Raw genomic sequence first — 45454 nt, forward strand, 5'->3', positions numbered from 1 at the left:
AGTAGCTCCGCTACGAGGACATCCCGGCGCCTTGCGATCGCACGCACCAGACGCCGCTCCTTGCTCCACGCCGACCCACCGGACAGGCCCTAGCCGCACAGCTCCCGCTCCGCCCGCACCGGGTCGTTCGGGAAGCGGAAGGCCGTGCGCTCCAGGGCGCCGCCGACGTTGCGCAGGAAGCGCCCCGCCGTGAGGGGCTCCCGGGTGGCGGCGCGGAGTTCGGCGAGGGGGCCGCAGGCCAGGGCGCGGCGGGCGGCGGCCACCCGCGCCGGGTCCATGCCGGGCGGCAGGTCGCCCGTGCCCCGGTCGGCGACGATCCACTCGTCCGGCAGGCGCTTGTCGTGGCCCACGCGCGCGTGGGCGATGCGCTCGGAGTGGGCGGCCAGCGGGTAGCCGAGCCCGATGGGGTCGAGGGCGGCACCGTCGAGGGGGACGACGGTGCCGTTGAGCCCGAGGGTGGCGTAGGCGCCGGTCACGGACGGCGTCGCGCCCTCCACCCGGGTGCGGGCCAGGAACAGCGTGGGCGCCCCGATGTGCGAGGCCTCCCGCACTTCGCGCGCGTACGCGGCGTTGCCCCCGAACCCGGCGAAGGTGTGCCGCAGCGGGTGCGCGGCCGCGTTCTGCCGCACGTACACGCCGCGCTCGTCCGCGATGCCGCGCGGCCCGATCAGACCCTCGTACGGGATCCGCAGCGACGCCGCGCAGACCAGGGCCCACGCCCCGACGCCGACGACGGCGAGCGTCCACGCGCGCGTGGCGGGCACCACGAACACCGGCAGGACGAGCAGCAGGAGGCCCGGCAGGAACATCCGGGCGTGCATGAAGTCCCCGCCGACCTTGATGACGTACGCCCAGCACAGGACCCCCGCGACGACGGGCGCGAGCGCGGGCACCACCGGCACGCGCGCCGCGGTCCGCACGCCGTGCCGCGCGGGCAGCACGGCGGCGAGCACGAACAGGGCGGGCAGCCACAGCAGGTAGGGCCCGGCGAAGTCGGTGAGGTAGGCGGCCCCGCGCCCCCACAGGCTCGACGAGGCCTCCTTGGTGACGCCGGGCAGCGGCATGAGGTGGCCGTAGTAGCCCATGCGGAAGACCTCGTACGCGACGGGCAGCGCGCCCGCGGCGGCCGCCCCGGCGAGCGCGCCGCGCCGCGAGGGGCGCGCGCTCAGCCACTGCGCGCCGAGGAACACGGCGGACACCAGGGCGAGGTCGGGCCGCACGAGCGGGCCGAGCCCGAGGACGAACGCCGTGACCAGCGCGCGCGGCCGGATCACGAGCAACAGCCACGCGCCCGCGATCCAGCAGGTGGCGAGCCCGGTCTCCAGGCCGGAGGTGGCGAAGTCCCACACGGGCGGCAGCGCGAGCGGCACCAGGGCGCCGAGCGGCAGGAGCGCCCCGCCGGGCGCCCCCGTGTGCAGCCGCGCGGCTCCCCACGCGGCGAGCGCGAACCCGGCCGCCGTGAGCAGCAGACCCCCGTACACGGCGGCCGTCACGACGTCGGCGCCCGGAAGGCCCGCGAGGACGAGCAGCCACTGCCACAGCGTGCCCGTGGAGGACTCGGCGCGCTCGCCCACGTTGAACACCGGGCCGTGCCCCGCGAGGATCTGCCGGACGGTCCTGACGTAGATGTGCCCGTCGTCGGACATCCAGCGCCGCTGGTACCCGGCCCAGAGGACGGCGAGCGCGGGCAGCACACACACGACGACCCGCCACGGCTGCCGGGAGTCGTACGGTACGGCCGAGGGGACGAGGCTTCGGACAGGAGCGCGCAAGGATGTCATGCACGGTACTTCGGCGCAGGTCAGCGAGGCCTTGAACGGCCGGGGAGGGGCGAGGGCGGAGCCCTCAGGCCTTGGGGATGTCGAAGTAGCGGGTGAGGCCCGCGGCGAGCGCCACGTCGCCCACGACCTTGAGCTTGCGGGTCATGAACAGCGTGACGGGGTTCGCGTTGCCGGACACCAGCTTCAGGAACTCCGCGTCGCCCATGATCAGGGTGACGCGCGGCTTCGCCGCCGAGCGCCCCTCGCGCACCGCGCACGCGCCCTCCGCGATGTCCGTCTCGTACACCGTGTCCCCGGCGTCCACTGCGGTCCCGGAGTTCCCGGCGTTCCCGCTGCCCGTGACCTGCCACCGGATCAGTGCCTCCAGGGAGCCCGCCGCCTCGGGTCTGAACTGGCGCTCCATCCGCGTGAACACCTCCCGCAGTACGCGGGCGCGCAGCGGGGCGTCCGTGGCGATCGCGGTGATCTCCTTGGCGGAGAGGCCCTTCACGATCCGCGCGAATTCCTCGGGCGTGACGCTGGAGAAGTCGAGCCCCGCGATTCCCCCGGCCTTGTCCGGTCCCCCGGCCTCGCCGGTTCCCCCGGCCTTGTCCGTCCCCATCGCAAGCTCCTTACTCAGAAGTAAACTTACTGGGAGGTAAGGTAGGCCCGGATCAAGGAGGCTGACAAGGGTGGGCGATACGCCACAGGCGCGCAGGCGGCGCGTTCCGCGCAAGGAGCGCGAGCAGCAGATGATCGACGTGGCGGTCCAGGTCTTCGCCAAGCGGGGCTATCACGCCGCGTCGGTCGACGAGATCGCCGAACTCGCCGGGATCTCCAAGCCGATGGTGTACCTCTACCTCGACTCCAAGGAAGGCCTGTTTCTCGCCTGCCTGCGCCGGGAGGCCGACCGGTTGGTGGCGGCGTTCCAGGGCGCGGCCCGCGGCGGCGCCCCCGAGGCGCGCCTGCACGCCGGGCTCCTGGCCTTCTTCGCCTTCGTCGCCGAGCACCGTGACAGCTGGGTGGTGCTCCACCGCCAGGCCTCGGAGCTGAGCGAGACCATCGCGGCGGCCGTCGCCGACGCGCGCCGCGCGGTGATGGCGCAGGTCGCGGAGTTGATCCGGGCCGGCATCGAGGAGAGTGCGGCGTCCTCGCAACTCACCGAGAGGGATGCCGATTTCGTCGCGCACGCCCTGGTCGGCGCCGCAGACTCGCTCACCGACTGGATGGCCCGGCACCCGGACCAGTCGCCGGAGGGCGTCGCCCTGCGCCTGATGAACATGGTCTGGGTCGGGATGGGCCGGGTCCTGGAGGGGGAGGTCTGGATTCCGGCCCGCGGCTGAGGCCGCGCCGCCACGCCGCTCGTCCGTGGTGAGGCCGCGCCCCACGCCCGTGGTGAGGCCGTGCCCCACGCCCGTGGTGAGGCCGTGCCCCACGCCCGTGGTGAGGCCGTGCCCCACGCCCGTGGTGAGGCCGCGCCGCCGCCACGCCGCTCGTCCGTGGTGAGGCCGCGCCGCCGCCACGCCCCTCACCGGACTTCTGCGCGACCCATTGAACTTTCCCTACGCGCCGGTAAGTTGACCCTCAAGTAAGTACGCACGCCTCCGCACCGCACGCATCCGCACCCGCACCCGCACCACGGACACGTACCGGGAGCCGTCATGGGCGTACGCAAGGACTTGAAGAAGGCGCGGCGCCACCCCGAGCTTGCCGACCGCGCCCGGGTCGAACTCATCCGGGACGAGCACGGCGTGGTGCGCGAGGCCCGCACGCCCGCCCTCGCCGCGGAGGCCACGCACGGCAGCGCGGCCGACATCCCCTTCACCAACGCCGTCGAGGCCCCCGACGCCGTGGTGCTGCGCCGCAAGGAGGCGGGCGGGTGGCGGCCCGTGACGGCCGCGGCCTTCGCCCGCGAGGTCACCGCCGCCGCGAAGGGCCTGATCGCGGCCGGGCTCGAACCGGGCGGCAGGGTCGCACTGATGTCCCGTACACGCTACGAGTGGGCGGTGCTCGACTTCGCCGTCTGGGCGGCGGGCGGCCAGACCGTGCCCGTCTACGCGACGTCGTCGGCCGCGCAGATCGAGTGGATCGTACGGGACTCCGGCGTGAGCCTGCTCTTCGCCGAGACGGCGGAGAACGCGGCGACGGCGCGGGACGCGGTCGCGGGCCTCGGCGCGCCCCTGTCCGTGCGGACGATCGACGACGGCGCGGTACTCGAACTCGCCGAGCGCGGACAGGAGGTGAGCGACGAGGAGGTCACCAAGCGGCGCGCCGCCCTCACCCCCGAGACCATCGCGACCATCTGCTACACCTCCGGCACCACGGGGCGCCCCAAGGGCTGCGTCCTCACCCACGGCAACCTGCACGCCGAGGCGGCCAACACCGTCGACCTGCTGCACCCGGTCTTCAAGGCGATCACGGGCCAGAAGGCCGCCACGCTGCTCTTCCTGCCCCTCGCCCACATCCTGGGCCGCAGCATCCAGATCGCCTGCATGCTCGCCCGCATCGAACTCGGCCACTGTCCGAGCATCAAGCCGGAGGACCTGCGGCCCGAACTGCGCGCGTTCAGGCCCACGTTCGTCGTCGGCGTGCCCTACCTCTTCGAGAAGATCCACGACACCGGGCGCGCGACCGCCGAGCGGATCGGCCGGGGCGCCTCCTTCGACCGCGCGGAGCGGATCGGCGTGCGCTTCGCCGAGGCGTACCTGGCCAGGTTCCTCGGCACCGGACGCGGCCCGTCCGCGGGGCTCTACCTCGGCTGGGCGCTGTACGACCTGCTCGTCTACCGGCGCATCCGCAAGGAGGTCGGCGGCCGCCTGCGGTACGCCATCAGCGGCGGCTCCCCGCTCGACAAGCAGCTCAACCTGTTCTTCTACGCCGCCGGGATCCTCATCTACGAAGGCTACGGTCTGACCGAGACCACCGCGGCCGCCACCATCACCCCACCGCTGCGGCCCCGCCCCGGCACGGTCGGCCTGCCGGTGCCCGGCACCGCGGTGCGCGTCGCGGACGACGGCGAGGTGCTCATCAAGGGCGGCATCGTCTTCACCTCGTACTGGAACGACCCGGAGGCCACCGACGCCGTCCTCACCGGCGGCTGGCTCGCCACCGGCGACCTGGGCGCCCTCGACGAGGACGGCTACCTCACCATCACCGGCCGCAAGAAGGACATCATCGTCACCAGCGGCGGCAAGAACGTCTCGCCCGCCGTCCTGGAGGACCGGCTGCGCAGCCGCCCCCTAGTCGGCCAGTGCATCGTCGTCGGCGACAACCGCTCGTACGTCGCCGCGCTCCTCACCCTCGAACCGGAGGCCGTGGCGCACTGGCTGGCCGTCCGCAAGCGCCCCGCGGACACGCCGCCTGCCGAGCTGTGCCGCGACCCGCAGCTCCTCGCGGACCTCCAGAAGGCCGTGGACCACGCCAACGAGGCGGTGTCGCGTGCCGAGTCCATCCGTCGCTTCGCGGTCGTGGAGGGGGAGTTCAGCGAGGAGAACGGCCTGCTCACCCCGTCCCTGAAGATCAAGCGCCGGGCGGTGGAGCAGGCGTACGAGCAGGAGATCGAGGCGCTCTACCGCGGCTGAGGGCTCCCTAGTCGCAGGACTCCTCCAGATACGTGCGCGCGACGGCGCTCGCGCGCGCGGACCAGGCGGCGATCACCGCGATCTCGTCCGGCGTGAAGTCGTCGAACAGCGCCATGAGGCGCGCGTAGTACGGCTCGTAGATCTCCCGCACGCGCTCGGCCGCGGCCGGTACGGCGACGACGCGCACCCGGCGCCGGTCGGCGGGGTCCGGCCGCCGGGTCACGAACCCGCCGCGCTCCAGGCGGTTGAGGATCCCCGTCACCGCGCCTGTCGTGACGTGGGCGCGGGTGGCGAGTTCCCCCGCGGTGACCGAGTCGTCCCCGGCCTGGAGGACGTACGCGAAGCAGATCAGGTCCGTGACGGACAGGCCCAGGTTCCGCGCGAACTCCTGCTGGCCGACGACGCTCGTCGCGACGAGGTCGTCCACCGCGTTGACCACGTCCTGAGCGGACGCGCTGGGGCGGGGCTTGCCCTCCATTGAAATCCCTTAGTACGTAAGATAAATTGCTTACTTGCTAAGGCATCTTACGTCTGACGCCGGTGGCGCGGCCAGGCCGTGCCACCGGCGAGTACGGGGAGGGCACGACACGTGAGTACGCACGACGACGGCCACACGATCGCCGGCTGGACCGGCTGCGCGGTCGGCACGGCGGGGGCGCTGATCGCGGGGGTGGGCATCACCGGCTGGCGCCCCGGAATCTGGCTGGGACTCGGGGTGATGGCCCTCGCGCTGCTGGTCACCTGGGTCCTGCACCTGGCGGGCTGGGGCAAGGCCCCGGGCCCGAGACCGGCCTCCCAGCGGCCCATGCGGCTCCGCGACCGCAGCGCACGCGAGGGCCACGCGGGCTGCGTGGGCTGCCGCTTGGCGGGCCGCGGGCGCCAGGTGGCAGTGGAGGTGGAGGTGCCCGCCGCGAGGGAGGCCGAGGAGCGGGTGGCGCGTCCGGCCGCGTGAATCGGGCGGGGGCGGGTGTGTGGCGGCCCTCGCGCCCATGAGTACGCGTACTCATGCCCGGGCCGGGCCGCCGGGCCACAGTGGGGCTCGCCGACCCGGACCGAGCCCAAGGACCCGCGATGCCGCACCCCTCCCGCCCGCGCCGACTGCTCACGCGCGCCACGGACACGTGGCTCGCGCGTGCCTACCTCGCCGTGGTGGCGGCGGCCCTGGCTCTCTATCTGGGCGCCTGGGCCACGGGCCCGGACCCGGGCCTCACCGGCTTCTACCCGTTCCTCGCCACAGCACCGCTCGGCCTCCTCGCCTTCCTGGCGTCCCTGCCGACGGAAAACTCCTCGCTGACGTGGCTGAGCCCGTCCCTCTTCACCGCCGGCGTGGTGGTGGCGGGGTGGTGCAATGCGGTGGTGCTTGGGGGGCTTGTCCGGGGGCGGGGGGCCGGGCCGGACGGGGCCTGAGGGCGGGGAGCCCCTGCCGGGGGAGTCCCGGCGCCGGGGTCCCTGCCGGGGGAGTCCTGTCGCCGGGGCCTCTGCCCGGGGGCCCTGTCGCCGGGGCCTCTGCCCGGGGGCCCTGTCGCCAGTGAGCCCTTCCGCTGGGAGCCCAGCGAAAAGGCCTCCCCGAAGGAAGGCCGATGAGGTGCGCCCCCGGCAGGACTCGAACCTGCGGCCAAGCGCTTAGAAGGCGCCTGCTCTATCCACTGAGCTACGGGGGCCGGGTGGTGGCCGGTGGCCTGGAGCCCGGTGTGGGGCCGGTCCGTGACCTTGCCGGGGACAAGGATAGGGCTCCCGGGTCCTTGTCCCTGGTGCTTCACCTCCGCACCGCGATGTGGAGGTTCGGTGAAGCGGTCCTGATAATCGCAGGCAGGTGCGAATCTCGCAGCGCTTTTGGCGCCTTGCGCCCCGGGTGTTGTGCACTCGTTATGCCTGTGCCCCACTCGTCCCTTCCGTCACGTGTGTCCGATCGGCGCGCAGGCATGCCCATATGCTTCAGAAAGCCACCAAAATTGGGCATTCTTCGCATGTGGTGACCTTGGACGTACGGCCTCAACTGCTTGACGCGCTTTCCACCCTGCGTGAGCGTGTCGCCGCCGCACGCTTTCCGCTCCCCCTGGCGGGGGCGCCACGCGCGCGTGCCAACCGTGACGAGCTTCTTGCCCAGCTCGACGACTATCTGGTGCCCCGGCTCAGGGCCCCCGAAGCACCGTTGCTCGCCGTCGTCGGCGGGTCCACGGGAGCCGGGAAGTCGACGCTCGTGAATTCCCTGGTGGGGCGTCAGGTCAGCGAAGCGGGCGTGCTGCGGCCGACGACGCGCACACCGGTACTCGTCTGCCATCCGGAGGACCATCACTGGTTCGCGGGCATGAGAGTGCTGCCGGACTTCACGCGCGTGTGGGTGCCCCTGCCGGAGGGCGAGGAGGGCGCGAAGGAGGGCGAGAGCGACCGGGTGCTGCGGGTGGAGACCGCCGACACCCTCCCCAGAGGACTCGCCCTCCTGGACGCGCCCGACATCGACTCCCTCCTCGCCGACAACCGTGCCCTCGCCGCCGAGCTGATCTGCGCCGCCGACGTGTGGGTCACCGTCACGACGGCCGCCCGGTACGCCGACGCCGTGCCCTGGCACCTGCTGCGTACCGCCAAGGAGCACGACGCCACCCTCGTCACGGTCCTCGACCGGGTGCCGCACCAGGTCGTCACCGAGGTGTCCCGGCAGTACGAGGCGCTGCTCACCAAGGCGGGCCTCGGCGACGTGCCGCGCTTCACCGTGCCCGAGCTGCCCGAGTCCACGGGCGGCGGCGGGCTGCTGCCCGCGACCGCCGTGGCGCCGCTCCTCGCCTGGCTCGCCGACCGTGTGCAGGACACCGCCTCCCGGGAGCGGGCGATCGCCCGCACGGCCCACGGAGTGCTCCGTTCGCTGAACTCCCGCATGCCCGAACTCGCGGGGGCCGTCGCCGCCCAGCACGCGGCGGCCCTGCGGCTCACCGCCTCCGTCGACGAGGCGTACGGCAGCGAGCACGCGCGCGTACGGGAACGGCTCCAGGAGGGCGCCGTGCTCGCCGGAGACGCGCTGAAGCGCTGGCGGGCCTATCCGCTCGACTGCGGCCCCAGAGAGCTTCTGGACGCCGTCTCGGCCGGTCTGGAGACGCTCCTGGTGTGCGCCGTCACCGCCGCCGACGAGCGCGTGGAGGAGGCCTGGCGCCGCGAACCCGCCGCCGGGCTCCCGAGCCTCGCCCGAAGGCGCGACGACGGCGCGGAGCACCGCATCGGGATGGCCGTACGCCGCTGGCAGCGCGTCCTGGAGGAGCACGTGGAGGACGAGGTCCGCGTGCTCGACCGCGTCGACAAGAGCGCCCCGCCGGACCCCGACGTGCTCACCGCGCTGCTCGCCACGGCCCTGCTGGGCGGGCGCAGGGCGCGTTCCGCCGGGGAGTCCCTCGCCGAACGCGTCGGCGCCCACAGCGCGCTGCGCCTGCGCGACCGCGGCGGCCGGCTGCTCACCGAGTACCTGGACACCGTCCTCGGCGCGGAACGGGAGCGGCGTCTCGCCCCCCTCGACGCGCTCGGCGTCCACCCCGAACCCCAGGCCGAACTCATCGCCGCGCTGTCCGTACTGCAGAAGGAGAGGTGACCGCGGTGACCGCCGTCACGGATCACACCGACCACGCCGACCGGCCCGAGGACCCGCCCTCCCGCGCGCGGGAGGGCGATGGCATCTGGGACGACGGCCTCATCGCCCGGCGGGCCTCCGACGCCGACGGAAACGGCTCCCCCGGGGACGACGATTCGGCGTGCGGGGCCTCTACGAAGACCGGGGATCGCGGCGCGACAGGAGGCAGAGGATCGTCCGCGTACGAGAACTCCTCCTCGTACGAGAAGGCCTCCGGCTACGAGAAGTCCTCGGCCTTCGAGAAGCCCTCCGGCTACGAGAACGACGGGCCCTACGAGGCCACCGCTGAGGCGACCGCCCTCTACGAAGGGTCGCTGCGTACCCGGCTCGACGCGTTGCGGGAGCTGATCGGGCTCTCCAGGACGCGGCTCGACAGCGCGACGCTCGCCGAGGCCGGCCGTGTCCTCGACGAGGCCGCGGCCCGGCGGCGGCTGTCCGAGCGGCACACCGTCGTCGCCATCGCCGGGGCCACCGGAAGCGGCAAGTCCACCCTGTTCAACGCGCTCGCGGGCGTGATGATCTCCGAGACCGGCGTCCGCAGGCCGACCACGGCCGCGCCCATCGGGTGCAGCTGGACGGACGGAGCGGCGGGCCTGTTCGACCGGCTCGGCATCCCGGGGCGGCTGCGCAGAAGGCCCCTCCAGGGCACCGACGCGCAGTCCCTGGAGGGCCTCGTCCTCGTCGACCTGCCCGACCACGACTCGGCGGCCGAGGACCACCGTCGGCACGTGGACCGCATCCTGAGGCTCGTGGACGCCGTCATCTGGGTCGTCGACCCGGAGAAGTACGCCGACGCGGTCCTGCACGAGCGCTATCTACGGCCCATGGCGGGCCACGCCGAGGTCATGTTCGTGGTCCTCAACCAGACGGACCGGCTTCCCGGGGAGGCCGCCGACCAGGTGCTCGACGATCTGCGCAGGCTGCTCGACGAGGACGGCATCGCACTCGGCGAGCACGGCGAACCGGGCGCCACGGTGCTCGCCCTGTCCGCGCTGACCGGCGACGGCGTCGGCGAGCTGCGCGAGGCGCTCGGGCAGTTCACCCGCGAGCGGCGGGCCGCAGTGCGCCGTGTGGAGGCGGACCTGGACGCGGCGGCCGCACGCCTGCGCCCGGTGTACGCCGCCGACGCGGGGCCCGCCGTGGGGCGCGGGCGGGTCGGGCTCAGCGAGGAGGCCCGCGAGGAGTTCGCCGACCGGCTCGCGGAGGCGGTAGGGGCCACGGCCGTGGGCCAGGCCGCCGAGCGCGCCTGGCGCAGGCACGCCAACAGGGCGTGCGGCACGCCCTGGCTGCGGCTGTGGCGCTGGTACGAGGCGCGCCGCTCGCCCTTCGGCTCGACCGTCGCGCCCGTGACGCACGCCCCCGTCGACGAGGAAGCCACGGCACGCGCGCGCGTGGAGCACGCCGTGCGCACGGTGGCCGACGAAGCGGCGACGGGGCTGCCGACGCCCTGGGGGCAGGCCGTGCGGGAGGCGGCGGCGCGCGGCGCCCAGGGGCTGCCCGAGGCGCTCGACGAGCTGGCCGTGCGGGCCGGGCTGCCACAGGGGCGCCCGCCCAGGCCCGGCTGGTGGCCGGTCGCGGTGTTCGCGCAGGCGGTGATGACGCTGCTCCAGGTCGTCGGCGGGCTCTGGCTGGTGGCGCAGATCGTGGGGATCGCGACGCCGAACCTGGGCGTGCCCGTGCTGCTGATGCTCGCGGGTGTCCTGGGCGGCCCCGGCGTGGAGTGGCTGAGCCGGATGGCGGCACGCGGGCCCGCGCGCCGGTACGGCTTCGAGGCGGAGCGCCGGCTGAGGGAGGCGGCGTCGGGGTGCGGCCGGGCGCGGGTGCTCGACCCGGTGGCGGCGGAGCTGCTGCGGTACCGGGAGGTGCGGGAGCAGTACGTGCGGGTGGCGCAGCGGGGGTGAGGGCGCTGCCGCGGCGGCGCGGCAGCGCGGCGGCGCGGGCGTCGTGGGAGGCGGCGGTGCGGGCGGGTGGCGGCGCGCGGGTGGGCGGCGCGGCGCCGACGGAGCGGGTGGCGCGGATGGTCCGGTCGGCGCCGATGGTGCGCGGGCGGCGCCGCGAGAAGGGGAGGGCCTCCGTCGGGTGACGGAGTTATCCACAACCGGTGGGTACGACACAGCGCTCAGCGAGCCGGGCCGGATCGGCGCAATCTGGATCCGCGGTCATCGCGACCGCCGCCGACGCGGGAGAGACCCGCGCGCGGTGTGCGAGGGAGGGGCCAGATGATGAACGACACGACGATCACGGTGGTGGGGCGGGTGGCGACGACGCCGGTGTTCCGGGAGCTGCCGTCCGGCCCGGTGACACGCTTCCGCATCGCGGTGACACCCCGTCACTTCGACCGCGCGCGGAGCGAGTGGGTGGACGGCCACACCAATTTCTTCACGGTCTGGGCCCGCCGGTCCCTCGGAGTAAATGTGCAGAGTTCGCTGTCGCTCGGCGAACAGGTCATCGTGCAAGGCAGGTTGAAGGTCAAGGACGAGGAGCGCGGCGGCCAGCACTGGCTGTCGGTCGACATCGACGCGCACGCGATCGGCCACGACCTGACACGGGGGACGTCCGCGTTCCGCCGCGGCAAGCCACCGTCCCAGGCGCCGATGGAACGGGAACCGGCCTGGGAGACGCCCGTGGAAGGGGCAGCCGAGGGCGCCGAGCCGATGAGCGCCACGGCGGCGGCCACGGCAGCCGGAAGGGCGAAGGACACGACGGCCGAAGCCGAAGCGACACCCGGAGCCGCGGTCGACACCCGCCCGCAGCCGGCCGCCGTGGGCTGAAGCGCCCCAGGAGCGGCCCAACGCCCTCCGAGCCGCCGTGAAGTTGACGGAACGGAACCATGGATTTATCGATAAGCCCAGCTCAACAGGGCCATGGCCGATAACGATTCCGATTCGGATCGTTCGTCGGACGGTCGTACTGGGAACGGCGATGCGTCGCGTCCTTAGGATGCCGGGCGTGGCTCCGTGGGCAGTTGATGCCCGAGTGGAGTGCTCGGCAGGTGACTCTGCTCGCTTGAGTCTGCTGGCGGGACCCGTCCCCCCACGTGAATCGGTCCCGCCCGGAGGGGAATTCTGTGTTTGCTGCGTTGTCCATACGAGGTCGGGGTGCCGCGCGCCTCGCCGCGGCGCTGGTCGCGTCCGGGCTCGTCTCGGCGGGCGCCACAGCCACCGCGGCGGCGGCCGTGGCGACCGACGCGCCGCCGTACCGAGGCGGGGCCACCGCCACCCTGGACGGCCTGACGACCTACGGCCAGGCCGTCATCCGCGAGGACGGCGGCAGCCGGCGCGTCCCCGCGGGCCTCTTCGAGATGTCCGTGGACAACGGCGGCACCCTCCAGACGTACTGCGTCGACCTCCACAACCCCACGCAGAAGGACGCGCAGTACAAGGAGACCCCTTGGCGCGGCACGTCCCTGCACGCCAACCGGGACGCGGGCAAGATCCGCTGGATCCTCCAGCACTCCTACCCGCAGGTGAACGACCTGGCGGAGCTGGCCCGCAAGGCGGGCGCGGGCTCGCTCACCGAGGAGACGGCCGCGGCGGGCACCCAGGTCGCGATCTGGCGCTACTCGGAGCGGCCGGGGAAGACCGAGAAGACAGACAAGACCGAGAAGACAGGGAAGGCCGAGAGGGCCGGGAAAGCCGACCGGGCGGGGACAGTCGAGAAGGTCACCCAGGCAGCGAAGGCCAAGAAGCCGCGCGACGCCGATCGCGCTGCCAAGGTCGAGGTGGAGGCTGTGGACCCGCGGGCCGAGAAGCTCGCGGACTATCTGGAGCGCAGCGCCCGCAGGAGCCCCGAGCCGAAGGCGTCGCTGACCCTGGAGCCGCCCGCCGTGTCCGGGCGCGCGGGGGAGCGGCTCGGTCCGGTGACCGTGCGGACGGACGCGGGCAGCGTGACGGTCACTCCGCCCGCCGACTCGGCGAGCGGAGTGAAGGTCGTCGGCAAGGACGGCAAGCCGGTGAAGTCGGCGTCCGACGGCGGCAAGCTGTACTTCGCCGTCCCCAAGGGCGCGCCGGACGGCATGGCCTCGCTGGAGGTGCAGGCGTCGACGACCGTGCCGGTCGGGCGGGCCTTCACCTCCGAGACCAGGAGCCAGACGCAGATCCTCGCGGGCTCCAGCGAGTCGACGGTGTCCGCGACGGCCACCGCGCACTGGGCGAAGAAGGGCCCGATACCGGCGCTGTCCGCGGAGAAGAACTGCGCCGAGCGCGGCGTGGACATCACGGCGAGCAACAAGGGAGACGCGCCGTTCACCTTCAGCCTGATGGGCGCCAAGCACACCATCAAGGCCGGTGAGGCACGGACGGTGACGATTCCGCTCCAGGAGGACCAGGCCTACGACTTCATGATCACCGGGCCCGGCGGCTTCGGGAAGCGTTTCAAGGGGGTGCTCGACTGCAAGACCGAGGCCGCCGCCGCGGTCGGCGTCGGCGGCAAGGCGCAGCCCGCGCCCCAGCCGAGGCCCGCGACGGCGGGTGGCAGGTCCGAGGACGGCGACCTCGCGGAGACCGGCAGCTCGAATGCCACGCCTCTGATAGCCGGCCTTGCGATCGCCCTGGTCGTGGTCGGCGGCGGCGCGGTGTTCCTGCTGCGCAAGAAAGAGACCCGGACCAAGACGGACAAGGCCACCCCGACCGAGGACTGAACAGACCGTGACCACCCGGTCACGGCGAGAGCACCCGGCCCCGGACCCGCCGCCCCCGCCCCGCGCGGGCGGCGCCCCGGGCCTGGCGGGCCGCACGGCTATCCGGTTTTCTCCGGGGGGTAGCCGTACGGCAAGATGGGGTGTATCTGCCCACACACTGATTGCCGGACGGTTTCTCTTGGCTGAGTACATCTACACCATGCGCAAGACGCGCAAGGCGCACGGCGACAAGGTGATCCTCGACGACGTCACCTTGAACTTCCTGCCCGGCGCGAAGATCGGTGTCGTGGGTCCGAACGGCGCCGGTAAGTCCACGGTGCTGAAGATCATGGCGGGTCTGGAGCAGCCGTCGAACGGTGACGCGTTCCTGTCGCCCGGCTACACCGTCGGCATGCTCCTCCAGGAGCCCCCGCTCGACGAGTCCAAGACCGTCCTGGAGAACGTCCAGGACGGGGCTCGCGAGGTCATGGACAAGCTCAAGCGGTTCAACGAGGTCGCCGAGCTGATGGCGACCGACTACTCGGACGCGCTCATGGAGGAGATGGGCAAGCTCCAGGAGGACCTCGACCACGCCAACGCGTGGGACCTGGACACCCAGCTCGAGCAGGCCATGGACGCCCTCGGCTGCCCGCCCGGCGACTGGCCCGTCACCAACCTCTCCGGTGGTGAGCGCCGCCGCGTCGCGCTGTGCAAGCTCCTCCTGGAGGCGCCCGACCTGCTCCTCCTCGACGAGCCCACCAACCATTTGGACGCCGAGTCCGTGCAGTGGCTGGAGCAGCACCTCGCGCAGTACCCGGGCACCGTCGTCGCCGTCACCCACGACCGGTACTTCCTGGACAACGTCGCCGAGTGGATCCTGGAGCTGGACCGCGGCCGCGCCCACCCGTACGAGGGCAACTACTCGACGTACCTCGACAAGAAGGCCACCCGCCTCAAGGTCGAGGGCCAGAAGGACGCCAAGCGCGCCAAGCGCCTCAAGGAAGAGCTGGAGTGGGTCCGCTCCAACGCCAAGGGGCGGCAGGCGAAGTCCAAGGCGCGACTCTCCCGCTACGAGGAGATGGCCGCCGAGGCCGACAAGATGCGGAAGCTGGACTTCGAGGAGATCCAGATCCCGCCGGGCCCCCGCCTGGGCAACATCGTCGTCGAGGTCAACAACCTCTCCAAGGCCTTCGGCGAGAAGGTGCTCATCGACGACCTGAGCTTCACGCTGCCGCGCAACGGCATCGTGGGCGTCATCGGTCCGAACGGCGCGGGCAAGACCACGCTGTTCAAGATGATCCAGGGCCTGGAGACCCCGGACTCCGGCAACATCAAGGTCGGCGACACGGTCAAGATCTCCTACGTCGACCAGGGCCGCGCCAACATCGACCCGAAGAAGACGCTGTGGGCGGTCGTCTCCGACGAGCTGGACTACATCAGCGTCGGCCAGGTCGAGATGCCCTCGCGTGCCTACGTGTCCGCGTTCGGCTTCAAGGGCCCGGACCAGCAGAAGCCCGCGGGCGTGCTCTCCGGTGGTGAGCGCAACCGCCTCAACCTGGCGCTGACCCTCAAGCAGGGCGGCAACCTGCTGCTCCTCGACGAGCCGACCAACGACCTGGACGTCGAGACCCTCTCGTCCCTGGAGAACGCGCTCCTGGAGTTCCCGGGCTGCGCCGTGGTCGTCTCCCACGACCGCTGGTTCCTCGACCGCGTCGCCACGCACATCCTGGCGTACGAGGGCGAGTCGAAGTGGTTCTGGTTCGAGGGCAACTTCGAGTCGTACGAGAAGAACAAGATCGAGCGCCTCGGCCCGGACGCGGCCCGGCCGCACCGCGCCACGTACAAGAAGCTCACCCGGGGCTGACATGGCCCGTCATCTGTACAGCTGCCCACTGCGGTGGTCGGACATGGACGCCTTCGGGCACGTCAACAACGCGGTCTTCCTGCGGTACTTGGAAGAGGCGCGGATCGACTTCATGTTCCGGCTCTCGTCGGACGAGGGCCCGTCCTTCTCCGGCGGGTCCGTGGTGGCGCGGCACGAGATCGACTACCTGCGGCCGCTGGTGCACCGGCACGAGCCGGTCACCGTCGAGACGTGGGTGACGAAGATAGGCGCCGCCTCGCTGACGGTCTCGTACGAGATCAAGGACCCCGAGCCGGGTGGGCAGGTGTACGTGCGGGCGACGACGGTCGTCGTGCCGTTCGACCTGCGGGCGCAGCGGCCGCGGCGGATCACCGCCGAGGAGCGCGCGGTCCTGGAGGAGTACCAGGACGACAGCTCCGGTGGTGCGGAGGCGCTGGTCGCATGACCGTGCGGCTGCACTTCGTGGACCCCGGGGAGGCGGCGGACGTGGCCGCCTTCCTGGCCCGCCTGGTCCACTACGACAAGGCGGCGGCGGTCCGGTTGCAGGCGGCGGGGGAGACGCTCGCCGTGTTCGGGCGGCCGCCGTCGTTCGAGGTCCTCGCGATCCGGACGGCGCGGCTCGCCAAGCCGTACGAGGACGGCCTGGACACCTCGCTCGACGTGACGGTGTCCGCGGGTGAGTTCCTGGAGTCCGTGGGGGAGTCGGCGGAGGCGGCGGGGACGGCGGGCACGGCTGCCGTGCCCGCCGCCGTGACCGGGCCGCCGTGGGCCGGTGTGCTGCCGCCCCGGGGCGGCTGGGAGCGGGTTCCGGGGCTCCCGGCCGCGTCCGAGGTGCGGGCCCTGGTGCGGGGGGCCGTGGCGGAATTCCGGGCTCGGGTGGAGGAGTTGGCGCCCGAGCGGAGGGTTCGGGCGGAGCTGGACCGGGTGGGCCGGGAGATCTGGTCCCGGGTCGTGCCGGGCACGGGGCTGCCCGTGCGGGCCGCGCACGCGGCACAGTCCCTGGGGTTCTTGCGGGGGGACTCCCTCGACCTGCTGGCGGCGGGGGTGTGGCTGCGGCTGCGTACGCCGTACGGGTCCGTGGCGCTGCGGCGGGCCGGGGCCGGAGCCCTGGCCGTCAGCCCTGTGTGAGCGCTCGCTCGGCGGCGGGGGCCGTCAGCCCGGGGTGTTCACCATGGAAGCCGCCGCGTACGTCAGGTAGTTCCACAGCGTGCGCTCGTGCTCCGCGGAGAGGTCCAGGGAGTCCACCGCCGCGCGCATGTGCGTGAGCCAGGCGTCGTGGGCGGCGCGGTCGACGGTGAAGGGCGCGTGGCGCATGCGCAGGCGGGGGTGGCCGCGGTTGTCGCTGTAGGTGCGGGGGCCGCCCCAGTACTGCATCAGGAACAGCACGAGGCGCTCCTCGGCCGGGCCCAGGTCCTCCTCGGGATACATGGGGCGCAGGAGCGGGTCCTCGGCGACTCCCTCGTAGAACCGGCGCACCAGGCGCCTGAAGGTCTCCTCGCCGCCGACCTGTTCGTAGAAGGTCTGCTCCTGAAGCGTGCCGCGCGGGATCTCATTCACGTGTCCATGGTCTCAGACGCCGCGGCCGAGGACGGAAGGCTTAGGACCGCTCGCATCGGCGGGCGGGGAGCAGCACAGTGGGGGTATGGGTGCGCAAGCTCCGCTCAGGGACGAACCCGACCCCGTCGCCGCCGCCGAGGCGCGGGCCGCTCTGGTGCGGGACATCGAGGCGGGCGGCGCCTTCGAGGGCGACCGGGGCTGGCGGGAGGCGTTCGAGGCGGTGCCGCGGCACGTGTTCGTGCCCTATTACTACGTGAGCGTGGCCGGGGGCTACGAGCGGCTGTGGGGCGAGGACCCCGATCCGGTGCGGCGGGCCAGATGGCTGCGCGGGGCGTACGCGGACGCGCCGCTGGCCACGCGGGTGCGGGACGGTGACCTCGTCTCCTCCAGCAGCCAGCCCTCGCTCATGGCCAAGATGCTGGTGGAGCTACAGGTCGGCGACGGAGGGCCGTACGACGTCCTGGAGATCGGGGCCGGCACCGGCTACAACGCGGCGCTGCTCGCGCACCGGCTCGGGGAGGGCCACGTCACGACCGTCGACCTGGACCCGGAGATCACCGAGTCCGCGCGGCGGCACCTCGCCGCGGCCGGGTACCGGCCCACCGTCGTCACCGGGGACGGGGCCGCGGGATGCGCCCAGGGGGCGCCGTACGACCGGATCGTCGCGACCTGCACGCTGAACTCGGTGCCGAGGCCGTGGTTGGCGCAGTGCCGGCCCGGGGCTCTGGTGCTCGCGCCGCTCGCGACGGGGCTCATCGCGCTGCGGGTGCGGGACGCCGCGCACGCGGAGGGGCGGTTCCTGCACACCCCCGCGTACTTCGTGCCGCTGCGCGGCGGCAGCGGCCGCGTGGAGCGGGAGCCGCATCTGGGAGGGCTGCCGCGCAGGGCGCTCCAGAGTGAGCTGTTCCGCTTCCTGCTGGAACTGACGGCCGGGACGCTGGATCCGTACGAGGCGCTCGCGCTGTGGCAGCGGGAGGGGCGGCCGGTGCGGGAGCGGTTCGGGGTGACGGTCAGCGGGGAGTACGCGTGGGCGTGGCTGGACGACCCCGAAGGGCCGTACGCCTGGCCGCTGTGACGGCGGGCGTACGGCCCTTCGGGGTGTGAGCGCGCGGTGGGGTCAGTCGCGGCGGACGGTGATGGTCGTCCAGGCGCCCACGTGCACCTTGTCGCCGTCCTGGAGCGGGACGGGGACGAAGGGCTGGATGGGCTCCTCGCCGCCGTTGACCGTGGTGCCGTTGGTCGAGTTCTGGTCGACGACCGCCCAGCCGCCGTCGGGCTGCTGGACCAGCATCGCGTGCTGGTGGGACACGCCCGGGTCCTCCGGCGGCACGGACAGATCGATGTCGGGGGTGTCGCCGGTGGAGTGCCGGCGGCGGCCGATCGTGATCTGGTTGCCGACCAGGGGGTGGTGCTGCTCGGGCGAGTACGCGGGCAGGTTCAGGCCCGCGGCCTCGGGGCCGCTGCGCTGCATCATCGCCATGAAGTACTCGCGGTCGGGGCCGACGGTGGCGGTCCAGTTCGCCGGGCCCTGCGGCTGGGCCGGGGGCGGGAAGCCCTGCCCGGGCTGCCCGGGGGCCTCGGCCGACGGCGGCGAGATGACCCAGTCGTCACCACCGGTCTGCGGCCCCGACGGGCCGGGGCCGGGCGGCGGGGGCCCCTGCGGAGCACCGGTCTCGCGCGGGAACGCGGGCGGCGCCGGGGGACCCTGCTGGAACCCCTGCGGCGCACCGCCCCCGGGGCCGCCGGACGGACCGCCGGACGGGCCGCCGCCGAAGGGCGGGATCGGCTCTGCGGGACGGTTCACCTGCGAGGGGCGGGAGCCTTGGTAGTCGAAGGGGTCCTGGCCGGTGCCCTGGGGGCCGCCGGAGCCCGCGGACGGGGGGAACTGGGAGGCGGGGTTCGGGCCGCCAGGACCGCCAGGGCCGCCGGGGCCACCGGGGCCGCCAGGGCCGCCGGGTCCAGCGGGGCCGCCGGGGCGGCCAGGACCGTTGGGCCCGCCCGGGCCGCCGGGTCCGCCAGGTCCGCCCTGCCCACCAGGGCCTTCGGGCGTGCTCGGACCACCCGGGGCGCCGGGGCCGTCGGGGGAGCCGAAGGGGCGGGGGCCGCCGGGGCCATTCGGGCCGCCGGGACCACCGGGGCCGTTCGGGCCGCCGGGACCACCGGGGCCGTTCGGGCCGCCGTAGGGGCCGGATGCACCGGGGCCACCGGGACCGCCGGGACCGCCAGGTCCACCGGGGCCTTCACCGAAGGGACGGGGCCCACCAGGACCCTCGCCGAAGGGACGGGCGCCACCGGGCGCACCGGGCGCACCGGGCCCGCCGGGACCCTCGGAGCCACCGAACGGCCCAGCGCCGCCCGCCGGACCGGGGCCGCCAGGGCCACCGGGGCCGCCCGGCCTGCCAGAGCCCTCGGGGCCGCCGTACGCACCAGGACGATCCGGGCTGCCGTACGCACCCGGCCCGCCAGGGCCTCCCGGGCCGCCAGGCCCGTCCGGACCGCCGAAGGGCCCACGGCCTCCGGGCGCACCCGGGCCACCAGGCGCGCCAGGACCGCCGGGCGCTCCGGGACCACCCGGGCCGACGGGCGTGGGCGCGCCAGAGCCACCGGGCCCACCGGGCCCGCCGAACGGACCGGGACCACCCGGCGCACGCCCAGGACCACCGGGGCCACCAGGACCGCCAGGCGCACCGGGGCCGCCGGGCCCACCAGGACCGCCAGGCCCGTCAAAGCCAGGCCGCCCCGGACCGCCGGGCCCACCAGGACCGTGCGGCCCGCCCGAGCCCTGAGGACCGTCGAAGCCGGGCCCCCGGCCGGGGCCGGGCATGGTGGGCAGGGGCGGGTTGGGCGCGGCAGGGGTGTACGACGTCGCCGTGTTCGTCAGGAAGTTCCAGCGGCACTCCTCGCAGAACGGCGCGTTCGCCTCGCGGGGGGTGCGGCACTGGGGGCACAGCTCGGGCTCGCGCCCCGGCGCCGGGGCCGGGTGCGGGCGACCGCCGCCGGGAGCGGGCGGCGGGCCGGGCTGCCCGGGCGCGGGCGGGTAGCCGTACCCGGCGGCCGGGGGCGGCGGGGGAGGCGGCGGTACGGCACCGGCCATGCGGTGACCGCAGACCTCGCACCAGTCGTCGGAACCCGACTGGTGTCCGTTCGGGCAGGTCGGCATGTCGGCGCTTCCCCCTCTCCTTCTCCGGCCAAAGGGCCGTGTGCGGTGCTTGTCCGGTACGGGCAGACGTAGCTGTACTGCGCCGTCGTATCACGACGCTCCGTACCGTCGTATGACGAGGGACACGTCGCTTGCTCGTGCTACTTCTGCTCGTGCTACTTCTTCACGCGCACGGTTTTCGTCGAGCGCGTCTCGAGCGTCATCTCGTCGGCCTCGGCGACGCGCGCCTTCAATCGAACAGTACCTGTCGTGGCGTCCACGACGTCCACCACCTTCGAAAGCAGTTTCGCGGTGTCCTCGTTGCCGGAGGCACTGGCGAGCTGAACGGCCCGGCCCAGCTTGGCCGTTGCGCCGTCGAGGTCGCCCAGCTTGCGGGCGTCGAGGCCCTGCTGGATCACCTGGGCCAGCTCGGCCTGGCCGGTGTAGTGCGCGACCTGCGGATTGATGGAGGTGGAGGCCGACAGGTCGTCCGTCCACACGGCCCGCACCAGGCCCTGGGACAGGGTCTGCGCGGTGCCGTCGCTCTGCGGCACCACCAGGGAGACGCGGGCGGCGAGCATCTCCTGGCCGAGTTCGGCGCCCGGGACGCGGACGCAGACGTGGTAGTCACGGGACTCGTCGCCCCAGGAACCGGTGGGGTAGTCACCGGCGCGCGGCCCCGCCTCGGTGCGCCGGTCGGTCAACTCCTCGACGGTGGGCGCCACTTGCTTCACGAAGACGATCTCGACGCCCATCGGGGTCCACAGCCGCAGGCTGACGTCGGCGACCTCCTTGCCCATGGCCGTCTCCATCATGCGCGTGAAGTCGTCGGCGAGCCCGGCCGGATCGGCGACGATGTCGGCGGTGCCGAGCAGCGCGGAGGCGACGCCTGTGACCTCTTTCACCTCCCAGTCGGTGCCGACGCCGCGGGCGTCGCAGGTGAAGCGGCCCGCGCAGGCGTCGAGGGAGGCGCGCAGGGCGTCGGGCGACTCGTGTTCGTTGCGACCGTCGGTGAGCAGGATGCCGTGCCGTATCGACACGTCGGCGGAGGCGAGCAGCCGGTCGGCCAGGCGCAGCCAGGTGCCGATGGCGGTGCCGCCGCCCGCGCTGAGCTTCCGCAGCGCCTCCTTGGCCTGGGCGCGGGTCTGCGGGCCCGCGACGGCGAGGCGGCCACCGCCGGGGTAGACCTCCTTGGCGACGTGGGTGCCGCCGATGACGGCGAAGTGCACGCCGTCGCGCAGGGCGTCGACGGCGGCGGCCGTGGCGTCGCGGGCGCCGCGCATCTTCGTCGGCGGGTAGTCCATGGAGCCCGAGCAGTCGACCATGATGGCCACGGCGGCGTCCGGGCCCTGGCCCGCCGCGTACAGATGGGGCGCGCTGACGGCGGAGCCGATGGTGCCGCCGCCGGTGGAGGTCACCGTGGCGATCGCGTTGACCTCGCGGCCGCCCTCCGGAAGGTACTCGTTCTGATAGACGTCGACGGTGAACTGCGGGACGCTCGACTTGAAGAAATTGGCCATGGTTGCTGTTCCCCCCTGAGACGGTTCCCACGGCGGTCCCACGGTGTGGGCGCACGCATGAAGTGCGGGTGCACGGCGGCCCGTCGAGGCATGCGCCGTACGAGGGCCCCGGCGCCGGCGACGGCGTCGCGCCCGGACCGCTAGGCCGATCCTGCCCCTCGCGACGCGGCGGGGAACGGCAGGACCGCCACTGTTACGTTGTCGTGGCCGCCGCCGTCGAGGGCGTGGCCGACGAGCACCTGGGCGCTGTGCAGCGGCCGCAGCGCGGCGTCGGCGGGCACGGCCGCGGCCATGTCCTCGGCCGCCTCCGCGTAGTTCCACAGGCCGTCGGTGCACACCACCACTACACCCGCACGGTCCGGCTTGAAGGAAGCGGTGTGCGGCTCCAGTTCGTACGCGTCGGCGCCGAGCCAGCCCGTGATGGCGTGGGCGCGCTCGTCGGCGTAGGCCTCGGCCTCGTTCATCAGGCCCGCGGCGACCATCTGGGCGGCCCAGGAGTCGTCCTCGGTGAGGCGGACGGCGGGGCCCGTGCGGTCGACGGGCACCCAGTAGACGCGGCTGTCGCCGACCCAGCCGACGACGAGCAGGCCGCCGGTGACGACGGCGCCGACGAGGGTGCAGGCGGGCGCGTTCTGGTGCGGGTGGTGCTCGCGGGCCGTGGCGGGCTCGGCGGCGAGGGCGTTGACGGCGTCGGCGGCGGCGACGATCGCGTCGTGCATGGCCTGTTGCGGGTGGGTGCCGCGCGGCAGGGCCGCCCGCAGGGACGCGTCGGCGGCGCGGGACGCCGCCGCCGAGGCCTCGTCGGGGCGGGTCGCCGATGACACGCCGTCGCAGACGATCGCGACGACGGCGGGCGAGCCGTCGGGCAGGGCGGCCGTGGAGATCGCGAAGGCGTCCTCGTTGCGGTGGTGGCGCAGGCCGCGGTCGCTGACGGCGGCGACGGCGTCCAGCTCCCGCTCCATGTGGTCGCGCTCGCGCGGCTGGGCGTGCCCGCAGTTCTCGCAGTAGCCGTCCGGCGCGACGCTGCCCGCGCGGCAGGCGACGCAGAGCTTGACCTCAGCGGCCTCAGAGGCCTGAGCGGCCCCGGCCGCCGGGGTGGCGGCGCGCGGGTCGGGGGCGGGCAGCGGGTAGTCGTGGGACTGGGGGGACTGGGGCGCCTCGGCGCGGCCGGCGTGCCCGTCCCGCGAGTCGGCGCTCTCCCGGACGCTCACGTCGTCCGCGTCCTGGGTCTCGCTCGCGGCGATGTCACCCCGGCTGCCGAGCGTGGCGCCGGGGGCGGCGGGCCACGCGGCGGGCCCGGCGGGCGGCGCCGCCGGGGGCTCGGCGGCGGAGCGGGGCAAGCCGTTGATCGCAAGCGTGGGGCGGTCGTCCGGTGACACCGGGGCCGCCGAGAGGTTGTAGCCGCACGCGCCGCAGTACAGGTCGCCCGAGTCGAGGGGCCACTCGCAGCTGGGGCACGTCGACAGGGCCGCCGGTTGGTGCATTTCCGACATCCTCACACCCACGTCCGGGGGCGGAAGCGGTTTGCCCGCTCCACCAGTTCGATCCTTTCCTCGCCACCCTGGGCGAGCCGGGCGAGCGTCCGGTACGCGCGCTCCAGACCGAACCGGAGGCCGCGCTCGTCCAGATCGCTGCCGAGCAGTACGGTCCGCGTGTGCCGGTCGCCGGAGGCCGTCGACGGGGCGGAAGCGTGACCAGAGTGCCTACCGGAGAGTACCCAGTCGAGCGCGGTGCCGAGCACCTCGGTCGACAGGTGCTCCCTGCGCACCGCGTCGAGGCCGAAGCCCGCGAGGGCCTCCACCTGCCCCGCGGCGGCCGTCAGGTCGTCGAGGAAGCCCGCGCCCGGGCCCTTTGCCGTGTCGAACGTCATACGCCGTCGCAGCCGGGCCCGCACCGCCGCGACCCGGGCCGCCGTGTAGTGGATCGACGACTCCGGTACGGACTCCAGGGTCCGTACGGCGCCCGCGCGGTCGCCGGTGGCGAGCTGGACGCGGGCCAGGCCGAAGGCGGCGCTGACGTAGCTCGGGTCGGTGGTCCACACGAGGCGGTAGTACTCGGCGGCGTTGTCCAGTTGGCCGAGGACCTCGGCGCACAGGCCGAGCGCGAGCTTGGGCGCGGGCTCGCCGGGGAACGCGTCGTAGATCGCGTCGAAGGACAGGGCCGCGTGCTCGTGGTCGCCGGTGGCGAGGGCGGCGACGCCCCGGTACCAGACGACCCGCCAGTCGTCCGGGTAGTCCGTCTCCAGGGACTCAAGGGCGCCCGCGGCCAGGGTGTGTTCGCCCAGGGTGAGGCGGACGCGCAGCTCGCGCAGGCGGAGTTCGGCGGAGCGGGCGGGGGCCGCGCGCAGGGCGGCGAGGAGTTCGCCGCCGCCCGTGGAGTCCACTAGGCCTGCGAGGAAGCCTGCGTTGGGGTCGGCGGGGTCGACCCGGGGGACGGGCAGGGCCAGGGCTGCGGCCGGGGTGTCCAGGGGCTTTACGGGTACGGGGGCCGTGTCCTCTCCGGCGGGGGCCCCAGCTGCACGGGCGCGGGGCACCTCGGGCTGTGCCCACCCTTCCCCGAGCTCTCGGCTTCGCTCGAGCAGGGGAGGCCCCACTCGCCCTGCGGGACGATTGCCCGCAGCGGCACCAAGAAGGGAGACCTCGCCCTCGATCTGCCCGAACAGCTCCGTGTCCGTGACCTTCAGTTCCGGGCCGAACAGCGTCGACAGCGCCGGGCGCGGGCGGCCGCTCTGGAGGGCGACCACCTCGCGGAGGACGCCCGTGAGCTGCTCGGACATCTCCTGCGCCGAGGCGAAGCGGCGGGCCGGGTCGGGGTCGGTGGCCCGGACGAGCAGCCGGTAGAAGGACTCGTACCGCCGGAAGACCTCGATGTGGTCGGGGTCGGGCAGGGAGTCCACGAAGACGTTGGTGTAGCCCTGGAAGTCGAAGGTGAGGACCGCGAGGGTGCGCGCCACCGTGTACAGGTCGGAGGCGACGGAGGGGCCGACCTCGGCGACCTCGGGCGCCTGGTAGCCCACCGTGCCGTAGATCGCCGACTCGGCGTCGTCCATGCGGCGGACGGCGCCCATGTCGATGAGCTTGAGCTGGTCCTCGGTCTGGATGGCGTTGTCGACCTTGAAGTCGCAGTAGAGCAGGTTGCGGCTGTGCAGGTGGCCGAGGGCCTCCAGGGCCTCGATGCCGTACGCGCACGCCTGCTCGACCGGCAGCGGGTCGCGCTTGCCCGCCGTGGTGCGGCGGCCGTTGGCGATCTCCTTGAGGGACTTGCCGCCCACGTACTCCATGACGATGTAACCGTCCATGGAGCCCGTGCGCTGGTCGAGGTGCTCGACGAAGTTGTAGATCCGCACGATGTTGGCGTGCTCGATCTCGGCGAGGAAGCGGCGCTCGGCGATCGCGGCGGCCATGGCGTCCTGGTCACCGGTGTCGAGCAGGCCCTTGAGGACCACCCAGCGGTCGGACACCGCGCGGTCCACCGCCAGGTACACCCAGCCGAGGCCGCCGTGCGCGAGGCAGCCCACGACCTCGTACTGGCCGTGGACGACGTCGCCCGGGTTCAGCTTGGGCACGAAGGAGTACGGGTGGCCGCACTTGGTGCAGAAGCCCTCCGTGCGCCCCGCCCGGTCGCCGCGCGCGCGGCCCACCGGGGCGCCGCAGTCGGAGCGCGAGCAGAACCGCTTGCGCTCGGGCACCTCCGGGTCGCGCTGCACCGCGCCGCGCGGGTCGGGGCGCGGTACCCCCGGCACGGCGACCAGGCCCATGCCGAGCCGGGAGCGGGCCGAGGAGCCGCTTGAGGTGCCCGAGCTGCGGACGGAGACCGACCGCGACGACGTACGGCCCGACAGGGAGCGCGAGAGGCGGCCGGAGACCGAGCGGCGCGAGGACTGGGAGCGGGACGAGCGCGAACTGCCGCGCGTGGAGCGGGAGGCGGCGGACCGGCCCGACGCGGCCGAGCCCTTGCCGCCGCCGGTGACGCCGGTCGCGGGCGAGCCCACCATGCCGTGCGGCGAGACGACCGGGGCGAGCCCGCAGGTGTCGCAGTACAGCTCGCCGCCGCCCACGTCCTCGTACGCGCCCGTGCAGCCGGGCCGCTGGCACGGTCGCGGCCCCGTCGGCTTCTGGGCCGTGTGCTCGCTCATGCGTCCCCCCTCCGGTCGACGGGCCCGCCCGGTTGCGGGACCCGCGGTGCAAGGGCCTCGGCGGCGGCCTGCTGGAAGCGCAGCACCGCCTGCTCGGCCACGCGCAGGTCGCAGGGCGCGCTCCAGAGCATCCGGCGCGCGGCGTCGTACCGCTCGATGAGGAACGGGTCCTCGGCGAGGCCGTGCCGGGCGACCTTCGCCTTGTACGCGTCGAGGCGGCCGCGCAGCTCAGCGCGGACCGCGAGCGGCGCGGTGACGGCGGTCAGCGACTCGCGGGCGCGCAGGAGTTCGTCCTCGGCCTTCTGCTCCAGGGACTCCAGGAGCGGCGAGAGGCGGTGCCACTGGGCGTTGCGGCGGTAGTCGGCGGCCGTCGCGAGCTGTTCCTGGAGGGCGGTCGGCGGGCCGGAGACGGCGGGTACCTCGGACGCGGCGATCTTCGCGAGGACCTCGCCGCGCGCGGAGCGGGCCTCGGCGAGGGTGCGGTCCGCGCGCGACAGGAGGTCGCGCAGCTTGCCGAGCCGGGTCTCGGCGTCCTGGCGGACGGTGAGTACGGCGTCGATCTCGCGGCGTACGTCCTCCAGGGCGCGGGCCGCGTTGTCGTAGCGGTCGGTGTGCGGGCGGCCGCCGCCGGGGGCCGAGCTGCCCGGCGCGGGCTGCCAGAACGCCAGCGGGTCGGACACCACCTGCTCGCGCAGCAGGGTCAGCTCCTGGGTGATGTTCTCCAGGTCGTCGCCCGAGGGGTGCTCGCCGGGGCGCACGCCCACGGAGTGCGCGAGCTGCCGGGTGCGCTGGAGTTCGGCGGCGAGCAGGTCGATGCGGGCGGGCAGCGCCGACCAGACGGCGTCGGCGGCGACGACCGTGTCCAGGGAGTGCGCGTACAGGTCGTTCATGCGCGCGACCAGCTCTTCGAGGGTGAACCGCTCGGTGAGCTTGGCGGGTCCCGTGATCGAGGAGGCGGGTCCCGTGATCGAGGGGGCGGGCCCGCCCGCGAGGGTGACGCTCTCGCCGCGCAGGAGCAGCGTCAGCTCCATCAGGTCGTCGCGGTTCGGCCAGCGCCTGCGCTCGCGCACCTCGCGCGCGGTGCGCAGGGTGGCCGCGTACGCGTCGAAGTACGTCCACAGGAGCGTGATCTGGTGCTCGGCGCCGAGCCACCGCTCCTGGGTGGCGCCGGTGAGCCGGGCGCCTTCGAGGAGGCGGCGGCCCGCGTGGTCCTGGAGGGCGAGGAGCGAGGTCTCGATCGCCTCGTGTTCGGCGTCGAGGCGGGCAAGGGCACGGTCCACCTCGTCCCGGTCCATGACGGGGCCGGGGGGTCCCGCGACGCTCATCGATCACCTCTCCGCTCTACGTGTCCACGTGTATCAGGTCATTCATCGGCTTCGGCGTCTCCTGCGGCTCCGGGAGCCGGGGGCTGCCCTCCTTCGGGGGCGGTCAGTCCTTGTACTTCGGCTTCGGCGGGCGCGCCGACCGCCTCAGGTCGTCGGCGAGCCAGGTGTCGTACGACTTCTTCCAGCCGTCCTCGCGGTAGTCCTCCAGGACGTCGTTCACCCGCCGCACCAGGTCGTCGGCGCCCTTCTTCATCGCCACGCCGTAGTACTCGGTGGTGAACGGCTGGCCCTTCAGCGCGACCGTCGGGTCCTGGGCGGCCTGGCCGGCGGCGAGCGCGCCGTCGGTGAGGACCGCGTCCACCTGGCCCAGCTGGAGCCGTACCAGGCAGTCGAGTTGGTTCGGCACCGTGGTCTTGATGTCGGCACCGAAGCTGTTCTCCTTGAGGGCGGTCTCCGCCGTGGAGCCCGCCGCCGAGCACACGCGCTTGCCCTTGAGGGTGTCGTTGTAGCCGGTGATGGTGGACTTCCTGGGAGCGAGCACCTGCTGGCCGGTCTCGAAGTAGGCGGTCGAGAAGTCGACTTGTCCGATGCGTGTGCAGTTGATGGTCATGGTGCGGACCACCATGTCGACCTGGCCGCTCTGGAGGGCGGGGATGCGCTGGTTGGTGGGGATGGCCCGGAACACCACCGCGTCCCGTTTGCCGAGCAGGCGTTCGGCGATCTCGTGGGCGAGGTCGATGTCGAAGCCCTCCAGCTCGCCCTTCTTCTTGTTCGGGTCGCGGTAGCCCCAGCGGTAGCTGTTCTGGTCGACGCCCACGACGAGCTTCCTGACCTTGCGCTTCTTGATCGCTTCGAGCACCGGGCCGTCCTTGGGCGAGGGCCGCAGGCTGCGCTCGGGCTCCTTGCACTTCTCGTCGGCGCGCGCGGGCGCGGCCTGCGTGAGCCGGTCGGCGGCCCGCGAACCCGCTTTCGCCGCCGCGCCGTTGCCGCCGCCGTCGCTGAGCCGGGGCAGGACCAGGGCGAGGGCGCCTGCCAGGAGGCAGGCGAGCGCCATCATGGCCACGCCTCCCCAGCCGCGCAGCCGCGCCACGCCCCCGCCGTGCCACCGGGCTCCGTCACGTCGCGTACGCATCGTCCTCGTGCCTCCCTTCACCCCGTCACCCCTGCCCCGTTCACCGGTACTCCGACAGCCTGCGGCCGATGCCGAGCACCGCGCCCGCCGCGCCGAGGACCGCGAGCACGGCGGCGCCGACGGGCAGGCCCGCCATCGCGCCCTTGCCGTCCTCCGCGGCTCGCTGGAACTCCCGCTGCTCGTGCGCGAGTGCCTCGTCCAGGGCGGCGTCCACATTGTCGAAGGACTCACCCGTCGACTCGCCCTTGGCCCCCTCGGAGCCGATGACCTTGTCGAGCGCGGCCTCGTAGTAGCCGGCGTCGTCGCTGGCGCGGGCCGACTTGTGCCGGGCCTTCCACTCGGTCACGTTGTCCGCCGCTGCGGCGACCGGGCGCTGCCCCGCGTCGTCGTCGGCGAGCCGGGTCGCCTGCGAGAGCAGGCCCGAGCCGCCCGCGAGGCGGTTCATCTGCTGCTGGTAGGCCGTGTCGAACTTGTCCTTGCCGTCCTCGGTCGTCTCCGCGCCCCGGCTGACCAGCGTCAGGTTCTCGTTGCCCCGGGCCTTCAGGGAACTGATCCGGGCGTCGTTGAGCACCGTCAGGGACCGTACGCCGTCGTCGTACGACGTGGTGAGGCCGGAGCGGGCCACGGTGTGGCCGACGACGAGCCACAGCAGGACGACGGCGGCGGCCGTGCTGGCGGCCAGCAGGCCCGCGTTGAACACCCGGTTCGTGCGGCGGTAGTTGCGGCGCTGCGTCCATACGAGCGCGGCCAGGGCGAGGGCGCCGAGGGACAGGGCGGCCCACGGGTAGGGCTCGGCGTCGGCGTAGTCGTCGTCCAGGCGCTCGTTCTCGGCCTTGTAGAGCTTCTCGGCGGCGGGGAGCATGCGGGTCTGCATGGTGTCGTTCGCGTACCGCAGATAGGCGCCGCCGAGGGGGAGGCCCTGGCGGTTGTTGGCGCGGGCCCGCTCGATCAGGGACGCGTACCGGGGCAGCAGCTTGTTGAGCGCGCTGATCGCCGCTGCCGACGAGCCGTTGCCGCCGGAGCCCGCGTTCGCCGCGGCCGTGGCCAGCTTCTCGCTGGCCCGCTCGATGTCCCGCTGGTAGCGCTCCCTTATGTCCGCGGGCTCCTGGCCGCCGCCGAGGAAGCCGGTGGACGCGGCCGTGTTGGCGTCCGCGAGGGAGCGGTAGATCGCGGCGGCGTCCGCGGTCAGCGGCTGGCTGCGGTGCAGGACGCGGTCCGCCGCGTCCGCCCGTGACGTCGTCTCCCACGTGGTGACCGCGCCGAACGCCAGGACCAGGGCGGCCAGGACCGCGCCGATGACGCGGAGCCTGCCCGGTTCCGTGGTGGCCGCCTTGCGCAGGCGCTTGACGCCTTCCGCCCAGGCGGGCTCGCGCGCGGGGGCCTTGGGCGGGGGGCCGGGCAGGGGGTCGGGGCGCGCCGCGGCGGGCGGGGCCTCGGGTGCCATCGGTGCCTTGGGCGCCTTGTGTGCCTCGGGTGCTGCTGGCGGGTGTGTCACCTGGGCCTCGACCTCCCCCTTGGTCAATGGGCGTGGCACCGCCGCTTCTTCCTGGCCCCTGGGCCTTGGGCGGGAAGTGGTGCTCGGGCGCAAGTATCTCCGGCGGGGCGGGGTTGCGCACGGGGCTTGGCCCGATCTTGTGCGAATGCGGTGGGCCGTGCACCTGGGAACACGCGCTCGACTCCCGTCCGGTTCCCTTCCCGCCCCCCTCCGCTACCGCGGCGGGTTCCTCCCACCCGCCCGCCCGTTCCCACCCCGGCGGCCTGGCCGGGCCCCGGCCTGGCGGCTTGCGGTTCGTCGTTCGGCTGTCCCGCCGCTGCCGCGGCGGTTTCTCCCACCCGCCCGCCCGTTACCACCCCGGTGACCTGGCCGGGCCCCGGCCTAGCGGCTTGCGCGTCTGCTTTCGTGGGCGGTTAGTACCCAGCCCGTCCGGCGTTTGAGGACAAGCGCGTTAGCGCGGTTCTTTGAGCTGGGGTGGTGATCGGGGCCCCGGCGGGTCAACGGGTGTAGTGGTGGCGGAGGCGGTGGTGGGAGGTTGGGGGGGAGTCGATGGTGTCGAGGGCCAGGAGGGCCGCGCCCAGGACGGGGCGTTCGGTGACGACGCGGGGCACCGCCTTGGGGGCACGCTCGGCGAGCCGCAGGCGTACCCCGTCGTCGAGGCGCCGGTGCCGCGCGGCCAGGACGCTGCCGCCGAGGAGCACGGGCACCTCCTCCTCCAGGAGGCCGAGGCGGGCGAGCGCCACCGTGGCCATGGCGACGACCTCCTCGGCCATGCGGTCGACAAGGGCCCCCGCGACCGCGTCCCCGGCCGCCGCGGCGGCGAAGAGGACGGGCGTCAGCTCGTGCTGGCGCGCCGCCTCGATGCGCCCCAGGTGCAGCGCCTCGATGAGCGCGTACATGGAGTCGAGCCCGAAGTGCGCGGGCAGGTCACGCATCAGCGCGGTGGGCCCGCCGCGCCCGTCCTCGGCGCGGGCCGCGTGCCACAGGGCCTCCTGCGCGAGGTGGCCGCCCCCGCCCCAGTCGCCGGAGATCTTGCCGATGGCGGGGAAGCGGGCGGTGCGCCCGTCGGGCAGCATGCCCACGCAGTTGACGCCCGCGCCGCACACCACGGCGACACCGCGCGGCTCCGCGTCCTCGACGAGGCCGGCGCGCAGCACCGCGAAGGTGTCGTTGCGCACGTCGACGGTCCCGCCCCAGCCGCGCCGGCGCAGGGCGTCGGTCAACTCCCGCTCCTCGACGGGGAGATCCGCGTTGGCGAGGCAGGCCGAGACATGGCCGACGGAGGTGAGGCCCGCCTCCTCCAGGGCCCGGCCCACCGCCTCCGCGAGGACGTCCACGGCCGGCTCGACGCCGACCTGCGGGGGCCGGAATCCGCCGCCGCGGGCCGTGCCGACGACGCTGCCGTCGGCCGCGACCACCGCGACGTCGGTCTTGCTGTTGCCCGCGTCGATGGCGAGCACGGAACTCACGCCCACGCGAGGTGCTCCCGGTTGTGCGCGATCAGCTTGTCGGTGAGCTGGTCGGCGTACGCGTACTGGCCGATCAGGGGGTGGGCGAGCAGCGCCTTGAAGACGCGGTCGCGGCCGCCGTGCAGGGCCGCGTGCAGCGCCAGGTCCTCGTACGCCGTGACGCTCGCGACCAGGCCGGAGAAGAGCGGGTCGAGCGAGGGCACGGCGAGCGGCGTGGCGCCCTCCTTGCCGACGGAGGCCTGGACCTCGATGACCGCGTCGTCGGGGAGGAAGGGGAGCGTGCCGTTGTTGTAGGTGTTGACCACCTGGTAGGGGCTGCCCCCGCCGCCCAGGAGGGACGCCGCGAGATCCACGGCCGCCTCCGAGTAGAACGCGCCGCCGCGCTTGGCGAGCAGCTCCGGCTTCTCGTCGAGCGCCGGGTCGCCGTACATCGCCAGCAACCGCCGTTCCATCTCCGCCACTTCGGCCGCCCGCGAGGGCTTGGTGGCCAGCTCCCGTACGACCTCGTCGTGCTGGTAGTAGTAGCGCAGGTAGTAGGACGGGACGACGCCCAGGCGGTCCACCAGGGTCCGCGGCATGCGCAGGTCGGCCGCGACGGCCTCGCCGTGCTCGGCGAGCAGGCCGGGCAGGACGTTCTCGCCCTCGGGGCCGCCGAGGCGGGCGCCCAGCTCCCAGGTGAGGTGGTTGAGGCCCACGTGGTCGAGGTGCACCCGCGCCGGGTCCACGCCCAGGTGCGCGGCGAACTTCCGCTGGAAGCCGATCGCCACGTTGCACAGGCCGACGGCCTTGTGCCCGGCCTGGAGCAGCGCGCGGGTGACGATGCCGACGGGGTTGGTGAAGTCGATGATCCAGGCGTTCGGGTTGGTGCGGCGGACGCGCTCGGCGATGTCGAGGACGACCGGGACGGTGCGCAGGGCCTTGGCGAGGCCGCCCGCGCCGGTGGTCTCCTGGCCGACGCAGCCGCACTCCAGGGGCCAGGTCTCGTCCTGCTGCCGGGCCGCCTGGCCGCCGACGCGCAGCTGGAGCAGGACCGCGTCGGCGTCGGCGACGCCCGCGTCCACGTCGGAGGTGGTGACGATCCGGCCCGGGTGGCCCTGCTTGGCGAAGATGCGCCGGGCGAGGCCGCCGACGAGGTCGAGGCGCTCCGCCGCCGGGTCGACGAGGACGAGTTCCTCGATCGGCAGGGTGTCCCTCAATCGGGCGAAGCCGTCGATGAGTTCGGGTGTGTAGGTCGAGCCTCCGCCGACCACTGCGAGCTTCATTGCTGAATCAGCCCTTTACTCCGGTGAGGGTGACGCCTTCCACGAAGGCCTTTTGTGCGAAGAAGAAGATGACGATGACCGGAGCCATGACAAGGAGGGTCGCCGCCATGGTCATGTTCCAGTTCACCATGTGCGCGCTCTTGAAGGACTCCAGGCCGTAGCTGAGGGTCCAGGAGCCCGGGTCCTGGGCCGCGTAGATCTGCGGGCCGAAGTAGTCGTTCCAGCAGTAGAAGAACTGGAAGAGCGCGATCGCGGCGATGCCGGGCTTGGCCATCGGCACGATGATCGTGAGGAGCGTACGGAACTCGCCGCAGCCGTCGACGCGCGCCGACTCGATGTACTCCTTGGGGATGGTCAGGAGGAACTGCCGGAGCAGGAAGATCGAGTACGCGTCGCCGAACGCCATCGGGATGATCAGCGGCCACAGCGTGCCGGACAGGTGGAACTGCTGGGCCCACACCAGGTACATCGGGATCACGATGACCTGCGGCGGCAGCATCATCGTGGAGATGACGAGCAGCATCGCGGTGCGGCGGCCGCGGAAGCGGAACTTGGCGAGCGCGTACGCGACGGGGATCGCGGAGCACACGGTGAAGAGGGTGCCGAGGCCCGCGTACATCAGGGAGTTGCGCCACCAGGTGAGGAAGCCGTCGGTCTCGAAGACGGTCCTGTAGTTCTCCCAGTGCCAGGAGGACGGCCACAGGTCACCGCTCATGGCCTGCTCGTCGCTCATCACGGATGTCAGGAAGACGAAGACGAAGGGCAGGACGAAGAGCAGGGCCACGGCTATCGCGACGCTGTGCACGGCGATCCAGTGGAGTATCCGCTTGCGGCGGGCGCGGGCGGCCTCCGGGCCGTGGGGCCGCGCGGGTGCCGTGGCGGACTGCGCGGCGGGCGCGCTGAGTGTCGTGGAAGTCATGGGGATCAGTCCTCCGCCGAGAGCAGGCCCGAGCGCTTGCGCATGAGCAGCAGGGTCGCGGCCATGGCGATGGCGAAGAGCACGAGCGAGAGCACGCACGCCGCACCGGTGTTGAAGTTCTGGAAGCCCATCGAGTAGACGAGCTGCGGGACCGTGAGCGTCGAGTGGTCGGGGTAGCCGGGCTGGATGACCGAGCCGGGGCCGATGTTGACGCCGGAGGCGACCTTCCCCGCGACCAGGGCCTGCGTGTAGTACTGCATGGTCTGCACGATCCCGGTGACCACGGCGAACATCACGATGGGTGTGATCGACGGCCAGGTGACGTACCGGAACTTCGCCCAGGCGCCCGCGCCGTCAAGGTCGGCGGCCTCGTACTGCTCCTTGGGGACGTCGAGCAGCGCCGCCATGAAGATCACCATGAGGTCGCCGATGCCCCACAGGGAGAGCATCACGAGCGACGGCTTGGCCCAGTTCGGGTCGTTGAACCAGGTGGGCGCGTCGATGCCGACCTTGGAGAGGATCTCGTTGACCGGGCCCGAGCCGGGGTTGAGCAGGAAGACGAAGGCGACCGTGGCCGCGACGGGCGGGGCCAGGTAGGGGATGTAGAACGCGGTGCGGAAGAACCCGACCCCGCTCTTGATCTTCGTCACGAGCAGCCCGAGCGAGAGCCCGAAGAGCACGCGCAGGGCCACCATCACGACGACCAGCCACAGCGTGTTCCACAGGGCGGGCCCGAAGAGCGGCATCTGCTCGAACACGTACCGCCAGTTCTTCAGGCCCACGAACGTGGGCTCCTTGATCTGGTTGTAGTGCATGAACGAGAAGTAGACGGTGGCGATCAGCGGGTACGCGAAGAAGACGCTGAAGCCGATCAGCCAGGGGGAGAGGAAGCCGAGCACGCGCAGTCTGCGGCGCGTCGGGGGTGAGAGTGTTGCCATGGCGGGCCCTCCTCAGTTCTCCGACTGGAGGTTGTCGGCGTCGATCTGGTCGTCGAGCTTCTTCAGGCCCTCGCGCAGGTCCTTCGCGCGTCCGGCTTCCACGGAGTACGCGTAGTCCGCGAGCGAGACGACGTACGCGTTGCCGTTGGTGGTGGGCGGCAGCGCCTGGCTGTGCTTGTTCTCAAGGATCTTGAAGAAGGTGCGGAACCTAGGATCGGCGTCCAGCTTCGGTGACTTGAGGGCCGCGTACGTGGACGGCACGTTGTGGATCGCGTTGGCGAACCTCACGACCTGGTCGGTGTCGGCCGTCAGGAACCTGACCAGCTCCCAGGCCGCGTTCTGGTGCTTGCTGCTGTGCGCGATGCCCGCGACGGTGCCGGTGACGAAGCCCCGGCCGTAGCGGTCCTCCTGGTCGTCGGGCACCGGAAGGGGCGCGACGTCCCAGTTGAACTTCGCCTTGGCGTCCTTCAGCATCAGGCCGCGCCACTCGCCGTCCAGGACCATGGCGAGCTTCTGGGTGAGGAAGGCGTTCTGGCCGGACATCTCGTCGCCGAAGGTCAGGCGGAACTTCTCCAGGTCGTCGAAGCCGCCCTGCGCGTCGATCAACGCGTTCGTCGTCTTGAAGTAGTCGTACGAGGCGGGTTCCTTCGCCAGCCGCGACTTTCCGTCGGCGTCGAAGTAGCGCGGGCCCCACTGCGCGAAGAGGCGGTCGGGGCTGCCCTGGTAGAGCCGGAAGTTGGGCATGTAGCCGACCCGCTCGTACGAGTCCTTGCCGCTGCGCACGGTGAGTTTCTTCGCCGCGGCCTTCAGCTCCGACATGGTGCGCGGCGGGCGCTTGATGCCCGCCTCCTCGAAGAGGTCCTTGTTGTAGTACATGCCGAACGCGTCCGCGAGGAGCGGGAGCGCGCACTGGTTTCCCTGGTAGCTCGTGTAGTCGAGCAGGGTCTGGGGGAAGGTCTTCTTCTTGTCGAGCCCGGTCTTCTTCATGAACGGGTCGAGGTCGACCCACATGCCCGAATCGCAGTACTGGCCCACGTTGTTGGTGGTGAACGACGACACCACGTCGGGGGCCTCGCCGCCGCCCGCGCGCAGGGCCTGGTTGATCGTGGCGTCGGTGACGTTGAGGGTGGCCTTGACCTTGATGTTCGGGTGCAGCTTCTCGAACCGGTCGATGCTCTCGTTGATCGCCTTGACCTCGCCGGGCGCCGACCAGCCGTGCCAGAACTTCAGCGTCACGGGTTTGGTCGGATCGTCGTCGTCGCTGCCGGTGCTCGGGTTGGCGCAGCCGGACAGGAGCAGTCCGGCGGCGGCGAGCACGACCGGCACGCGTGCGCGTATGCGCCATCGCGGCATGGCGGACTTCCTTTGCGGGAGGGAGCGGGAGAGGGGAGGGGAGGAAGGGAAGGGGGGTGTGGCTCAGGCCGTGTCGAAGAGCGTGTCCCGGGCCTGGGTGAGGGCCGTGCGCAGGGCGCCGGTGAGGATCGGGTCGCCGTCCAGCTCGCTGACGCGCAGGAGCGGGCGCGGCAGGGCGAGGCCCGTCAGCTCCTCCTCGACGCGCCGGAGCAGCGCCTCGCCGCCCGCCTGCGGGACCTGGCCGGACAGCACGACGAGTTCGGGGTCGACCACCGCCACGACCGCGGCGAGGCCGGTGGCGATGTGGCCGGCCAGCTCGTCACGCGCGGCGGGGTCGGCGAGCGCGTCGGTGAGCGACGCGGCCCCCGTGCGCTTGCGGATCGCGTAGGCGGAGACGAGGCTCTCGAAGCCGCCGCGGTAGGACTCGGGCGTCGGCTCGGGGCCGCGCAGGAGCGGGGCGCCCGGCACGGGCATGTAGCCGATCTCGCCCGCGCCGCCGGTCGCGCCGCGCAGCAGGGTGCCGCCGAGGACGATCGCGGCGCCCACGCCCTCGTCCAGCCAGGCGAGCACGAAGTCGTCGTGGTCCTGGGCGGCGCCCTCGTACTGCTCGGCGATGGCGGCGAGGTTCACGTCGTTCTCGATGGTGACCGGGGTGCCGAGCACCTCGGCCAGTTCGGCGCGCAGGGTGCGCGAGTGCCAGCCGGGCAGGTGCGGGGCGTAGCGGAGCCGGCCGTCGTGCGGGTCGATGGCGCCGGGCGTGCCGATGACGGTGGCGCGCAGGTCGTCGTGGCCGAGCCCGGCCCGGTCGAGGGCGCCGTCCACGGCCTCGACGACGAGCTGGGCGGTGCGGTGGCGCACGTCCTCCGCGACGGCGTCGGCCTCGATGCGGAAGCGGCCCACCTCGCGCCCGGTGAGGTCGGCGACCAGGGCGGTGAGCCCGGTGGGGTCGGCGGACAGGGCGGCGACGCCGCCGAGGGCGGGGTCGATCTCGTACAGGACGGCGTTCGGTCCTGGCCGGCCGCTCTGGCGGCCGGTGGTGCGGACGAGGCCCGCGCTCTCCAGGCGGCTGAGCAGCTGTGAGGTGGTGGGCTTGGACAGGCCGGTCAGCTCGCCGATGCGGGTGCGGGTGAGCGGTCCGTGGGCGGCGAGCAGGTCGAGCGCGGCGCGGTCGTTCATGGCGCGGAGCACACGGGGCGTGCCCGGCACACCGGGCGACCCGTTGGACGGGGTGGTTCCGGCCATCGCTTACGACACCTGCCCTTCGGCGGCCCGCCTTCCTCACAGCACTGTTAGGAAGGCTTCCTATTGGTTGCGAGGAACGTAAGCCGCCGTGAAGGACCCGTCAAGAGTGGGCGGCGCGGGGGCAACCAAGTCGTTATCTGCGGAGGAACCCCGGGGGCGCTCATGCGGGCCGGATACGCCGAAGGGGGCGCCCGGTCGGTGCCGGGCGCCCCCAAGGGCGGTGAAAAGGCTCTGCGACAGGTGTCCGAAAACAGTCGACCGGCAGGGCCCGTCGGCTACTTCGACAGGTTCGGCGGCGGTATCGGCGAGGCCGTGAGGGACTGCGGGGACGTCGCCGAGGCGTAGGCGGACGGCGCCGCCATGCCCGCCGTCGGGTCGGCGGCAGGCGCCTGCTCCGGCGCGAGCGGCAGGCCGCCCACGATGCGGATGCCCGCCGCGTCGAAGGCCCGCTTGATGCGCCAGCGCAGCTCGCGCTCCACGCCGAGCGACTTGCCCGGCATCGTCTTCGCCGAGACGCGCACCACCATCTGGTCGAGCAGCACGCTGTCCAGGCCGAGCACCTCGACCGGGCCCCACAGCTGCTCGTTCCAGGGCTCGTCCTTGCCGATGCGCTCGCCGACCTCGCCGAGCACCCGCTTGATCTTGTCCAGGTCCTCGTCGGGGCGCACGGTCACGTCGACCCCGGCCGTCGACCAGCCCTGGGAGAGGTTGCCGATGCGCTTGACCTCGCCGTTGCGCACGTACCAGATCTCACCGTCGTCGCCGCGCAGCTTGGTGACGCGCAGGCCCACCTCGATGACCTCGCCGGAGGCCACCCCGGCGTCGATGGAGTCACCCACGCCGTACTGGTCCTCCAGGATCATGAAGACGCCGGAGAGGAAGTCGGTGACCAGGTTGCGCGCGCCGAAGCCGATCGCGACACCGGCCACACCGGCCGAGGCGAGCAGCGGCGCGAGGTTGATCTCGAAGGTGCTGAGCACCATGAGGGCGGCCGTGCCGAGGATCAGGAACGACGCCACCGAGCGCAGCACGGACCCGATGGCCTGCGAGCGCTGCCGCCGCCGCTCCACATTGACCAGGAGCCCGCCGAGCGCGGTGCCGTCCACGGCCTGCGCCGTGCGGTTCATCCGGTCTATGAACTTGGTGATGGTGCGCCGCACGAGCACTCTGAGGACCATCGCGATCACGACGATCAGCAGGATGCGCAGGCCGATCGCGAGCCACGTCGACCAGTTCTCCTCGACCCAGCTCGCGGCGTTCTGGGCGCTCTCGTGGGCGTCGTCGAGCGTCACGGGTTCCGGTGACTTCGTCGGGTCCGGGTCCGTCCCGGCGGCCGAGAGCACGGACAGGAACACGGCGGGTACCTCCAGGCATAGCGGTCTGCCCAGGAGATGCGCCGGGCAGACCCACCACACTAACGGGGCATTGTGTGGGGATCGTTGTCATGTTCGAAGGCGATCGCGTGATCACCCGGTGACCAGCGGCTGGTCACGGGTGGGGGCACGTGTCATCAGCGGGTCCCGCGGGGTGTGGTTGAAAACACTTCAAGGCCGTTACCGGCACATGGTGGCGCTACGACCAGGCATGAGGGGAAACTGGTCCACAGATCGTCCCGGCGCGAGCCACGCGCCGCCGGCGTACAAGGAGGCCTCCGTGCCGCATGTCCTGGTCCTCAACGCGTCGTACGAGCCCCTTGGCGTCGTACCGCTCCGCCGCGCGCTCGTCCTCGTCCTGGAGAACAAGGCACTCTGCCTCGAGGAGTCCGGCGCCTTCATGCACAGCGCGACCCGCACCATCCCCGCACCCAGCGTGGTCCGGCTGAAGCGGTTCGTGCGGGTCCCCTACCGGGGGCCCGTTCCTCTGACGCGACGTGCGCTGTTCGCCCGTGACGGCGGCCGGTGCATGTACTGCGGTGGCGTCGCAACCAGCGTCGACCACGTCGTTCCGCGCAGCCGCGGCGGCCAGCACGCCTGGGACAACGTGGTGGCGTCCTGCCGCCGCTGCAACCACGTGAAGGCCGACCGGCACCTGCTGGAGCTGGGCTGGCGCCTGCGCCACAAGCCCGCCCCGCCCACGGGCCTGGCCTGGCGCATCATCGGCACCGGGCATAGGGACCCGCGCTGGCTGCCGTACTTGCAGCCGTTCGGCGCGGACGACGCGATGGCCCGGATCGACGGCATCTCCGCCTAGGGGACCGGATCGATCCGGGCCTTCGTCGTCGCCCGGCCGTCGTCCCCACGACGCCGCACGGCCAGGATGCGCGGCGTCGTGGAGACGACACGGACGTACGGGGCCGGAGACGACACGGACGTACGGGACCGGGGTCCGGCCTCAGCCCGTCCCGGCGGGCCCCGCCGCTCCGGCCACGGCGTAGGCCTCCACCGACCACAGCGAGTAGCCGAAGCGCGTCGCCCGCCGGTCGCCCCGCACCCGGACGAAGCGGGTGCCCGGCGCGTCCATGCGGATCGACTCGCGCCCGCCGCGCCCGCTTCGCACGGTGGCGGCCGTGCGCCAGGTCCTGCCGTCGGCGGACGTCTGGATCCGGTACGCGGCGGCGTACGCGTCCTGCCAGCGCAGCACCACCCGGCCGAGCCGCACCGGCTCGGCCAGCTCCAGCTGCCACCAGGCGGCGTCATCGGCGGGCGAGGACCAGCGGGTGGCGGCGTCGCCGTCGAGCGCGGCCGCGGCCGGGAAGTCCGCCGTCTCGTCGCCCGACGACGAGGCCCGCCCGCGGCGCGCCAGGTCCGGACCCCCGGTGCGGGGGAAGGCCCGCACCGCCACCGCCCGGGTCTCGCCCGCGAAGGCCACCGTGACCTCGTACGTCCCCGTCGGCGTGCCCGCGGGGACGGTCACGTCCAGCGGCACCTCGACCTGGGTGCCGCGCGGCAGCGCCGTCGTCTCCGGGACACGCACCTGGACGCCCCGGGGCGCCCGCGCTTCGAGCCGCCCGCGCACGGCGCCGGGGCGGCGCGGGAGCAGCCTCGCCGTCAGCCGCGCGGGGGCGCCGCCGATCTCCGCGTCCACCTCGGCGGGGCCCGGCGTCAGGCGGACCGCGGGGCCGTCGGCGAACCAGGGCGCCAGGTGCCGGACCGTTCCGCCGGACGCGAGGACCCGTACGGCGTCGGCCTGCGGCCCCGGCTCAGGCCGTGCCTCGGTGAACCCGGACGCGGAGAGCCCGGTGAGACGGCGCCAGCCCGCACCCGGCACGTGCGCCTCCACCACTCCCCGGGTGCCGGGGTCCGTCAGGGCCGTCACGGCGGCCAGCGGCCGGGCCCGCCCCCAGCGGGCGCCGGGCCCGTCGGCCGCGTGCTCGCCGTCGAGCCCCGCCCACTGCCCGTACGCCCGCTCGGCACGGTCCAGGAAGGGGTCCAGGACGCCCTCGCCGACCGTCACGCCTCCGGTCCGCAGTTCGCCGCGGAGGCCGCGCAGCGCACGGGCCGCGCGCCAGGCGGTGGCCCCGTCGCCGCGGTCGGCCGCGCCCAGCATCTCGACGGCCGCCTCGCCCGCGGCGCCGTAGCGCGCCAACTGCGCCGTCCAGGGCGCCACTTCACGCTCCACCTCCGTGCCCGCGAGGCCCTCGGGCGCCGCGCGCAGGACGCCGAAGGCGGACCGCAGGGCCTGCGCCGCGGCCCCCGCTCCGGCCGCTCCCGGCGCCGCGCGGGCCGCCCAGAAGCCGCGCAGCAGGGGCCGCAGACAGGCCGACTCCTCGGCGGCGAGGACGGAGGAGGCGGCGTTCCCCGCGAGGGCCCGCAGCGCGGCGCGCGCCTGCTCGTCGCCGCCCGCCAGGTCGTCGATCGCCGCGAGCCAGGAGGCGTGGGGCCGGTAGCCGCGCGGGTTCCACGCGTAGTCGGCGGCCGTGAACAGCGGGATGCGGGACGCGGCGGGCTGCGCCATGGCGTTGTTGAGCAGGCCCGCGGAGCCCTGCGCCACGGCGGGCTCGCGGCCCGTGGAGGGGCCGAGGAAGACGCGGTCCCGCGCGAAGTCGTTCACCGGGTAGTTGTCCATCGTCACGAGCGGATGCGCGCCGAACGCCTCGCGCGCGCCCGCCAGTTCACGGCCCGTGATGGTGCGCGGCACGACGCCCACGCCCGTCCACGCCACCTCGACGCCCGCGTCGAGGTGGCGCGCGAGCGCCCGGCGGTAGGCGGTCGCGCCGTCCTGGAAGTACTCGGTCGGCATCAGGGACAGGGGCGGCGCGCCCGGGTGCCGAGCGGCGAGGTGCCGGGCCAGGGCGCCCGCGACCCTGGCCTGGGCCCGCGCCGCCGCCCGGGGCCCTGACCCGAAGGCCGCCGCGTCCTCGTCGCAGTGCCACTCGCTGTAGCTCACGTCCTGGAACTGGAGCTGGAAGGCGCGGAAGCCGAGCGCCCACATCGCGTCCACCTTGCGGGCCAGGTCCCGCACGTCCCGCGGCGACGACAGGCACATGCCCTGGCCGGGGGCGACCGCCCAGGCGAGCGTCACGTGGTTGCGGGCGGCCCGCTCGGCGAGGGCGCGGAACTCGGCGCGCCGCGCCGCCGGGTACGGCTCGCGCCAGCGGGCCTGGCGGTACAGGTCGCCACCCGGCGCGTACAGATACCGGTTCTGCTTCGTGCGGCCCAGGAAGTCCAGCTGGGCGAGGCGCTGCCGGTGTGTCCAGGGCGTGCCGTAGAAGCCCTCCGTCAGACCGCGCACCGGGGCCGCTGGCCAGTCCCGGACGCGGACGCCGGGGACCTGGCGGGTTTGGGGGTCCAGGAGTTGCCGCAGCGTCTGCACCGCGTGGAAGAGGCCGTCCGGGCCGACGCCGTCCAGGGCCACCGTGTCCCGGCCCGCGACCTCGCCCACCGCGAGGCGGTAGCCCCCCGCCGACAGGCCGGCGCGCGGCCGGGAGCCGAGCGCCCGCAGCGCGTCGTCCGCGCCGGCACCTCCCGCGCGGACCACCAGGTGGGGGCCGGGCGGGGGCGGGGAGCCGTCGCGCGCCTCCGTGATCTGTCGCGCGCCCGCGCTCCTGAGGAGGGTACGCAGGGCGTCCAGGGCGTGCGGGTCGGCGTCCCCGGCGATCAGCGCGACCGCGTCGCCGACGGTGACCGGGGCGGTGGCCGTGCGCACCAGCTCGTGGGGGCGGGGCCACACCTGTGGGGGCCCGTCCGTCGTCCGCTCGGGCTCCGTACGGGGGTCGCCCGGGGGCGGTGGGGTGGCGACGGCCGGTTCCGTGAGGGCGGTGGTGGTGGTCAGGGTGCCCGCGATGACGGCCGCGGCGACGGCGGCCACGCCCTTTCTGCCCCGCAGTTGCACGGCCCCCTCCTCGTCACTCTGGTCGCACGCGTGATTACGTAGAGCACTGAGCCCACCATTGGGGCGGGGCGGGTGTCAACGCCGGGGCCCGGCCCTCGCGCGGGCGCCCCCGGCCCGCCCCGCCCCGATCCAGGGCTCCGGCCCGCGCCCGAACTCCGGCCGGGGGACTGTGACCAGCGTCACCTTCGCGGGTCGTTTGCGTCTGCGGTCCGCCGCAGTGGGTATGCCCCCGGGAACCGAAGCCCGCGAAATCCCACGCGCATCCGCGCCCACCCGCGAAACAAGGAGCGTTCTGTGCCCCCTTCGGCGAATCTTCTCCCGTCCGGCCTCCCCCTGGAGGTCTCGCACCCGGACTCAGGGCTCGAAGGATCCGGCTCCCTCGGCTGCCTGGAGCCGCCCCTGACCAGCGAGCCCCCGCTCGCCGACGCCGCGCCGCTGACCAGTGAGCCGCCGCTCACCGACGCCGCGCCCCTCACCAGCGAGCCGACCTCCACGGGCACGGCCGCGGGCCTGGACCCGGCCGGGATCTAAGGGCCACGGGTGACCCTGACCCGGCTCGCCGCCCTGCACGGCGTGGCCACCTCCTACTCCCCGTCCCCGGGCCGCACGGTCCAGGCCTGTGAGGCCGCGGTCGTCGCCGCGCTCGCCGCACTCGACGTCGACGCGAGTACGCCGGACGCGGTGGCAGCGGCCCTCGACGCGCGCGAACGGGCCCTGCGGGAAAGGCTGTTGCCCCCGACCCTGGTCCACTGGCTCGAACCGGAAGGCCGTCAGGAGGAGTTACCGCGACCGGAAGGCCGCCAGGAGGACAAGCCGAAGGCGGGCGCCCTCCCCGACTCCCGCCCCGAGCCCCGCCCCGAGCCCCTCCGCGCGCTCCCCGCCCGCACCCGCATCGACCTGCGCACCGAGCAGGGCTCCACCCTCACCTGGGACACGCCTTCGCCGCCCCCGCCCCTCCCGCTGGGCGCCCACCGGCTGCGCGCCACCACCCCGGACGGGGTCGTCGCCGAAGCCCATCTCCTCGTCGCCCCGGGCCGCGCGCCGGAGCCGCGCGCGCGGGCGTACGGGTTCCTCGTCCAGCTGTACTCGCTCCTGAGCCGCCGCTCCTGGGGCATGGGTGACCTGGGTGACCTGGCGGATCTCGCCGCGTGGGCGGGGCGCTCGGTGGGCGCGGGCTTCGTCCAGGTGAACCCGTTGCACGCGGCGGTGCCCGCGCCGCCCGGCGGCAGCAGCGACCCCTCCCCGTACCGGCCGTCGTCGCGCCGCTTCCCCGACCCCGTCCATCTGCGGGTGGAGGACGTACCGGAGTTCGCGCGGCTGCGCGGCGCGGCCCGGCAGCGGGCGAGCGCCCTCCTCGAACGCGGCGACGCACTGCGCCGAGCGGTGCTGCGGGACGGCGCGCTGATCGACCGCGACGCCGTGTGGGCGGCCAAGGCCGAGGCGCTCGAACTGGCCGCGCGGGTGCCGCTCGGGCCCGGCCGCTGCGCCGCGTACAGCGACTTCCTCGCCGAGCGCGGCGCGGCCCTGGAGGCGCACGCCACCTGGTACGCGCTCGCCGAGCGGCACGGACCCGACTGGCACGCCTGGCCCGTGCCCCTGCGCGACCCGGACAGCCGCGAAACCGCCCGCGCCCGCACCGAGTTGATGGGCCGCGTCGACTTCCACGAGCGCCTCGCCTGGTACGTCGACGAGCAACTGGCCGCCGCGCAGCGGGCCGCGCGGGTCGCGGGCATGGGCATCGGACTCGTCCACGACCTGGCGGTGGGCGTGCACCCGGACGGCGCCGACGCCTGGGCGCAGCGCCGCTGCTTCGCGGCGGGCATGTCGGCGGGCGCGCCCCCGGACGCCTTCAACGCGCGCGGCCAGGACTGGAACCTGCCCCCGTGGCGGCCCGACCGGCTCGCCGAGTCCGGGTACGCGCCGTTCCGCGAACTCCTGCGCGCGGCGCTGCGGCACGCGGGCGCGGTGCGCATCGACCACGTGATGGGCCTGTTCCGGCTGTGGTGGGTGCCCGCGGGCCGCCCGCCCACGGAGGGCACGTACGTGCGTTACGACGCCGAAGCGATGCTCGCCGCCCTCGTCCTGGAGGCGCACCGCGCGGACGCGCTCGTGATCGGCGAGGACCTCGGCACCGTCGAGCCGGGCGTGCGGGAGACGCTGCGCGAGCGCGGGGTCCTTGGCACGTCGGTCCTGTGGTTCGAACGGGACTGGGCCCGTACGGGCGAGGTGCTGCCGCCCGGGGACTGGCGCGCGGACTGTCTCGCCACCGCCACCACCCACGACCTGCCCTCCACGGCCGCCCGCGTCACCGGCGAGCACGTCGGGCTCCGCCACGACCTCGGCCTGCTGACCCGCCCGCTGGCCGCGGAGCGGGCCGAGGCCGCGGCCGACGTACGCGAATGGCTGGCGCTCGCCTCCCGGCTCGGGCTGCTGCCCTGCGGCGCCGGGCACGAGGAGGACGAGGTGCGCGCGCTGCACCGGCTGCTGCTCGCGACCCCGGCCCGGCTCGTCGGGGTCTGGCTGCCGGACACGGTCGGCGACCGCCGTCCGCAGAACCTGCCGGGCACCCTGGACGCGTATCCGAACTGGCGCCTGCCCATCGCCGACGCCGACGGCCGCCCGGTGTCCCTGGAGGACCTGACGGCGTCGCCGCGCCTGCACGGGCTGCTCGACGTGTTCCGGGAGTTCCGGGAGTTCCGCGCGGACCGGGCCCGCCGGGGCCCGGGCACCGTCCCCTGATGGCACCCCGGGCGCGCGGCCCGCGGAGCCGTTCGCTAGTTTGGCATCGTGGACAAGAAGAACGCCCTGCGCGCCGGTGCCGTTGCCACCGGTACGACGCTGATGATGCTGCTCATGTCGTCCCCCGCGCTCGCGCTCACCCGCGACGACGGCGACGACCCGGCTCCCAAGCTGAGCGTCGCCGAGACGCTCGGGCTGTACGTCGCGGCACCGATCGTCCTCTTCCTGGTGATCGCGGGCCTGGTCATGGTGGGTGACAAGTCCCGCAAGCAGCAGAAGCAGGGCTGATCCGCCCCCTTTTCTGAGCCGAGGGCGCCCCCCGGGGGGGGGGGGGGGGGGGGGGGGGGTGGGGGGGGGGGGGGGGTGGGGGGGGGTTGGGGGGGGGGGGGGGGGGGGGGGGGGGGGGGGGCCGGGGCCCCCCCCCCCCCCCGCCCGGTCACCAGCCGCGCTCGCGCCACTCCGGCAGGTGCGGGCGCTCCGCGCCGAGCGTCGTGTCGTCGCCGTGCCCGGGGTAGACCCAGG

Annotated in this window: 35 protein-coding genes, 1 tRNA gene and 1 pseudogene; 16 read left to right on the top strand and 21 right to left on the bottom strand. The window is 73.8% G+C overall.

What is annotated here, in order from left to right; all coding sequences use genetic code 11:
- Positions 1–89: 89 nt before the first annotated feature.
- Together AC07GB_RS37180 and AC07GB_RS37185 are read right to left on the bottom strand one after the other, a co-directional pair.
- Complete coding sequence (locus tag AC07GB_RS37180; RefSeq protein ID WP_478853523.1) at positions 90–1781, bottom strand: arabinofuranosyltransferase AftB family protein; 1692 nt, start codon at positions 1779–1781, stop codon at positions 90–92.
- A gap of 64 nt (positions 1782–1845) precedes the next feature.
- Positions 1846–2382 carry an SCP2 sterol-binding domain-containing protein gene (locus tag AC07GB_RS37185; RefSeq protein WP_478853525.1) on the bottom strand — a complete coding sequence of 179 codons (537 nt, stop codon included), beginning with the start codon at positions 2380–2382 and terminating at the stop codon, positions 1846–1848.
- Between the two features lie 130 nt (positions 2383–2512).
- On the opposite strand from AC07GB_RS37185, the gene AC07GB_RS37190 reads away from it, so the two are divergent.
- On the top strand, positions 2513–3103 hold the full coding sequence (locus tag AC07GB_RS37190; RefSeq protein ID WP_478853584.1) for a TetR/AcrR family transcriptional regulator: 591 nt from the start codon (positions 2513–2515) through the stop codon (positions 3101–3103).
- A 318-nt stretch (positions 3104–3421) separates the two neighbouring features.
- Positions 3422–5341, top strand: a complete 1920-nt coding sequence (locus AC07GB_RS37195) for an AMP-dependent synthetase/ligase (protein WP_478853527.1) — start codon at positions 3422–3424, stop codon at positions 5339–5341.
- Positions 5342–5348: 7 nt separating this feature from the next.
- Here the strand turns inward: AC07GB_RS37195 and AC07GB_RS37200 are convergent, their stop codons facing one another.
- Positions 5349–5819, bottom strand: coding sequence for a MarR family transcriptional regulator (locus AC07GB_RS37200; RefSeq protein WP_478853529.1), 471 nt, complete (start codon positions 5817–5819; stop codon positions 5349–5351).
- A 111-nt stretch (positions 5820–5930) separates the two neighbouring features.
- Between AC07GB_RS37200 and AC07GB_RS37205 the strand changes: the two genes are divergently transcribed.
- Positions 5931–6293 carry an HGxxPAAW family protein gene (locus tag AC07GB_RS37205; RefSeq protein ID WP_478853531.1) on the top strand — a complete coding sequence of 121 codons (363 nt, stop codon included), beginning with the start codon at positions 5931–5933 and terminating at the stop codon, positions 6291–6293.
- 119 nt (positions 6294–6412) lie between these two features.
- Positions 6413–6748, top strand: coding sequence for an SCO4225 family membrane protein (locus tag AC07GB_RS37210; RefSeq protein ID WP_478853533.1), 336 nt, complete (start codon positions 6413–6415; stop codon positions 6746–6748).
- 181 nt (positions 6749–6929) lie between these two features.
- On the opposite strand, the gene AC07GB_RS37215 is transcribed toward AC07GB_RS37210, so the two are convergent.
- Positions 6930–7002 (bottom strand) — tRNA-Arg (locus tag AC07GB_RS37215).
- Positions 7003–7310: 308 nt separating this feature from the next.
- Between AC07GB_RS37215 and AC07GB_RS37220 the strand changes: the two genes are divergently transcribed.
- The 7 genes from AC07GB_RS37220 to AC07GB_RS37250 all read left to right on the top strand — a co-directional run bounded on the left by AC07GB_RS37220 (position 7311) and on the right by AC07GB_RS37250 (position 16564).
- On the top strand, positions 7311–8915 hold the full coding sequence (locus tag AC07GB_RS37220) for a dynamin family protein (RefSeq protein ID WP_478853535.1): 1605 nt from the start codon (positions 7311–7313) through the stop codon (positions 8913–8915).
- The gene (locus AC07GB_RS37225; protein ID WP_478853537.1) at positions 8912–10855 is read left to right on the top strand and encodes a GTPase; all 1944 of its coding nucleotides are present in this window, start codon (positions 8912–8914) and stop codon (positions 10853–10855) included. The genes AC07GB_RS37220 and AC07GB_RS37225 overlap by 4 nt, the downstream gene beginning before the upstream one ends.
- A gap of 318 nt (positions 10856–11173) precedes the next feature.
- The gene (locus AC07GB_RS37230) at positions 11174–11725 is read left to right on the top strand and encodes a single-stranded DNA-binding protein (RefSeq protein WP_478853539.1); all 552 of its coding nucleotides are present in this window, start codon (positions 11174–11176) and stop codon (positions 11723–11725) included.
- Positions 11726–12039: 314 nt separating this feature from the next.
- Positions 12040–13593, top strand: a complete 1554-nt coding sequence (locus AC07GB_RS37235) for an LAETG motif-containing sortase-dependent surface protein (RefSeq protein WP_478853586.1) — start codon at positions 12040–12042, stop codon at positions 13591–13593.
- Between the two features lie 178 nt (positions 13594–13771).
- The gene (gene ettA / locus AC07GB_RS37240) at positions 13772–15436 is read left to right on the top strand and encodes an energy-dependent translational throttle protein EttA (RefSeq protein WP_478853541.1); all 1665 of its coding nucleotides are present in this window, start codon (positions 13772–13774) and stop codon (positions 15434–15436) included.
- A 1-nt stretch (position 15437) separates the two neighbouring features.
- Positions 15438–15881 carry an acyl-CoA thioesterase gene (locus AC07GB_RS37245; protein ID WP_478853543.1) on the top strand — a complete coding sequence of 148 codons (444 nt, stop codon included), beginning with the start codon at positions 15438–15440 and terminating at the stop codon, positions 15879–15881.
- Positions 15878–16564 carry a DUF8185 domain-containing protein gene (locus AC07GB_RS37250; protein WP_478853545.1) on the top strand — a complete coding sequence of 229 codons (687 nt, stop codon included), beginning with the start codon at positions 15878–15880 and terminating at the stop codon, positions 16562–16564. Before AC07GB_RS37245 ends, AC07GB_RS37250 begins: the two co-directional genes overlap by 4 nt.
- Positions 16565–16588: 24 nt before the next feature.
- Here AC07GB_RS37250 and AC07GB_RS37255 read toward each other — a convergent pair whose 3' ends face one another.
- Positions 16589–16993, bottom strand: coding sequence for a globin (locus AC07GB_RS37255; RefSeq protein ID WP_478853547.1), 405 nt, complete (start codon positions 16991–16993; stop codon positions 16589–16591).
- Positions 16994–17078: 85 nt separating this feature from the next.
- On the opposite strand from AC07GB_RS37255, the gene AC07GB_RS37260 reads away from it, so the two are divergent.
- On the top strand, positions 17079–18068 hold the full coding sequence (locus AC07GB_RS37260; protein WP_478853549.1) for a methyltransferase domain-containing protein: 990 nt from the start codon (positions 17079–17081) through the stop codon (positions 18066–18068).
- A 42-nt stretch (positions 18069–18110) separates the two neighbouring features.
- Here AC07GB_RS37260 and AC07GB_RS37265 read toward each other — a convergent pair whose 3' ends face one another.
- The 14 genes from AC07GB_RS37265 to AC07GB_RS37330 all read right to left on the bottom strand — a co-directional run bounded on the left by AC07GB_RS37265 (position 18111) and on the right by AC07GB_RS37330 (position 38277).
- Positions 18111–20153, bottom strand: coding sequence for an FHA domain-containing protein (locus AC07GB_RS37265; protein WP_478853551.1), 2043 nt, complete (start codon positions 20151–20153; stop codon positions 18111–18113).
- Between the two features lie 155 nt (positions 20154–20308).
- Positions 20309–21652 carry a vWA domain-containing protein gene (locus AC07GB_RS37270; protein ID WP_478853553.1) on the bottom strand — a complete coding sequence of 448 codons (1344 nt, stop codon included), beginning with the start codon at positions 21650–21652 and terminating at the stop codon, positions 20309–20311.
- 140 nt (positions 21653–21792) lie between these two features.
- On the bottom strand, positions 21793–23145 hold the full coding sequence (locus AC07GB_RS37275; protein WP_478853555.1) for a protein phosphatase 2C domain-containing protein: 1353 nt from the start codon (positions 23143–23145) through the stop codon (positions 21793–21795).
- A 2-nt stretch (positions 23146–23147) separates the two neighbouring features.
- Positions 23148–25787: a serine/threonine-protein kinase gene (locus tag AC07GB_RS37280; RefSeq protein WP_478853557.1), complete on the bottom strand. Its 2640-nt coding sequence runs from the start codon at positions 25785–25787 to the stop codon at positions 23148–23150.
- Positions 25784–27112, bottom strand: a complete 1329-nt coding sequence (locus AC07GB_RS37285; RefSeq protein ID WP_478853559.1) for a coiled-coil domain-containing protein — start codon at positions 27110–27112, stop codon at positions 25784–25786. Before AC07GB_RS37285 ends, AC07GB_RS37280 begins: the two co-directional genes overlap by 4 nt.
- A 103-nt stretch (positions 27113–27215) precedes the next feature.
- On the bottom strand, positions 27216–28244 hold the full coding sequence (locus tag AC07GB_RS37290; protein ID WP_478853561.1) for a glutamate ABC transporter substrate-binding protein: 1029 nt from the start codon (positions 28242–28244) through the stop codon (positions 27216–27218).
- Between the two features lie 40 nt (positions 28245–28284).
- Positions 28285–29739: a hypothetical protein gene (locus tag AC07GB_RS37295; protein ID WP_478853588.1), complete on the bottom strand. Its 1455-nt coding sequence runs from the start codon at positions 29737–29739 to the stop codon at positions 28285–28287.
- Positions 29740–30236: 497 nt separating this feature from the next.
- Positions 30237–31214 (bottom strand): N-acetylglucosamine kinase, encoded by a 978-nt coding sequence (locus tag AC07GB_RS37300; protein ID WP_478853563.1) that lies wholly within the window; start codon positions 31212–31214, stop codon positions 30237–30239.
- Positions 31205–32470, bottom strand: coding sequence for a 6-phospho-beta-glucosidase (locus AC07GB_RS37305; RefSeq protein ID WP_478853565.1), 1266 nt, complete (start codon positions 32468–32470; stop codon positions 31205–31207). Before AC07GB_RS37305 ends, AC07GB_RS37300 begins: the two co-directional genes overlap by 10 nt.
- Before the next feature lie 7 nt (positions 32471–32477).
- Complete coding sequence (locus AC07GB_RS37310; protein ID WP_478853567.1) at positions 32478–33389, bottom strand: carbohydrate ABC transporter permease; 912 nt, start codon at positions 33387–33389, stop codon at positions 32478–32480.
- Between the two features lie 5 nt (positions 33390–33394).
- Positions 33395–34327, bottom strand: a complete 933-nt coding sequence (locus tag AC07GB_RS37315; RefSeq protein WP_478853569.1) for a carbohydrate ABC transporter permease — start codon at positions 34325–34327, stop codon at positions 33395–33397.
- 12 nt (positions 34328–34339) lie between these two features.
- Positions 34340–35680, bottom strand: coding sequence for an ABC transporter substrate-binding protein (locus AC07GB_RS37320; protein WP_478853571.1), 1341 nt, complete (start codon positions 35678–35680; stop codon positions 34340–34342).
- A 63-nt stretch (positions 35681–35743) separates the two neighbouring features.
- Positions 35744–36922, bottom strand: a complete 1179-nt coding sequence (locus tag AC07GB_RS37325) for an ROK family transcriptional regulator (RefSeq protein WP_478853573.1) — start codon at positions 36920–36922, stop codon at positions 35744–35746.
- A 275-nt stretch (positions 36923–37197) separates the two neighbouring features.
- The gene (locus AC07GB_RS37330; protein WP_478853575.1) at positions 37198–38277 is read right to left on the bottom strand and encodes a mechanosensitive ion channel family protein; all 1080 of its coding nucleotides are present in this window, start codon (positions 38275–38277) and stop codon (positions 37198–37200) included.
- Between the two features lie 298 nt (positions 38278–38575).
- Between AC07GB_RS37330 and AC07GB_RS37335 the strand changes: the two genes are divergently transcribed.
- Entirely contained in the window at positions 38576–39112 is a 537-nt protein-coding gene (locus AC07GB_RS37335) for an HNH endonuclease (RefSeq protein ID WP_478853577.1), read from the top strand.
- Between the two features lie 141 nt (positions 39113–39253).
- Here AC07GB_RS37335 and AC07GB_RS37340 read toward each other — a convergent pair whose 3' ends face one another.
- Entirely contained in the window at positions 39254–42193 is a 2940-nt protein-coding gene (locus AC07GB_RS37340) for a beta-N-acetylglucosaminidase domain-containing protein (protein WP_478853579.1), read from the bottom strand.
- 294 nt (positions 42194–42487) lie between these two features.
- On the opposite strand from AC07GB_RS37340, the gene AC07GB_RS37345 reads away from it, so the two are divergent.
- Genes AC07GB_RS37345 through AC07GB_RS37355 form a run of 3 tightly spaced genes read left to right on the top strand, consistent with a single transcriptional unit; the run spans position 42488 to position 45220 of the window.
- Positions 42488–42724 (top strand): hypothetical protein, encoded by a 237-nt coding sequence (locus AC07GB_RS37345; RefSeq protein ID WP_478853580.1) that lies wholly within the window; start codon positions 42488–42490, stop codon positions 42722–42724.
- A 9-nt stretch (positions 42725–42733) separates the two neighbouring features.
- The gene (gene malQ / locus AC07GB_RS37350; RefSeq protein ID WP_478853582.1) at positions 42734–44932 is read left to right on the top strand and encodes a 4-alpha-glucanotransferase; all 2199 of its coding nucleotides are present in this window, start codon (positions 42734–42736) and stop codon (positions 44930–44932) included.
- A gap of 48 nt (positions 44933–44980) precedes the next feature.
- Complete coding sequence (locus tag AC07GB_RS37355; protein WP_138959772.1) at positions 44981–45220, top strand: hypothetical protein; 240 nt, start codon at positions 44981–44983, stop codon at positions 45218–45220.
- Between the two features lie 148 nt (positions 45221–45368).
- Here the strand turns inward: AC07GB_RS37355 and AC07GB_RS37360 are convergent.
- Positions 45369–45454 (bottom strand): annotated as a pseudogene (locus AC07GB_RS37360) (MBL fold metallo-hydrolase); the annotation flags it as partial.

The sequence above is a fragment of the Streptomyces sp. NPDC045778 genome (genome assembly GCF_056431945.1).

Excerpts from the sequence above, each read along its gene's own strand:
- AC07GB_RS37180 (WP_478853523.1), bottom strand. The coding sequence starts at position 1,781 with ATGACATCCTTGCGCGCTCCTGTCCGAAGCCTCGTCCCCTCGGCCGTA.
- AC07GB_RS37185 (WP_478853525.1), bottom strand. The coding sequence starts at position 2,382 with ATGGGGACGGACAAGGCCGGGGGAACCGGCGAGGCCGGGGGACCGGAC.
- AC07GB_RS37190 (WP_478853584.1), top strand. The coding sequence starts at position 2,513 with ATGATCGACGTGGCGGTCCAGGTCTTCGCCAAGCGGGGCTATCACGCC.
- AC07GB_RS37195 (WP_478853527.1), top strand. The coding sequence starts at position 3,422 with ATGGGCGTACGCAAGGACTTGAAGAAGGCGCGGCGCCACCCCGAGCTT.
- AC07GB_RS37200 (WP_478853529.1), bottom strand. The coding sequence starts at position 5,819 with ATGGAGGGCAAGCCCCGCCCCAGCGCGTCCGCTCAGGACGTGGTCAAC.
- AC07GB_RS37210 (WP_478853533.1), top strand. The coding sequence starts at position 6,413 with ATGCCGCACCCCTCCCGCCCGCGCCGACTGCTCACGCGCGCCACGGAC.
- AC07GB_RS37230 (WP_478853539.1), top strand. The coding sequence starts at position 11,174 with ATGATGAACGACACGACGATCACGGTGGTGGGGCGGGTGGCGACGACG.
- AC07GB_RS37245 (WP_478853543.1), top strand. The coding sequence starts at position 15,438 with ATGGCCCGTCATCTGTACAGCTGCCCACTGCGGTGGTCGGACATGGAC.
- AC07GB_RS37250 (WP_478853545.1), top strand. The coding sequence starts at position 15,878 with ATGACCGTGCGGCTGCACTTCGTGGACCCCGGGGAGGCGGCGGACGTG.
- AC07GB_RS37260 (WP_478853549.1), top strand. The coding sequence starts at position 17,079 with ATGGGTGCGCAAGCTCCGCTCAGGGACGAACCCGACCCCGTCGCCGCC.
- AC07GB_RS37265 (WP_478853551.1), bottom strand. The coding sequence starts at position 20,153 with ATGCCGACCTGCCCGAACGGACACCAGTCGGGTTCCGACGACTGGTGC.
- AC07GB_RS37270 (WP_478853553.1), bottom strand. The coding sequence starts at position 21,652 with ATGGCCAATTTCTTCAAGTCGAGCGTCCCGCAGTTCACCGTCGACGTC.
- AC07GB_RS37275 (WP_478853555.1), bottom strand. The coding sequence starts at position 23,145 with ATGTCGGAAATGCACCAACCGGCGGCCCTGTCGACGTGCCCCAGCTGC.
- AC07GB_RS37280 (WP_478853557.1), bottom strand. The coding sequence starts at position 25,787 with ATGAGCGAGCACACGGCCCAGAAGCCGACGGGGCCGCGACCGTGCCAG.
- AC07GB_RS37285 (WP_478853559.1), bottom strand. The coding sequence starts at position 27,112 with ATGAGCGTCGCGGGACCCCCCGGCCCCGTCATGGACCGGGACGAGGTG.
- AC07GB_RS37290 (WP_478853561.1), bottom strand. The coding sequence starts at position 28,244 with ATGCGTACGCGACGTGACGGAGCCCGGTGGCACGGCGGGGGCGTGGCG.
- AC07GB_RS37305 (WP_478853565.1), bottom strand. The coding sequence starts at position 32,470 with ATGAAGCTCGCAGTGGTCGGCGGAGGCTCGACCTACACACCCGAACTC.
- AC07GB_RS37310 (WP_478853567.1), bottom strand. The coding sequence starts at position 33,389 with ATGACTTCCACGACACTCAGCGCGCCCGCCGCGCAGTCCGCCACGGCA.
- AC07GB_RS37315 (WP_478853569.1), bottom strand. The coding sequence starts at position 34,327 with ATGGCAACACTCTCACCCCCGACGCGCCGCAGACTGCGCGTGCTCGGC.
- AC07GB_RS37320 (WP_478853571.1), bottom strand. The coding sequence starts at position 35,680 with ATGCCGCGATGGCGCATACGCGCACGCGTGCCGGTCGTGCTCGCCGCC.
- AC07GB_RS37325 (WP_478853573.1), bottom strand. The coding sequence starts at position 36,922 with ATGGCCGGAACCACCCCGTCCAACGGGTCGCCCGGTGTGCCGGGCACG.